The 57,671-nt window shown below is 45.2% G+C and carries 50 protein-coding genes (1 of these 50 running past the window's edge); 6 read left to right on the top strand and 44 right to left on the bottom strand.

Features of this window, described 5'->3' with window-relative positions:
• From gatB to FFM75_RS05955, 10 genes are all read right to left on the bottom strand, one after another.
• On the bottom strand, nt 1-1,196 hold the 5' portion of the coding sequence (gene gatB / locus FFM75_RS06000; RefSeq protein WP_137628286.1) for an Asp-tRNA(Asn)/Glu-tRNA(Gln) amidotransferase subunit GatB. 229 nt of this gene lie to the left of the window's left edge; the window shows 1,196 of its 1,425 coding nt (coding positions 1-1,196); the start codon lies at nt 1,194-1,196; its stop codon lies beyond the left edge, outside the window.
• Entirely contained in the window at nt 1,196-2,659 is a 1,464-nt protein-coding gene (gene gatA, locus FFM75_RS05995; protein ID WP_137628285.1) for an Asp-tRNA(Asn)/Glu-tRNA(Gln) amidotransferase subunit GatA, read from the bottom strand. The genes gatB and gatA overlap by 1 nt, the downstream gene beginning before the upstream one ends.
• A complete protein-coding gene (gatC, locus tag FFM75_RS05990; RefSeq protein ID WP_137628284.1) occupies nt 2,659-2,979 on the bottom strand; it encodes an Asp-tRNA(Asn)/Glu-tRNA(Gln) amidotransferase subunit GatC in 321 nt (106 codons plus the stop codon). Before gatC ends, gatA begins: the two co-directional genes overlap by 1 nt.
• A 44-nt stretch (nt 2,980-3,023) precedes the next feature.
• Nucleotides 3,024-4,202 carry a CamS family sex pheromone protein gene (locus FFM75_RS05985; protein ID WP_137628283.1) on the bottom strand — a complete coding sequence of 393 codons (1,179 nt, stop codon included), beginning with the start codon at nt 4,200-4,202 and terminating at the stop codon, nt 3,024-3,026.
• Nucleotides 4,199-6,241: an NAD-dependent DNA ligase LigA gene (gene ligA, locus FFM75_RS05980; protein WP_137628282.1), complete on the bottom strand. Its 2,043-nt coding sequence runs from the start codon at nt 6,239-6,241 to the stop codon at nt 4,199-4,201. Before ligA ends, FFM75_RS05985 begins: the two co-directional genes overlap by 4 nt.
• 21 nt (nt 6,242-6,262) lie before the next feature.
• A complete protein-coding gene (gene pcrA, locus FFM75_RS05975; RefSeq protein ID WP_137628281.1) occupies nt 6,263-8,521 on the bottom strand; it encodes a DNA helicase PcrA in 2,259 nt (752 codons plus the stop codon).
• Between the two features lie 176 nt (nt 8,522-8,697).
• Complete coding sequence (locus FFM75_RS05970) at nt 8,698-9,876, bottom strand: 5-(carboxyamino)imidazole ribonucleotide synthase (protein ID WP_137628280.1); 1,179 nt, start codon at nt 9,874-9,876, stop codon at nt 8,698-8,700.
• 126 nt (nt 9,877-10,002) lie between these two features.
• The gene (locus tag FFM75_RS05965; RefSeq protein WP_137628279.1) at nt 10,003-10,554 is read right to left on the bottom strand and encodes a DUF2179 domain-containing protein; all 552 of its coding nucleotides are present in this window, start codon (nt 10,552-10,554) and stop codon (nt 10,003-10,005) included.
• A gap of 25 nt (nt 10,555-10,579) precedes the next feature.
• Nucleotides 10,580-11,161, bottom strand: a complete 582-nt coding sequence (locus tag FFM75_RS05960; protein ID WP_137628278.1) for a xanthine phosphoribosyltransferase — start codon at nt 11,159-11,161, stop codon at nt 10,580-10,582.
• 38 nt (nt 11,162-11,199) lie between these two features.
• Nucleotides 11,200-11,844: a glycoside hydrolase family 73 protein gene (locus FFM75_RS05955; protein ID WP_137628277.1), complete on the bottom strand. Its 645-nt coding sequence runs from the start codon at nt 11,842-11,844 to the stop codon at nt 11,200-11,202.
• 502 nt (nt 11,845-12,346) lie between these two features.
• On the opposite strand from FFM75_RS05955, the gene FFM75_RS05950 reads away from it, so the two are divergent.
• Nucleotides 12,347-13,318, top strand: coding sequence for a Gfo/Idh/MocA family protein (locus FFM75_RS05950; protein WP_137628276.1), 972 nt, complete (start codon nt 12,347-12,349; stop codon nt 13,316-13,318).
• Nucleotides 13,319-13,365: 47 nt separating this feature from the next.
• Here the strand turns inward: FFM75_RS05950 and FFM75_RS05945 are convergent, their stop codons facing one another.
• Nucleotides 13,366-14,277 (bottom strand): 1,4-dihydroxy-2-naphthoate polyprenyltransferase, encoded by a 912-nt coding sequence (locus FFM75_RS05945; RefSeq protein WP_137628275.1) that lies wholly within the window; start codon nt 14,275-14,277, stop codon nt 13,366-13,368.
• 127 nt (nt 14,278-14,404) lie between these two features.
• Here FFM75_RS05945 and FFM75_RS05940 point away from each other — a divergent pair, with 127 nt between their 5' ends.
• Nucleotides 14,405-15,382 carry a polyprenyl synthetase family protein gene (locus tag FFM75_RS05940; protein WP_137628274.1) on the top strand — a complete coding sequence of 326 codons (978 nt, stop codon included), beginning with the start codon at nt 14,405-14,407 and terminating at the stop codon, nt 15,380-15,382.
• A 394-nt stretch (nt 15,383-15,776) separates the two neighbouring features.
• Here the strand turns inward: FFM75_RS05940 and cydC are convergent, their stop codons facing one another.
• The 4 genes from cydC to FFM75_RS05920 form a co-directional block, all read right to left on the bottom strand.
• Entirely contained in the window at nt 15,777-17,519 is a 1,743-nt protein-coding gene (gene cydC / locus FFM75_RS05935) for a thiol reductant ABC exporter subunit CydC (protein WP_137628273.1), read from the bottom strand.
• A 1-nt stretch (nt 17,520) separates the two neighbouring features.
• A complete protein-coding gene (gene cydD, locus FFM75_RS05930) occupies nt 17,521-19,254 on the bottom strand; it encodes a thiol reductant ABC exporter subunit CydD (protein WP_137628272.1) in 1,734 nt (577 codons plus the stop codon).
• A gap of 272 nt (nt 19,255-19,526) precedes the next feature.
• Nucleotides 19,527-20,522 carry a cytochrome d ubiquinol oxidase subunit II gene (cydB, locus tag FFM75_RS05925; RefSeq protein WP_137628271.1) on the bottom strand — a complete coding sequence of 332 codons (996 nt, stop codon included), beginning with the start codon at nt 20,520-20,522 and terminating at the stop codon, nt 19,527-19,529.
• Nucleotides 20,515-21,954: a cytochrome ubiquinol oxidase subunit I gene (locus tag FFM75_RS05920; RefSeq protein WP_137628270.1), complete on the bottom strand. Its 1,440-nt coding sequence runs from the start codon at nt 21,952-21,954 to the stop codon at nt 20,515-20,517. The genes cydB and FFM75_RS05920 overlap by 8 nt, the downstream gene beginning before the upstream one ends.
• A 232-nt stretch (nt 21,955-22,186) precedes the next feature.
• Between FFM75_RS05920 and FFM75_RS05915 the strand changes: the two genes are divergently transcribed.
• Nucleotides 22,187-22,363 (top strand): DUF2187 family protein, encoded by a 177-nt coding sequence (locus FFM75_RS05915; protein ID WP_137628269.1) that lies wholly within the window; start codon nt 22,187-22,189, stop codon nt 22,361-22,363.
• A gap of 51 nt (nt 22,364-22,414) precedes the next feature.
• Here the strand turns inward: FFM75_RS05915 and FFM75_RS05910 are convergent, their stop codons facing one another.
• The 4 genes from FFM75_RS05910 to FFM75_RS05895 form a co-directional block, all read right to left on the bottom strand.
• Nucleotides 22,415-23,002 carry an ECF transporter S component gene (locus tag FFM75_RS05910; RefSeq protein ID WP_137628268.1) on the bottom strand — a complete coding sequence of 196 codons (588 nt, stop codon included), beginning with the start codon at nt 23,000-23,002 and terminating at the stop codon, nt 22,415-22,417.
• 173 nt (nt 23,003-23,175) lie between these two features.
• Nucleotides 23,176-24,600, bottom strand: coding sequence for an amino acid permease (locus tag FFM75_RS05905; RefSeq protein WP_137628267.1), 1,425 nt, complete (start codon nt 24,598-24,600; stop codon nt 23,176-23,178).
• 242 nt (nt 24,601-24,842) lie between these two features.
• Nucleotides 24,843-25,814, bottom strand: coding sequence for an AEC family transporter (locus tag FFM75_RS05900; protein ID WP_137628266.1), 972 nt, complete (start codon nt 25,812-25,814; stop codon nt 24,843-24,845).
• A gap of 94 nt (nt 25,815-25,908) precedes the next feature.
• Nucleotides 25,909-27,549, bottom strand: a complete 1,641-nt coding sequence (locus FFM75_RS05895; RefSeq protein ID WP_137628265.1) for a malolactic enzyme — start codon at nt 27,547-27,549, stop codon at nt 25,909-25,911.
• Between the two features lie 213 nt (nt 27,550-27,762).
• Between FFM75_RS05895 and FFM75_RS05890 the strand changes: the two genes are divergently transcribed.
• A complete protein-coding gene (locus tag FFM75_RS05890) occupies nt 27,763-28,644 on the top strand; it encodes a LysR substrate-binding domain-containing protein (protein ID WP_137628264.1) in 882 nt (293 codons plus the stop codon).
• 626 nt (nt 28,645-29,270) lie between these two features.
• Here the strand turns inward: FFM75_RS05890 and larE are convergent.
• The 9 genes from larE to FFM75_RS05845 form a co-directional block, all read right to left on the bottom strand.
• A complete protein-coding gene (larE, locus tag FFM75_RS05885; RefSeq protein ID WP_137628263.1) occupies nt 29,271-30,092 on the bottom strand; it encodes an ATP-dependent sacrificial sulfur transferase LarE in 822 nt (273 codons plus the stop codon).
• On the bottom strand, nt 30,089-31,339 hold the full coding sequence (gene larC, locus FFM75_RS05880) for a nickel pincer cofactor biosynthesis protein LarC (protein WP_137628262.1): 1,251 nt from the start codon (nt 31,337-31,339) through the stop codon (nt 30,089-30,091). The genes larE and larC overlap by 4 nt, the downstream gene beginning before the upstream one ends.
• Complete coding sequence (gene larB, locus FFM75_RS05875; protein ID WP_137628261.1) at nt 31,339-32,094, bottom strand: nickel pincer cofactor biosynthesis protein LarB; 756 nt, start codon at nt 32,092-32,094, stop codon at nt 31,339-31,341. The genes larC and larB overlap by 1 nt, the downstream gene beginning before the upstream one ends.
• A gap of 15 nt (nt 32,095-32,109) precedes the next feature.
• Complete coding sequence (locus FFM75_RS05870) at nt 32,110-33,366, bottom strand: lactate racemase domain-containing protein (protein ID WP_137628260.1); 1,257 nt, start codon at nt 33,364-33,366, stop codon at nt 32,110-32,112.
• Between the two features lie 34 nt (nt 33,367-33,400).
• Entirely contained in the window at nt 33,401-34,423 is a 1,023-nt protein-coding gene (locus tag FFM75_RS05865; protein ID WP_137628259.1) for a HoxN/HupN/NixA family nickel/cobalt transporter, read from the bottom strand.
• Between the two features lie 35 nt (nt 34,424-34,458).
• Nucleotides 34,459-35,349: a LysR family transcriptional regulator gene (locus FFM75_RS05860; RefSeq protein ID WP_137628258.1), complete on the bottom strand. Its 891-nt coding sequence runs from the start codon at nt 35,347-35,349 to the stop codon at nt 34,459-34,461.
• Between the two features lie 40 nt (nt 35,350-35,389).
• A complete protein-coding gene (locus FFM75_RS05855; RefSeq protein WP_171001443.1) occupies nt 35,390-36,811 on the bottom strand; it encodes an anion permease in 1,422 nt (473 codons plus the stop codon).
• 21 nt (nt 36,812-36,832) lie between these two features.
• Nucleotides 36,833-38,221 (bottom strand): flavocytochrome c, encoded by a 1,389-nt coding sequence (locus FFM75_RS05850; RefSeq protein ID WP_137628256.1) that lies wholly within the window; start codon nt 38,219-38,221, stop codon nt 36,833-36,835.
• Between the two features lie 85 nt (nt 38,222-38,306).
• Complete coding sequence (locus FFM75_RS05845; protein WP_137628255.1) at nt 38,307-39,692, bottom strand: class II fumarate hydratase; 1,386 nt, start codon at nt 39,690-39,692, stop codon at nt 38,307-38,309.
• Nucleotides 39,693-39,997: 305 nt separating this feature from the next.
• Between FFM75_RS05845 and FFM75_RS05840 the strand changes: the two genes are divergently transcribed.
• A complete protein-coding gene (locus tag FFM75_RS05840) occupies nt 39,998-40,315 on the top strand; it encodes a hypothetical protein (RefSeq protein ID WP_137628254.1) in 318 nt (105 codons plus the stop codon).
• A 131-nt stretch (nt 40,316-40,446) separates the two neighbouring features.
• A complete protein-coding gene (locus tag FFM75_RS05835) occupies nt 40,447-40,887 on the top strand; it encodes a hypothetical protein (protein WP_137628253.1) in 441 nt (146 codons plus the stop codon).
• A 45-nt stretch (nt 40,888-40,932) separates the two neighbouring features.
• On the opposite strand, the gene aroB is transcribed toward FFM75_RS05835, so the two are convergent.
• The 16 genes from aroB to FFM75_RS05755 form a co-directional block, all read right to left on the bottom strand.
• The gene (aroB, locus tag FFM75_RS05830; protein ID WP_137628252.1) at nt 40,933-42,012 is read right to left on the bottom strand and encodes a 3-dehydroquinate synthase; all 1,080 of its coding nucleotides are present in this window, start codon (nt 42,010-42,012) and stop codon (nt 40,933-40,935) included.
• Between the two features lie 9 nt (nt 42,013-42,021).
• Nucleotides 42,022-43,017: a 3-deoxy-7-phosphoheptulonate synthase gene (aroF, locus tag FFM75_RS05825; protein WP_137628251.1), complete on the bottom strand. Its 996-nt coding sequence runs from the start codon at nt 43,015-43,017 to the stop codon at nt 42,022-42,024.
• A gap of 13 nt (nt 43,018-43,030) precedes the next feature.
• Entirely contained in the window at nt 43,031-43,894 is an 864-nt protein-coding gene (gene aroE, locus FFM75_RS05820) for a shikimate dehydrogenase (RefSeq protein ID WP_137628250.1), read from the bottom strand.
• A gap of 14 nt (nt 43,895-43,908) precedes the next feature.
• Nucleotides 43,909-45,924 carry a transketolase gene (gene tkt / locus FFM75_RS05815; protein ID WP_137628249.1) on the bottom strand — a complete coding sequence of 672 codons (2,016 nt, stop codon included), beginning with the start codon at nt 45,922-45,924 and terminating at the stop codon, nt 43,909-43,911.
• 392 nt (nt 45,925-46,316) lie between these two features.
• Complete coding sequence (locus tag FFM75_RS05810; RefSeq protein ID WP_137628248.1) at nt 46,317-47,513, bottom strand: amidohydrolase; 1,197 nt, start codon at nt 47,511-47,513, stop codon at nt 46,317-46,319.
• Nucleotides 47,514-47,525: 12 nt separating this feature from the next.
• The gene (locus FFM75_RS05805) at nt 47,526-48,773 is read right to left on the bottom strand and encodes a hypothetical protein (protein WP_137628247.1); all 1,248 of its coding nucleotides are present in this window, start codon (nt 48,771-48,773) and stop codon (nt 47,526-47,528) included.
• Between the two features lie 279 nt (nt 48,774-49,052).
• On the bottom strand, nt 49,053-49,943 hold the full coding sequence (locus tag FFM75_RS05800; protein WP_379831594.1) for a metal ABC transporter substrate-binding protein: 891 nt from the start codon (nt 49,941-49,943) through the stop codon (nt 49,053-49,055).
• A 47-nt stretch (nt 49,944-49,990) separates the two neighbouring features.
• Entirely contained in the window at nt 49,991-50,863 is an 873-nt protein-coding gene (locus FFM75_RS05795) for a metal ABC transporter permease (RefSeq protein ID WP_137628245.1), read from the bottom strand.
• Complete coding sequence (locus tag FFM75_RS05790; protein ID WP_137628244.1) at nt 50,856-51,602, bottom strand: metal ABC transporter ATP-binding protein; 747 nt, start codon at nt 51,600-51,602, stop codon at nt 50,856-50,858. Before FFM75_RS05790 ends, FFM75_RS05795 begins: the two co-directional genes overlap by 8 nt.
• 391 nt (nt 51,603-51,993) lie before the next feature.
• Nucleotides 51,994-52,386, bottom strand: coding sequence for a 30S ribosomal protein S9 (gene rpsI, locus FFM75_RS05785; RefSeq protein WP_137628243.1), 393 nt, complete (start codon nt 52,384-52,386; stop codon nt 51,994-51,996).
• 13 nt (nt 52,387-52,399) lie between these two features.
• Nucleotides 52,400-52,843, bottom strand: a complete 444-nt coding sequence (rplM, locus tag FFM75_RS05780) for a 50S ribosomal protein L13 (RefSeq protein ID WP_130845151.1) — start codon at nt 52,841-52,843, stop codon at nt 52,400-52,402.
• A gap of 107 nt (nt 52,844-52,950) precedes the next feature.
• Nucleotides 52,951-53,739: a tRNA pseudouridine(38-40) synthase TruA gene (truA, locus tag FFM75_RS05775; RefSeq protein WP_137628242.1), complete on the bottom strand. Its 789-nt coding sequence runs from the start codon at nt 53,737-53,739 to the stop codon at nt 52,951-52,953.
• 69 nt (nt 53,740-53,808) lie between these two features.
• Nucleotides 53,809-54,609 carry an energy-coupling factor transporter transmembrane component T family protein gene (locus FFM75_RS05770; protein ID WP_137628241.1) on the bottom strand — a complete coding sequence of 267 codons (801 nt, stop codon included), beginning with the start codon at nt 54,607-54,609 and terminating at the stop codon, nt 53,809-53,811.
• Nucleotides 54,599-55,483, bottom strand: coding sequence for an energy-coupling factor ABC transporter ATP-binding protein (locus FFM75_RS05765; RefSeq protein ID WP_137628240.1), 885 nt, complete (start codon nt 55,481-55,483; stop codon nt 54,599-54,601). The genes FFM75_RS05770 and FFM75_RS05765 overlap by 11 nt, the downstream gene beginning before the upstream one ends.
• Nucleotides 55,459-56,292 (bottom strand): energy-coupling factor ABC transporter ATP-binding protein, encoded by an 834-nt coding sequence (locus FFM75_RS05760; protein WP_379831593.1) that lies wholly within the window; start codon nt 56,290-56,292, stop codon nt 55,459-55,461. The genes FFM75_RS05765 and FFM75_RS05760 overlap by 25 nt, the downstream gene beginning before the upstream one ends.
• A 58-nt stretch (nt 56,293-56,350) precedes the next feature.
• Nucleotides 56,351-57,463, bottom strand: coding sequence for an FAD:protein FMN transferase (locus FFM75_RS05755; RefSeq protein ID WP_137628238.1), 1,113 nt, complete (start codon nt 57,461-57,463; stop codon nt 56,351-56,353).
• Nucleotides 57,464-57,671 lie beyond the last annotated feature (208 nt).

Genomic DNA, 57,671 nt, shown 5'->3' with positions numbered 1-57,671 from the left:
GCGTCAGCCCCGCCCATGATGGCCTTGAAGACCTTTTTGGCGATTTTACTTGAGATGGTTTCATCAGAAATCATCTTAATCATACCCGCCAAATTAGCTGGGGTTAACTTCGTTGCGAGTAAGCCGACCTTGTTTTCATTCAAGTAGGCGTTAACGTCCCCTTGCAAGTAGTTAGAAGCCAACTTTGGATCAGCACCAGCGGTGACCGTCGCATCAAAGAAATCTGACATTTCCTTGGTTTGGGTCAACACGCCAGCGTCATAAGCTGTTAAGCCAAAGTCATTGATATAACGTTTCCGCCGTGAACCAGGCATTTCTGGGATCGTCTTTTGTACCGCTGCAATCCAGTCATCACTGATTTCAACTTCGGGTACATCTGGTTCTGGGAAGTAACGGTAATCATCGCTACCTTCCTTGACCCGCATTAAAATCGTCTTACCCGTGGTTTCATCGAAACGGCGCGTTTCTTGTTGCACTTGGCCACCAGACATTAAGACGTTTTGTTGCCGTTTTTCTTCGTATTCCAAAGACTTACGGACATAGTTGAAGGAGTTCAAGTTCTTCATTTCGGTCTTAACACCGTACTTGTCAGAACCAGCTGGGCGAATCGAAATATTTACATCGACCCGCATGGACCCTTCTTCCATCTTAACATCAGAAACCCCGGTAAATTGAATCCGTTGCCGCAAAGCTTCACAGTAAGCATACGCTTCTTCTGGTGAGGCAATATCTGGTTTTGACACAATTTCAATCAACGGTGTCCCTTGCCGGTTTAAATCGACATAGGAATAATCGCTCTCATGGGTGTTTTTCCCGGCATCTTCTTCGATATGCATTTCTTCAATACCGATTTTTTTCGTCTTACCATCCACTTCAATTTCAAGCCAGCCATCGTGCGCAATTGGCTTTTCATGTTGCGTGATTTGGTAAGCTTTAGGGTTATCTGGGTAGAAGTAGTTCTTCCGGTCAAAGTAAGTATGCTGTTCAATTTCAGCATGTAACGCCGTAGCTGCTTTAATCCCAGCTTCGACGACCCCTTTGTTAGCCGTTGGTAATACCCCTGGATACCCCCAGTCGATCACGTTCGTATTTGCATTTGGTTCAGACCCAAATTGAACGGGTGACGGACTAAAGATTTTGGAATTCGTTTTTAATTCAACGTGGACTTCAAGCCCAATCGTAGTGACAAAATTCATTAATGTGCGCCTCCTAAATCTGGGGTTGCTTGATGAAAGTCGGTCGCTTGTTCAAAGGCGTAACCCGCTTTGTAAAGCGTACTTTCATCAAAGGACTTACCAATCAATTGTAAGCCGACTGGCATCCCATCAGCAAAGCCCGCTGGAATTGACATCCCTGGTAACCCAGCTAAGTTAACTGGAATCGTTAAGACGTCATTCATATACATCGTCACTGGATCAGAAATTTCGTCACCAATCTTAAAGGCTGGTGTTGGTGCCGTTGGGCCGATGATTAAGTCATAATCTTCAAAGACCTTATTAAAGTCATTGATGATCATCGTCCGAACTTGACCAGCTTTGTGGAAGTAAGCATCGTAATAACCAGCAGACAATGAGAACGTCCCCAGCATGATCCGACGTTTAACTTCATCACCAAAGCCTTCAGAACGACTCCGCACATAGACATCTTCCAAGTTCTTTACGTCTTGGGCCCGGAAGCCGTAACGAATCCCATCAAACCGTTGCAAGTTTGATGAAGCTTCTGAAGACGCGATGATGTAGTAAGCAGAAACCCCATAGCGACTATTTGGTAAGGAGACTTCTTCAACTGTAGCGCCAAGGTCTTCAAACTGCTTAACAGCGGCTTGAATAACGTCACGGACCTTAGGATCAATCCCGTCACCCATGTATTCTTTTGGTAACGCGATCTTCATACCTTTGATATCACCGGTTAACCCAGCGGTAAAGTCTGGCACTTCTCGTTTAGAAGACGTGCCATCATTGACATCGTTACCCGCAATCAAGTTCAAGGCCGCAGCGTTATCTTTAACGGTACGCGTCATTGGCCCGATTTGGTCTAAGGATGACCCAAAGGCGATTAAGCCCCACCGTGAAACCCGACCATACGTTGGCTTCATCCCAACGATACCGTTGAAAGAAGCTGGTTGACGAATCGAGCCACCAGTATCAGAACCGAATGCAACTGGCACTTGACCAGCAGCAACGGCAACCGCCGAACCACCTGAAGACCCACCGGGCACGCGACTAACGTCCCAAGGGTTCTTCGTTACTTTAAAGGCTGAGTTTTCAGTTGAACCACCCATGGCAAATTCATCCATGTTGGTTTTCCCAACGATCACCATATCGTTAGCTAACATCTTTTCAACAACGGTCGCATCATAGACGGGCACAAAGTTTTCCAACATCTTAGACGCCGCGGTGGTCGTTAACCCTTTGGTGACAATATTATCTTTGACCCCAACTGGAATCCCAGCTAAAACATTAGCTGGATTGATGCCTTTAGCATCAATGGCTTGGGCGGCCTTTAAAGCAGCATCTTCGTTTAAGTTTAAGAAAGCATCAACTTTAGCATCAGTTTGCTTCAAGTTGGCTAACGTTGCTTGGGCCAATTCAGCGGCACTGATTTTTTTATTGACTAAGTCAGCGTGTAAGCTGGTTAAATCTTGGTTGAAAAAGTCCATTATTCGCCGTCCCCACTTTCATCAATAATTGCTGGCACTTTAATTAACCCATTGGCCGTTTCCGGTGCATTGGCTAATAAGGCTTTACGTTCACTTTCGTCACTCTTAACGGCAACGTCTTCTCGTAAAGCATTGCGCCGGTCATTGACTTGTGACGTGACGGGCACGCCGGTTGTATCGACCGTACTTAATTCTTCAAACATCCCAATAATTTTTTCCAATTGACCCGTAAATGTGGCTAATTGGTCGGGTGTAAATTCAAGCTTCGCGAGTTCCGCGACGTGCTTAACTTGTTCGGCATTAATGCGTTCTTCAGCCATCAAATATCCTTCTTTCTACGCGACATTTCGTTACGCTTTATCTGTTAATCGTCACCTTGGTCACTAAAGACGTGGGTGTAATACGAGCTCCCCTTCGCAGTCCGCGCTAAGAAACTTTGGATATCCCCATTGGCACTCTTAACGGTGATTTCAACCGGAATCCCAGATGGTAAGTACCGCTTAGCAGCAGTTGCCAAGTATTGCGTAAAGCTAATAATTTCAGTTTCACTATAGAACTTGGTCGTAATGTTAACACTCAATTTCTTCAAAGACTTGTTTTGGTAGTGCGCATTGGCCGTTACCCCAGACAAGTTCGGGAAGAAGTTTTGGACGTGTGACTTAAATGATGAGAAGTCAGATTCATCATTACTGTTGGCCCCAGAGTTTTTAGATTCTGACGTTGCTGGGAATACATAGTTCTTCCAGTTCAACGAATTCCAGTTTGAAACTGAAGTTGACCCATTCTTAGAAACCACGTAGGCGATCATGTCTCCACCTACTAGACTATCATTTGATGATTGCTTGTAAAGCGCTAAGACGATTGGGACATTCTTCAACGCTGATTTTTTACGTAACCGTTGTAAGACGGTGTTAGCCATCGCTTTACCTTGGGCGGTTAATTCAGTCGTTGAAATATCCGTCTCGTAAGTGGCCCCATATTCAACCTTAGTGTAATAATCGACTGAGTTCATCCCTAAACCAATCGTGACCCCACCTAAAGTTAACTTACTACCACTTTGAATCATGTAATCTTGTTCTTCTAATTGTTGCAAGTAAATTGGATTTCGAGTTGTCGTCCCAGTCTTACCGTTACTCTTAGGGTTCAGTCCTTCTGGGTTACTCTTAGATTTACGGCCTAGCCAATTTTCAACCGTCGACGTACTCAAATATTGGCCTTCTTGATAGACATACTTGCTCGTTGAAAAGACTTTTTTAGAAACATCTAATAAGCCCGTTTCAAAACTCTTCAAGTTCATGACGTTATCATTTTGTGAGACCGTCACACCACGTGACTTGCTAGTCCGATAACGGCCATTTTTAATGACCCCTTGATAAAAGTCTGAATCAGTTGAACCCGTCGTGGTGGTCGTTTTTGACCCCGTCGTCGTTGTTTGGCTAGAACTGCTTGAGCCAAATGACGAATTTTTTAAATTACCGCAGGCGGCTAAAACTAAGGCAGCTACTGCCACTAAGCCAATCGTGCGTATGCGTTTTACATTCACGCTTGTGTATCCTCCCTCATTGTCGTGCTGAACCGTGCTTCATCCCAAACGGTGATGTCCAGCTGCTGTGCTTTTTGCAACTTACTCCCAGCGTCAGCGCCCGCAATTACCAAATCGGTTTTCTTGGAAACACTGCCCGTCACGGTCGCACCGTGGTCTTGCAACCACTGCGTTGCCGCGGGCCGGGTAAAGCTTTGTAACTTACCAGTTAACACGACGCGCTTGCCAGCAAACCAACTGTCACTGTCAAGCGTTGCCGCTTCACTAGGGCCTTGATAGGTCGTATTGACGCCAACTGCTTTAAGCTCAGCAATCAATTCTTTGACGGCATCGCTATCAAAATATTGAACCACGGCATTGGCAATAATGTCACCCATGGAATCAATTGCAGCAATTTCAGCTTGATCAGCGTCAATTAAGGCGTCGATCGAGCCAAAATGCTGCGCAATCAACCGCGCAACCTTCGCGCCAACGTGCCGAATACCAAGGCCGAACAATAAACGTTCAAGTGAATTATTGCGACTACGGTCAATCGCTGTCAAGAGATTTTCGGCAGATTTATCTTTTATTTTATCTAATGCCAACAGTTGATCCTTAGTCAGGCGGTACAAATCAGCCACATCGGTGACCAATTGATTGGTATAAAATTGGGCAATCAACTTCGGACCCAAACCGTCAATATTCATGGCATTCCGTGAGGCAAAGTGGACCAGCCCTTCTTGAACTTGCGCCGGACACTTCGGATTGATACACCGAAGCGCCACTTCATCTTCTAAGTGCACTAACGGTGCCCCACAAGATGGACAATAGGTTGGAATGGCCAGCTTTTCAGCAGCTTTAGGTCGTTTAGTCAAATCCACCGCCGAGATTTCTGGAATGATATCGCCAGCTTTATGCAACAGCACCGTATCGCCGATGCGCACATCTTTAGCGGCAACATAATCTGGATTATGCAGTGAGGCGCGCGCCACCGTGGTTCCAGCTAATTGCACGGGCGTCATCACAGCCGTTGGGGTCACGACCCCGGTCCGCCCGACAGTCCATTCGACATCTTCTAATAACGTCGGTTGTTCGTCTGGTGGAAACTTAAAGGCAATTGCCCAGCGTGGAACTTTAACGGTTGCCCCTAAGTCCCGTTGTAGTGGCAATGGATTGGCTTTGATGACGATGCCATCGATGCCATAAGCTAAGTCTGGCCGTTCATTTTGATAATGATCGATATAACTAAAGACATCGGCCATTGAATGGGCCACTTTAAAGTCTGGATTAATGGCAAACCCTAAGTCATCGAACTCAGTCAACATATCGCTTTGGGTCCGAGCTTTTAACGGTTCGTAATCCGCGACATTATACATAAACGTACTTAATTGCCGTTCGGCGGTTACTTTCGGATCGAGTTGTCGCAACGACCCTGCCGCGGCATTCCGCGGATTGGCAAAGACACTTTCGCCCGCGGCTTCGCGGCGTTCATTTAACGCGGCAAAAGCGGCTTTAGGCATATAGCATTCGCCACGAACTTCCACCGTCAATGGTCGCGAGAGTTGATGCGGGATTGATTCGATCGTCATGATATTTTTAGTAATATCTTCGCCAATCGAGCCATTGCCTCGCGTTGAACCTTGGACTAACTTGCCATTTTCATAACGCAACGATAAAGCTAGGCCATCAATTTTCAACTCACAATTATAATCAAACGGTTCATCAACATTTTGTCGCAAGCGGTCATCGAATTCTTGGAGTTCTGCTTGTGAGAACACATCACCTAACGACAACATTGGAATCGGATGTTGAACCTTGGTGAACCCAGCTTTGACCGTCCCACCAACTAATTGGGTCGGTGAATCTGGCGTTACGATGGCTGGAAAGGCTTGTTCCAATGCGACTAAGCGCGCGTACTCACGGTCATAGACCGCATCTTCTACATTCGGTGCATCTTCATCGTAATAATCGCGCCGCCATTGGTTCAACTTGGGCCGTAAACTGGCTGCTTCGTTTGCCGCAGCCGTTGCATCTAGTTCACTAATCGGTTTAGTTGCCATGATTTTGGCCTCCTCTAAGCGTTAGTCTTGCACCTTTTGAATGGGGGCAAATGCCGCTAATAACCGCTTGATACCTTCAGACTTGAAGGCGATATCTAATTCAGCATCTTCGCCGGCACCAGTCACTTTAACAACCGTACCCGTGCCCCACTTGCGATGCTTGACTTTATCGCCAATCCGCCAGCTGTTCTTATCCGCACCAGTCCCGCTGGCCTTTTTAACGGTCGCACGCGTCCCAACTGGATTTTTCTTATAGCGTGGTGTCAACGCTTTTTTCGTGTTGAACGGCACATCGAGGGTACTGCTTTGGGCCCCATCTAATGTATTGTCGTTGCGGATCAAGCTTTGATCGATTTCAGCAACGAAGCGCGATTCTTGGTTACTTTGACGGCGACCGTATAACATCCGCGAATAAGCATTCGTTAAGTACAATTGCTTTTCCGCTCGCGTAATCCCAACGTAAGCCAAGCGTCGTTCTTCTTCAAGTTCATCTTCGTCCATCATCGCGCGTGATAATGGGAAGATGCCTTCTTCCATCCCAATCATGAAGACGACTGGGAATTCTAGCCCCTTAGCCGCATGTAATGTCATTAAGGTGACGGCTTGAGGTTCTTCTTCGACATTATCCACATCTGAAACTAACGCTAAGTCAGCTAAGAAATCGACAAACTTGTCACTTTCTTCATCTTCAGGTTGATAGCTGTCATCGAATTGCTTCGTTACTGATAAGAATTCTTCGATATTTTCAATCCGCGTCTGACTTTCCAATGGTTTAGAAGCCTTCGCATTTTTCAAGGCTTGCATATAGCCAGTCCGATTTAAGATTTCTTGGGTTAAATCCGTGACTGACAAGAATTCACGCATCGCCCGTAATTCATTCATTGTCGCCGCAAATTGCGCCAACGAACCTTTGGCCCGCGTAGAGATACCATTAGCCATATCAACGTTACTAGCTGCTTCTAGCATGGAATAACCCGCTTCATCGGCAAAGGCCCTCAACTTATCAACACTAGTTTGCCCAATACCCCGTTTCGGTTCATTAACGACCCGTTCAAAGTTGATTGAATCTTGATCATTGACAACTAAGGTCAAATAAGACAAGACATCGCGAATTTCTTTACGATCATAGAACTTATTGCCGCCGACCATCGTGTAAGGCACATTGGCTTTAACCAGTGATTCTTCCATAACCCGGGATTGGGCGTTGGTCCGGTACAAGATTGCAAAATCACCATAGTTATAATGCTTTTGTTGCATCTGTTCTTGAATCTGGGCAATGACGTAATGGGTTTCATCGTTTTCACTTTGACCCCGGTAATAGGCGATTTGGTCGCCATCATCATTTTCAGTCCAAAGTTTCTTCGGCCGCCGCGTGGTATTGTGGTTAATCACTTGGTTAGCGGCTGATAAGATCATCTTTGTCGACCGGTAGTTTTGTTCCAACATGACTGTATCGGCATCTGGATAATCTTGTTCAAAGTTCAAGATATTTTCCATATTGGCACCCCGCCAGCCATAGATCGACTGGTCAGCATCCCCAACGACACACAGATTCTTATATTGGTCAGCTAACATGTTGACCAACGTATATTGCGCGTTATTAGTATCTTGATATTCATCGACGTGAATATAGTGGAACTTATTTTGATACCACCCTAATGTTTCAGGATGTTGTTTGAATAACTGGATCGTCAGCATGATCAAATCATCGAAATCCACCGCTTGGTCAGCAGCCAGTTCGTGTTGATATTGGTCATAAACGTCACCGACGATTTTTTCAAAGGGACTCGCCGCGCTTTCTTTATACATCGCGGGCGTTTGTAAATCATTTTTAGCGTTTGAAATCGCCGACAAAATCGACCGCGGATCAAACTTTTTAGAATCGATATTTTGATCGGTTAGGATTCGTTTAACTAACGTCCGTTGTTCGCTCGTCCCGGCAATCGTAAAGGCCCGATTATAACCAATCTGGTCAATATCCCGCCGTAAAATCCGGACACACAACGCATGGAACGTTGAGACCCAAACGTCACGGGCATCTTCGCCCAATAATTTACCAACCCGTTCGCGCATTTCGCGAGCGGCTTTATTTGTAAACGTAATTGCTAACACGTTCCAAGGGTTGACCCCTTGTTCTTCAATTAAGTATGCTACCCGGTGGGTTAAGACCCGGGTCTTCCCCGAACCAGCACCGGCCATGATTAGTAGCGGTCCTTCAGTGTCTAAAACGGCTTCTTGTTGCTTGTCATTCATTCCTGCTAACAGGCTTTCTTTCGACACAATGTTCGCCACCCTTTTCATAAAATTAGTCAACAAATATTATAGCAAATTTTAGCCTAGTTTGCTGGCTTGGCTACCACTTTTTCGAATGTTTGTTCTATAAAATTAGCGCCATTTCAAAACGACAAAAGAGTTCAGGTCAACGGACCTAAACTCTTCTAATTTTGGGTTAAGTTTTAATCGCTTGTTGGTGTATCTTCAGCTGCTGGTTGCTCGTCAACCGGTTGTTGATGCCAAATATTGGTATCATCGATTTGTTCGAGCGCTTCTTTCACACTATCAGCTTCAACTAAAACGTGACCGGCAGACACTGCCTTTTCCGCTTGAAGTTTCGTCCGATGATAGAAGTTAAAGAACCAGTTGGGCTTGATTTGCCATTGGGTCCGAATCACGTTAGCTTGCGCTGACGTGAAGTAAACCGCCACGACGGGCAACAACTGCTTGACTGGCATCAATGGCAAGCCGGCAATGGCCCGCAAATGTTGCTCGGCCATACTAATATTCGTGGCCCGTTCAAAAACGTACCCTGCTTGATGCATCGCTGGTACGATGCGTTTGACGTATAAGTTGCCACTTTCAGTTAGGAAGAACGCGACTTCAAAGACCCCAGTATAGGTCAAGTTGTCACTGATTTCTTTCGTGATCCGCAAGATTTCATCATTCACAGCCGCATCGATCTGAGCTGGTACGATCGTCATTAACAACTCATGGTGACGATACCGGTTTTCAACGATTGGGAAGAATTCCGTTTCGTCAGCGGTCTTTGCCACAATAACTGACAGTTCTTGCTTGAATGGAATCTGAGACTCCAACATGTAAGTCCCCCAGTCAAGGATATCCGCCGCTTTAACGATATCGGTTTGGGTCTTGATCACTAACTGCCGATTTTGGCCTAAGCCCTTTTGAATCGGCTTTAAAATACTAGGGTACCCAATTGAGCCGATTGATTGATAAACATCATCTAAACTAACAATGGTTGCCGATGGCGCCACGTTTAAATTAAGTTGACTGAAGAAAGCCCGTTCCAAAGAACGATCTTGCATGATTTCCAACGCATCGGTTCCTTGCGGTACACGTGTATGAGCCGCTAAAAAGCCCATTACAGTTGCATCGATGGTTTCAGATTCATAGGTCACCACGTCGCAACGTTCCGCAAAATTTTGTAACTGTTGTTGATCATTGAGGGCCCCGACAACGCGAAAATCTGCCAGTTCCATGGTCTCAGTATTTTCATTGTCACCATAAACCCCAACATTGATGCCAGCGTTGCGGGCGGCAATCACCAATCCAACACCGTTGGTACTATTCCCAATAATACCTAAAGTACCTCCTGGATTTAAAACCGAGTTGTCCACATCCGTCCCTACTTTCTTAAAATAAATATTAAATGAGTATACGATTAATTATCCGTTAATTATCATACGTTGACCATCGTCAGCTTGCAAGCACTAGCCACGCTTTTTAATGGTTTATTACAATCTTTAATCCCGGCGATGCCGCCGTGCATTCCGCTTTTTGACCCGTTTGAGCCAAAAGCCACCCGAAATATACCGTGGTTCATAGGCAATCACAAACGCATTTGGCGCACTCGTCTTAATCAAATCATAAAGCCGCCGTTCATTTTTACGTGGCGCCAAGATTTCTAGTTCTAAGCGTTCCCCTTCAAGGCCATAAGCCACATGTTGGGTCACGCCAAAACCATTGGCCCGCAGTACGCCTGGTAACGCTGACTTGGGGTCTGGCAAAATGACCGAAATCATGGTGTAACCTAAAGCCAGCTTGTCTTCAATCAACATGCCGACATACACCCCGACCCCGTAGCCGAGTGCATAGACAACTAGATTTAACGGATTATTTAAGCGGTTCAATACTAACGACAAACCTAACACATATATCGTAATTTCAATCACACTCGTAAAGGCCGCAAAATAGCGATACCCCCGCATGACCAACAAAAAACGCAATGTATTTAACGTAATGTATACAAAGTTAATCGTAAAAATCAAGATCAACATGCTCGGATTAATCTGCATCGCACCGCCCGCTTTCTACTTAAACTTAATCGTTTTCTGACGCGAAATGCACCCGATCACCATCAAATGACGTGATTTGGGCTAATGATTCCAATTGCACACCGCGATCTTCAACTAATTGATGACCACTTTGGAACACTTTTTCAATCACGATACCGACACCGGCAATCGTGGCCTTCGCGGCGTCACAAATATCAAATAACCCTTGGACCGCTTGACCGTTTGCCAAGAAGTCATCGATTAACAATACCTTATCATCTGCACTCAAAAATTTCTTGGAAATCGAAATATGATTCGATGTTTTTTTAGTATATGAATAGACTTCCGCTGTATAGAGGTCATCGATCAACGTCACTGACTTGTGCTTGCGGGCAAAAACAACTGGTACATGTAGTTGTAAACCAGTCATCACAGCGGGCGCAATCCCAGATGATTCGACCGTCAAAATTTTGGTCACACCGGCTTCGCGGAATAACTGCGCAAATTCTGATCCCATCGCAAACATCAGATCTGGGTCAACTTGATGGTTCAAAAAGCCATCAACCTTCAATACTTCACCGGGTAAAACCCGACCGTCTTTTAAAATGCGTTGTTCAAGTGCTCGCATAATGCCCTCCTAAAATTGTTAAGTCGTTTAAAAATGTTCTACTTCTTATCATACCGTTCTAAATCGTATTTTTGAATAACATTAATTAATTTTTGTGCATAATCTGGATCAGTCGCATAGCCGGCCTTAGCTAAAGCTTGGGCGGCGGTCCGGTAATTGGTTGCTTTAATCACCGCTTGATAATGGTTCGGACTCCAGGCCGGCCCATTGGCAAGTCGCTTAGCATGGGCCACCATCGACGCATGCCAGCTCGAATAGACACGGAATCGCCGCTTCACATTGTGATACGCCCCATCATAATATTCTTGGGTGGGCATCATTTTTCCCGGCTCAGCCTCAGTAGCTTTGACCCCGAACAAATTATTATTCTCAGTCGCGTTAGTACTTTGGCCCCAATCGGATTCTAAGATAGCTTGGCTAAGCGTGATACTAGCCAGTACATGATACTTGGTTTGCATTGCTTGCGCGTCCGGTACCAAGCGTTTAATAAAACCCGCATGGGTCTTAACTGGTGTTTCAGTCTGTTTAGGCACCCATCCCGTCCAACGGGTACTCACAACCCACCCGAGGCCGCCGACGAGCACGAACACGATTAAAATATTCAACCACTGCAAACGACCGTTTTTAACAAACAATCGTCCAGATTTTGTTCGCCGTTTACGCCGACGCTTTTTTGCTGCCATGTTGGGTAGTCCTTTCTTGATGGGAAGTGAGTTGGGTATTGCCGCCTGCCGGTTGGTCCGCCAAATGCTGGAACACTGTGGGCCATTTTCGAGCCAAACCGCGATTTCGGCTAGATTAGACCACTCTTAAATTTTGCTATTACGACAGACAACATGATAATTTAAACGAAGACTATTTAAGTATTCGTTTACTAGCCGAGAGGGCGGGACTGGTGATGCTCAGTGGTGTCGTTTACCTTAGCTGGTGATTTTTCCAGCTTAGGTAAAGCCCGAGTTTTGAAACCGGCGGGTTGTGACGGGTTCAAAATCGTGGCCACCACGTTCCAGCATCGGCCAGGCCCAACCGGCAGGCGACAACCTACCACTAACCACTTCACAGTATAATTGCTTCTATTCTACCCGGATTCAGGCCAAAATAAAACGACCATTATCATCGGTTACCCCACCTTTTTCTGGTAAAATAAAAGCGATTACGACTAACTTACACAGGAGGTTTTTTGACATGTCAAAAACATACCGGTGGGCAATTGTCGGCCTTGGCAACATTGCTCATAGTTTTGTTAACTATTTTAATCAACCAGACGGTGAAATCTATGCCGTTTGTTCACGATCTCAAGACAAAGCCAACGAATTCGCCCAAGCGCATCACATCGCTAAAGCTTACGGCAACTTGGCTGACCTTTTGGCCGATGATCAAGTGGATATCGTTTATGTGGCGACCCCACACAACTACCATCTTGAAACCATTTTACCGGCATTAGAAGCTGGCAAACACGTGTTAAGCGAAAAAGCCATTACGATGTCTAGTGACCAACTCAATGAAGCCAAATTACTTGCCCATGAAAAAGGCTTGGTTTTAGCCGAAGCCATGACGTTATATCACATGCCACTGTATCAAAAGTTACATGAATTTGCAGTTGAACGCCACTTAGGTGACTTGAAGATGGTCCAAGCCAGCTTCGGGAGTTTCAAAGATCCTGATCCAACTAATCGTTTCTTTAATCCTGATTTAGCGGGGGGCGCCTTATTAGATATTGGCGTCTATGCACTCGCATTCGTACGTGAATTCTTAACCGCAAAGCCGTATCTCACTGGCACGACCATGCATCGCTTTAGTAGTGGCGTTGATGAAGCCGAAACTTTAAGTCTGCGTAACGCTAACGACGAACTAGCTAACGTCGCCTTGACCTTCCGCGCAAAAATGCCAAAGCAAGGGATCGTGGCTTACGAAAATGGTTACTTCACAGTCGACACTTATCCCCGTGCCGACCAAGCGCTGTTTACGGCTGCTGATGGCACAACTGAAATCATTAAAGCCGGTGACACGACGAATGCCATGAATTATGAAATTGCCGATATGCAACAAATGGTAGCCGGCAAGCGGCCCAACACGAGTCTAATTAAGACAACTGATGTCATGGATATCATGACGGCCGCCCGCCAACAATGGGACTTTCGTTATCCATTTGAATAATCATCCCATAAAAAAAGTCGCACCCATGTGGATGCGACTTTTTTTGATTAGAACAATAATCCCAGCCCCATAAAAACAGCAAAGGATAAACAAATTATCGTCGCATTTTTAATGGCTAAAATGAACGTCTCGCGTTTAACTTGTTTTTGTAAAAATTGGCGCGTATTTCGATAAACTGGAATGGCACTCAATAACGTTAATAAACTTAATGGTGGTAACACCCCGATCACCACGGCCCCAATTAAACATAAATAACCCGCGACATAACTCCAAGCAAAGACTTGTAGCATCACTGGTTTACCTAAATAATACAAAATCGTGTGCCGGCCAAGCGCAATGTCTTCATCCATGTCACAAATGTTATTCGCCAACATAATATTGGCAATCGCAAAAATAGCCAAGCCCGCAGCCACCAATACTTGTCCTGTGGATTGCCACGTGATCGTTGCGACGTCATAAGTATTGATAAACACCGAAATCCAGAAAATCATGAAGCCCATCGTAAAACCGGAAAAGAACTCACCAAACGGCCCCGACGAAATCGGCTTAGGACCACCGGCATAAAAATAACCGACTGCATAAGAATATATCCCCATCCACAGTAATGGTAAGCCTGTCTTGGTCACTAACCATAGGCCTAAAATCAACGATACCCCCGCCAAGCTAAACGTAATCGTTCGTGCTTGACCAATTGAAATCTGATTGACCCCAACCACATTGGTTTCTTCTAAAAATTCTTGATTATCAGCATCGCGCGGCGCGTGTAGAAAATCCTGATAGTTATCATTAGCATTTGTCGCCATGTGAAATAATGATGACGCAATGAAAAATAAGAGCAAATACCCCAAATGCACTTGATGATAATTATAAATTGCGTACAAACTACCGAGTACGAACGGCAAGACGCTGGCAATCAACGACTTGATCTCGACGAACTCCAAAAAAACTTTTGGTTTCACGCAATGACGCCCCCTTTTTGATTGACATCCTTGATAGTTATTTGTACCTTTAAAATAGATTGTATTTTAGAATGCACGTCACTGCAAGTATTCGGGTGATATTGACGTGTTGATGGGGTGACGGTGAATGATTCAAACAATTTGGCAGCCAGATTCACAAGTACAAACACAACTACAGGCCTTAAAGCCTTACTTATTAGCACACGTTCATATTGACAACGTGGCGATCAATGCCCGCGTCCACCAACTATTAAAAGCTGGGGGTAAATTCTTGCGGCCGGGTTTCTTTTACTTATTCAGTCAATTTGGCGATGATCCCGCTGCGGATCGGTTACAAGCCGGTGCCGCGGCGATGGAACTCTTACATGTCGCTACTTTGATCCATGATGATGTCATCGACGAGAGTCCTGAACGCCGACATGTCACAACGATTCATCAAGATTATGGTCAACGTAATGCGATTTATGCCGGCGACTTGCTCTTTACTTGCTACTTTGACTTAGTGGTCGCTTCGGCCCGGACAACCGCCGATATCACCCGTAACGTTGCCGCTATGCGGGCTATCTTGCAAGGTGAACTTGACCAAATGGCCCATAACTTTCACCCCCAAACGACGCTATCAGATTACTTAAAAGTCGCCGCTGGTAAAACAGCGCGTCTCTTTAGTTTAAGTTGCCAACAAGGCGCCCAACTCGCCCATGCGCCACAGACCGTGATCGATTTGGCTCAACAGATTGGTCTCAAACTAGGTGTTGCCTACCAGATGTTAGATGACATTCTCGATTACACTGGTGACGAACAATTGACCCACAAACCCGTCTTAAGTGACTTACGCGAAGGCGTCTATTCGTTACCGTTGATTTTCGCCCTCCAAGTTGACCCGACCTTAGCTAAACAATTACCGATGCCTGGTCAGACCATTACTGAAACTGAATTGTTAGCGATCCGCGATCAAGTCGTGGCGTTAGGCGGTGTCACCAAAGCCCAACAACTCGCCACCGACTACACGCAACAAGCATTAAGCTTAATCAATCAATTACCAGCAGGGCCCACCCAACAAACCTTACGCCAGCTGGTCACGCAACTCTTGATTCGCAATCATTAGCAAAACCCTTCGAATGTTGTCCTCCAGCAAGTTAAAGTGTTTCGTGTACCGAGATGTCAGTGCTTAATGACACTTATGATTTGAACAGTACAACTAAGGCCTCACCACTATTCTATGCTAGTGGTGAGGCCTTTATTGTGTCTGAATGATAATCATCATTTAGCTGGAGGTCAGTAGTAATGGCAGTCGCCGTGTAAGTGGTGTAAATGCCGGTGATGTTCCGACATTTACACCACCGACATCTTTGAAGATTCGCGGGTTGGGCCAAGCTTCAAAGTGAGGTTTGAGACCGCTGTTTGGCTCGAACCGGTCGCCACTGCGACTGGCATTGCTGCTGACCGGAAGCGACAACTAATCAGTATCTAAAAGCTTTGTTCCAGACGCTTTCTTTGCATTAATCGCGACCTTGGTCTAAATCATACAGTCGTTTGAAACGTGGTGCGGTCGCATACAATTCTTGCGGCGTCCCCGCCATATCAAACTGACCATCTTCTAAGAACCGTACTTGATCAACATAGTTGATCCCAGCCAAATGATGCGTGACCCAAAGAATCGTTTTATCATGCAAGACCCGAAATACGGTTGCCAACAAATGGGCTTCGGTAATCGGATCCAAGCTAACAGTCGGTTCATCCAAAATAATAATCGGCGCGTCTTGTAATAAAATGCGTGCTAACGCTAACCGTTGGCGTTCACCACCGGAAAAACGCGCCCCGCCTTCTGCCACCATCGTGTCATAACCATCTGGTAACGCGTCAATCATTGGTGCTAGTTCGACCGCCTCTAACGCCGCCTTAACTTGGTCATCAGTCGCTTGTAGATTCCCCATGCGCACGTTATTCATAATCGTGGTATTAAACAAATAGGGCTGCTGATCTAACACCCCGAAGAGTTGGGCACGTTCATTTTGCAGATGTGCGATTGGCACATCGTTTAACTGAATCGTCCCGGCATCTGGTTGCAAATCACCTAAAATTAATTTGAGCAACGTACTTTTCCCGGTCCCTGAAGGCCCAAGTAAGGCCAATTTTTCACCGGCTTTTAACGTCAAACTCAATTGATTAAAGATTTGCCGTTGGCCCGCTGGATACCTAAAATCGATCTGGCCAACCCGCAACACGCTGAAGGGTTCCGTTAAAATCGTTTGATCGTGGTCATCAACCGGCGCCGTATCCAAGTCATTGACCCGGACGATCGACCGTTGATAGCTTGGCCATTCACTGACCCCTTGACTCACCGATTGAAAGGCATCGACTAACGGAAAGACTGACAAGACAAATGCGGCGATCCAGTTCGCACTATCCCGATTACTGGTCCAATAAAAACTACTCCAAACCATCAAGGCAAGACAGATCACGCCAAAAATCAATTGGATCGTAAAGTCACGCCACCACTGAAATTGATGGTCCGCCCGCCGCAATTGCGCAATTTCATCAATTGGTGCCGCTTGACGGGCATTAAAGTCCGCCCGGCGACCCGAGATCAACCAATCGCCTAAACCCATCACGGCATCTGTCAGCTGTGTATAAAACGTCTGTTGAATCGCTCGACTTTGCGTTTCGCGCGCACCATTAACTAAGACCGACAACAGTGGCATCACGATCACAATTAACCCTAGTAATAAGAGCATGAGTAACCCAAACCACCAGCTGAAATAACCGAGCGCAATCACGATTAAGACGTACATCATGAGGGCAATCACCGTCGGGAATACCGTTCGCAAATAGAGATTTTCAATATGGTCGATGTCATCCGCTAACAAGCTCAACACATCACCCGTTTGAAAGTTTTGTCGAATCGCCACGGCTTGTTTTTCCACGGCTTGATACAATTTCTTCCGAAAATCAGAGACAATTCGTAATACCCAATTATGACTCGTGATCCGTTCCGCATAACGAAAAGCCGGCCGACCAATCCCAAAGGCCCGGGTCAAAACGATTGGCACATAAATCATCAAAATATTATAAGGATGCCGCGCCGCTTTACTGATCAAATAGCCAGAGTTAAACATCAAGGCCGATCCACAGAAAAAGGTCATCAGCCCTAGAAATAGCGTCAAAGCCAATAATTTTTTATACTTCCGTAGATAAGGCATCACCCAAGTATCGTGTTTAAACGTTGCAAAAAAGTCTTTCATCTTATTTGCCACCACCCATTTCATTACGCAACTGGACATATGCCCCGTCATGGGCCGTTAATTCAGTTGGCGTCCCTTGTTCGACGATTTGACCATGGTCGACCACTAAGACATAATCCATCTGATTGATCCAATGCAACCGGTGCGTCGCAAAGAAGACCAAGTGATCATCAAGCACTGGTAAAATCGTTTGTTTAAGGGCTGCTTCTGTTTCAATATCCAAATGCGCCGTTGGTTCATCAAATAACAAGATTTTACGTGACTTATCTAGAAAAGCCCGCGCTAACGCAATCCGTTGTGCTTGACCACCACTGACACCACGGGAACCTTCCCCAATTGCCGTATTCAATCCATCTGGTAACGTTTTGATCCAAGCCGTGAGCCCAGCCTTATCCGCCGCAGCGCCAATCGCACTGAGCCCTGCATCCGGTTGGTAAAACGCGATATTCTCCGCTAACGTGGCATGGAACAAATACGGATTTTGTGGAATATAAAAGAAACTTTGTTGCCAAGCCGTTTGGTTTAAATGTGTCACGGTTTGGCCATTCACTTTAATCGTGCCATGACCAGCTGTCGGCGTCAAAAAGCCCCCGAGTAGATTGATTAATGTTGATTTACCAGACCCTGACGCGCCAATAATCCCAATCCGTTGATAACCATGTGCTTGAATATTTAATTGACTTAACGCTGGTTGCGCGTCGTCATAACTAAAGGCAACTTGTTGCAAACTCAGCGTACTATCCGCTTGCCAAGCAAGTGGTTGATCGCCTAATTGGTCACGGTCAGTTGCTATCGGTAACGCTAACATTTTTTGGACCGCTGCAAAGGCATTCTTCCCATTCAACGTGGCGTGATAATCACTGGCAAACGTCCGCAATGGCAAGAAATAATCTGGGGATAACACTAAAATCACGAGTGCTGGTAATAACGTAATCGAACCATCAATCAAGCCAAATCCTAAGAACACGGCAACGACCGCAATCGATAGCGTGGTAAAGAAATCTAACGCAAACGTTGAGAGCATGGCAATCTTAATCACCGCTAGGGTCTGCTTACGGTATCCTTCACTCACTTGATACACGTTCTCTGCATAACGTTTGCTAAGCCCTAATTGCTTCAACGTTGGCAACCCCCGTAACGTATCTACAAAGTGATTGGACATCCGTTGGTAACCCACGTATTGACGATCTGCTTTAGCCTGAGCGGCATACCCTAAGATAATCATAAATAGAATAATTAATGGAAAAATTGCTAATAAGAACAAGGCTTCACGCCAACGCAACCAGGCAATATAAATCAAGATCACCCATGGAATCACCATCATATCAATGACTTTAATCACAACTAGCATTAGGTAGGTTTGAACTTTATCAATGCCCTCTAATGCCGTTGTCACCACATTACCGGTCCCCGTTTTTGCCACATAACTAGGTCCTAAGTCGTAAAGTTTTTGCATGACTTGCCGCCGCAAATCACCCGTGGTTTTTTCAACAACCGGATACATCAACTTATTTTTGACTACCACTAGTAATTGCCGCATCGTCCACGCAATCGCAAAAATCAGCATCGGCTGTAACACGGTGCCTAATGCCTTTAAGTGCCATAAACCAACGATTGCGACCGACATAAATTGGGCTTGAATAATAATACAAATTCCTTCAATCACCGCTAATAGCGCTAAAATCACGGTTAATCGGCGCATTCCTGGTAATTTGAATAAAGCTGGATCAAACATTCACATCACTTCCCCGCTAAAATCACAAAGGGCCGCGACCTGGCACCTGGCCAAGTCACGACCCTATTCGTGCTATTCAACTAAATTGTACCACGTTAACTAATCTTAGTATGGCGGAAACACATTTGAGTTTGGCGCTTTTGCTTGCGAGCCGAAACGTGTTCAGTCGGGCAGTTTCCTCCGCTTAGCTACGCTAGCCAACCAGTCGGAAAATCACCGACTAATTGACTAGCTAGGCTAATGCTCAGAAACTCCCGCCCGCCTTCACACTCTTAACTAGCGAGCCGTTTATAAAAGACCCAATAACTCCAAATGAAGTAAATCAACATAATCGGCAAGACCGACAATGAGATGACCGTCATCAAATGTAGCGTATATGGCGAGTTGGACGCATCCTTGATCAAGATACTGTTAGCAGCGTTGTTAGCGACCATTACCCGTGGGAATAGGCCGTTGAATAACAAGACCACCACATCGATCAATGATAACCCGCTGCTGACAAAGGATAACCATTCATGATTGCCATAAACACCCCAGGTTGCCAACACCGTTAATACCACTAAGGCCACGACTAAAATCAACGTCGAAACTGGCTTCTTCGTGAAGAAATCGGTGTTAAAGAACAATAGGATGGCAAAGACAACTTCACCAGCAAACAAAACCCAATACAATGGTTTCGCCCACTTCAAAGCGCGTTCACGCAACGTCCCCGTCGTCTTTAGCCGAATAAAGTTCAACCCATGTAAGTAGCATAGTAAGCTAACGGCGACCCCGCCGACGATTGAAAACAAGTTAACATAGTCGGTAAAGTGTGCGGTCATATCACCATGCGCATTGATCGGCATCCCTTTAACCAACGCGGTAAACATCATCCCAAATAGGAAGGCCGCAAAGAAACTGCCTAATGCAGCCGCCCATTCCCAGAAATTGCGACCGGCATCCGTTTCCATCCGGCTCCGAAATTCAAAGGAAACGCCCCGCATAATCAAAGCGACCAAAATCAACAGCAAAATCAAATAGAAGCCTGAAAACAAGGATGCATACCACATTGGAAATGACGCAAACATCGCGCCACCAGCTGTAATCAACCAAACTTCATTGGCATCCCAATGCGGACCAATCGTATGAATAACCACATCCCGTTCGGCACGGTTTTGGGCTAAGCTCTTGATTGACATCCCGACCCCAAAGTCAAACCCTTCAAGGAAGAAGAAACCACTAAATAAGACCCCAACTAAAATAAACCATAAGAATTGTAAGTTACTCATGACTGAACGCCCCCTTACCATATGGGTCATATGGTGCATCGTCGGTGGCTTTCAATAAGTCATCGGGGCCTTGGCGTAAGGTCCGCCGTGATAAGACGATCATGACGATGCCTAAACCACTGAACAAGCAGAAGTACACGATATTTGAAGTCAATAACGAGGCAACACTAACATTCGGTGACACCGCATCAGCAATCGTTAATAACCCGTAAACGACCCATGGGTAACGACCTAATTCCGTAATGAACCAGCCCGCCGTATTGGCCGCAAATGGTAAGAACGTACAAATCGCAAGAACCCATAAGAACCACCGTTGCCGCATGATCAGGTCAGAGCCAGCACGGTTAAAGAACAGCCCAATAATGGCAATCAAGGCAAATAACCCACCTGAAATCGCCATGACCCGGAAGCTCCAGTACAACGTCTTACCTGGGACATAGTAATTCATATCTTTCCCAAACTTCTTGTCGTACTTCGCATGTAGTTCCTTGTTCAACTTATTTTGACCCTTAACGTTCCCAGATAATTTGTGATAACTCAAAATATCCAAAACGTATGGCACATCAATTGACCAATTAGATTTGTGTTGCTTGGTGTTTTGGCTTTCCAAAATCGACCAAGCCGCCGGTGACCCTGAGTCTTTGTATAGCCCTTCAGTCGCCGCAAACTTCATTGGTTGTTCTTTAATGATATAACGCGTCTGTAAGTCCCCCATGCCAACGACACCGATCGTGGCAATCAAGCCCACGATCAAGCTGACTTTGATGGATTTACGGAAAAAGTCAACATTGCGTTTCTTAAGCAACGCAAAGGCCGCCATCCCAGCAACCACAAACGAGCCGGTCACAAACGCCCCGAACAAGACATGTGGTAATTCGTACCATAACTGTGGATTCTTAACGACCGCGCCAAAACTGGTCATTTGCGCGCGCCCAGTCTTAGCGTTGATCATAAACCCAACTGGATTTTGCATGAAACTGTTTGCGGCTAAAATCCACATCGCAGAAATCATGGTCCCAATTGAGGTCAACCAAATGAATGCACAGTGAATGCCAGCACTAAACCGGTCCCAGCCAAACATCCATAATCCAATAAATGTGGATTCCATAAAGAACGCAACCAACGCTTCAATTGCTAGCGGCGCTCCAAAAATGTCACCCATAAACCGTGAATAATCCGACCAATTCATGCCGAATTGGAATTCTTGAATAATCCCAGTCACGACCCCCACTGCAAAACTAAGTAAGAAGATCCGGCCCCAAAATTGTGCCATATGCTTATATAGTTGATCTTTTTTGACAACATAAATTGTTTCCATAATCGCAACGATCAACGCTAACCCGATTGATAATGGCACGAAGAAGAAATGAAAGACCGTCGTCATCGCAAATTGAAAGCGGGCTAAAGATAAAATACTCAAGCCGAAATTCATGGTAATCCCTCCTTTAATTAACTGTTTGGTTCGTTTAAGTAAGCGGAACCATTTAAAATCATCTTAATCATATCAAGCGATAAGTGAAAATTCAATCAAACTCAACTTTTATTCTCAAAATAGTCAAAGTCACTAACTTTCAAGCCCTCAATTGCAGCAAAACCCGTTTGTTAGTTGACATTTTGCCAATCCGTGCTATATTAACAACATTATTTAGAGAAGAGGCCATCAAATGGATATTGGGAGTACGGTATCATTTAAGCTCGAAGGACAGACCTTTACGGGTACCATTGCGAAGGCCTACACGAACTCTTATCTCGTAGAATTCACCAGTACGGACCCAGAGATCGTGGATAAATATCACAACAAGGTGATTGTGAGTCAAAAGAAAGTCACTGCAGTTAACTAGCACAAAAGGCATCGACGCGTTTCAATGGCGTCGATGCCTTTTTAATCGTTCTCAATGCCGCTTTTTAAACCGTAGTAACGGTGTCGCAATCAATGGGGTTAAAATCCCGGCCAAAATGGCTTCTGGAATCCCATTGGTACCGACAATCGTTAATAAGTATGGCATTAATTTTGAAATATCGATTTGATAAAAACCCGCCGCGGCGTGGCTATATAGTATGCCGATTAAGCCTAAGACTAAAACCGTGTTCACTAATGACCCGACGACCGCTGCGATGACCATCCCAACCGTTGGATGTGGTCGTTTGGCCCAATGCATGAAGATTACCCCAGCAACGACCCCCACTAGGATCCGTGGTAACACTGACACTAAAGGATTCGTGAAAACGATTGGTGCTAATGGACTGGTCGGCGCTGTAAAGGCCCGAATCCAGTCAATTAAGCCCCAGACCCCACCAATAATCGCCCCATCGCGCGGCCCTAAAATGACCGCCGCGATGATGACTGTAATGTGAATCGTCGTAATACTTAATCCCGGTAAAGGAATGTAGCCAAATAACGGCACAAAATTTTGCACGATAACAATCGCAGTCAAAACTGCGAGGACACTGATTTGATAAGCGTTGGACTTACGCTTCATAAGCTTGACTTCCTCTCTGATTTTTTACGGCCGAGGTTGCCGTATTAGTGATCAGGACCAGCCGAGTTCACGATCACCCGCTAACCCCAACAACAGTAGCCGACTGTATCACGGTTAGTTCACTGTCCATTTTATCAAAAAAACGCCCCCACAACCGTCGGAGGCGTAAAAAATTATTTTGTTTCGTGAGCTTCAATATTAGCGCGTACCTTAGAATGGTGATAACCATAAATGAAGTAAATGATAATCCCAATCACGACCCAAATCGCAAACATTTCCCAAGTGAATGCCTGTAAGTTGATCATCAAGTAGATGCAAGCTAAAAATGACACGATTGGTAACACCGGATAAAACGGTACTTTAAATGAGCTTTCAATTTGTTGTAACGTTTCATGTTTACGCAAGAAGATGACCCCAATTGACACCATCGCAAATGCAAACAACGTCCCAATATTAACTAACTCCGCAATTTTATCCAATGGAATCACCGCCGCAAAGAAGCTGGCAATTACCCCAAAGATCCAAGTACTCTTAACTGGCACTTTAGTGCGTGGATTTAAGCTTTGGAAAGTCTTGGGCAATAACCCATCACGACTAATGGCAAATAGCAGCCGTGTCCCACCGTAAAGCATCACGATTAACACTGTCGTCATCCCAACGACGGCCCCTAGTGAGACGATCCCAGCAGCCCAATTTTGATGAATAACGCCTAAGGCATACGCCACTGGGTCACCAACGTTTAACTTGGTATAATGCACGACCCCGACTAAGACAATTGACATCGCAATGTAAAGCACTGAAGCCACGATCAACGAGCCAATAATCCCAATCGGCATATCATGTTTAGGATTTTTGACTTCTTCAGAGGCAGTTGAAACGGCATCAAACCCAATATACGCATAAAAGGCTAACGATGCCCCTTTAAACAGTCCTGAAACACCATGTGGCATAAACGGATGGAAATTAGCGGGCTTGACAAAGAAAATCGCCACGCCGATAAATAGCGCAATGACCAAAATCTTGACCACGACCATAATCGAATTAACCCGCGTTGATTCTTGTAAGCCACCTACCAATAACAATGAAATGGCTAAAACCACAATAAAGGCAATCAAGTTAAAACCCGCATGTGGCGCTCCCGCCGTCCCAGCGGCTGCCGATAAGAAGGCTGGCAATTTGATACCAAAACCACTTAATAAATTTTGGAAATATGACGACCAACTAACGGCCACCGACGACACTGAAAAGAGATATTCTGAAATTAACGCCCAGCCCAAGATCCAGGCCAAAAATTCACCAAAGACCGTGTAAACATACGTATAGGCACTCCCAGCCAACGGAATCGTTGATGAGAATTCGGCATAACATAACGCTGCTAAGGAACAAACCACCGCTGCAATCACAAATGAGAGCATTGCCGCTGGGCCAGCATACTTAGCGGCAATAATGCCGGGCATGATGAAGATCCCAGAGCCGACAATCGCGCCGACCCCCATCATCGTTAAACTGAAGGCATCGAGCGTCTTGGCTAGACCGCCACGATTAAAGTTCGCTGGATTGACGGGCTTTTTCACCAATAACCGCCGTGATTCTTTCATTTAATAAATGCCTCCTAATTAAATTCTTATTAATACAATGTTGTTAATTTTATTGATTTTCACCTAAATAGTCAAGTAAATACCGATATTATTTTCATTTTTTAATGGTAAAAAGCTGATAATAAGCGGTTTCATCACCATTAGTCATTTCAACCAAAGATTACTCATTCCTGCATTAATCGACCACAAAAAAAAGATGCTGACCATCACAGTCAACATCCTTTTAATTTCTTTTTAATTTATTAGATAAATTGAATCAATGACATCAAGATCGGTACGACCACGATGAACAAGACGGTACTAGTGGTGACCACATTAGTGGCATATTCCACGTCCCCATGTGATTCATTCGCCAAGATTGGTAAGACGGCTAACATTGGCGTTGCCGATTGTACGATCAAGGTTTGTGACGCCATGGTTGGGAAGCTAGCGCCGAGGTTACCCGCAACCATCAAGACTGCAATCATGATAACTGGCGACAAGACAAACCGACCAAGTAAGGCCACGATCGTATCACGATCAAAACGAATACTCTTCAAGCCAGCATCGGCTAAGACGATCCCAATATAAATCAAGGATAATGGGGTCACTAAGTTACCAACATAAGTCAATGTTGAATTGACGAAGCTGATTTTCAAGATTGGAATGTTTAACAGCAAGAAGACCAACGCAACCAAGAACCCAACTAGCGGCATTGGGATAACTTTCTTCCAATCAATCTTATTATGCGTCTTTTCCTTCGGCTTAGTTGGATCATCATTTGAAATCAAGAAGACCCCAAATGCCCAAGTTGAAACGGTATTGACGATATAGTAGACCAAGAAGTACGTCATACTATTTTCACCGAACAACGCAATATTCAAAGGTAACCCAATGAAAATCGTGTTGGCGTTGACCATCGCGTTAATAAAGATCCCTTTACGCCCTGGTTTGATATGCATGATCTTAACTAAGGCAAAGGCAATCAAATAACCAATGATGACCGCCAAGAAGGCGTAAGCCAAGTAACCTGAAAACGACGCTAGTTGGCCCCGAGTCAATCGACTAAGCACTGACACGAAGATTGACGCTGGTAAGGCAATATTCTTAATAAACTTAGAGATGGTCCCCCCGAATTTATCATCGAACCAACCGGCTCGGCGTAACACATATCCTAAAATCATAATCAAAACGACCACGAGGACGCTTTGGATCGAATTCCATAAAACAGCCATGAGTTTGTCTCCACTTCCTACAATTTTTTCTCTCTTATGTTGCTAGGTCAGTTATGCCGACCGACCCGCAAGCTCTTTTTCTCTTATGCGACCACTACTTGATCGTTTGGTATTCTGGGACCCATTTCATGTCTGCTACCGCTTGTTTCGCATCCGTGATAGGTTCTTTGTTCAGCTTTTGGTCGAGGACACTTTGGGCCACAACTTCAGCTAACGTTTGTGAAAATTCAGTAATCTTAGCCACTGGTGGTAAGACGGCCGCCCCAGGCTTGCTTGTATCAACGATGCCACCTAATGCATGGCAAGCAGCGGATAACGTTTCACTGTTCAAGACTTTGGCAGTTGACGCAATCAAACCAAAACCTAACCCAGGGTACATCAAGGCATTGTTCCCTTGACCGATTTGGTAAGTGACACCCTTGTATTCAACATCATCAGCAGGAATCCCAGTCGCAACTAAGGCCCGGCCATCGGTCCACTTGATCAAATCTTCAGCCTTAGCTTCAGCTAATTTGGTTGGATTTGATAATGGGAAGATGATTGGCCGTTCAGTATGCGCAGCCATTTCCTTAATAATGCTTTCAGTAAAGGTCCCAGGTTGGGTTGATGTCCCAATCATGACCGTTGGATGAACCGCTTTAACAACGGCTTCTAAGTTCGTTAATTCATCCGCATTGCTGAATTCGCTCCGCTGCCGCGTAAAGGCTTTTTGCGCTGGTGTTAAGTCTTCGGTATCATCGAATAACAACCCTTGCTTGTCGACAGCGTAGAAATGTTGCTTGGCTTCGGCTTCGGTCAAACCAGCTTGCATTAATTCATCCATGATTTGGTTGGCAATTCCCATCCCAGCAGTACCAGCACCAAATGATAAGATCTTTTGGTCTTTGATACTTTCCTTAGAGATGTTTAAGGCGCCTAAGATACCAGCTAACACAACCATCCCAGTGCCTTGGATATCATCGTTAAAGGTCGCGATTTTGTCCTTGTACTTGTCTAAGATGACTTGTGCATTAGCGCGGCCAAAGTCTTCCCAATGTAATAATGATTCTGGGAATAACTTTTGTTCAGCTTGAACAAACTTGTCGATAACATCGTAGTATTGATCACCAGCGATCCGCTTGTGACGGTTACCTAAGTACAATGGGTCATCTAATAATTTTTGATTATTGGTCCCAGCATCGATGCTGACAGGTAACACTTGTGATGGGTCGATCCCAGCAGCAGCGGTGTACACCATCAATTTACCAACCGCGATATCAACCCCGTTGACACCCCAGTCGCCCATACCTAAGATGCCTTCTGCATCAGTAACAACGACTAAGCGAATGTCACGACCTTCAGCAGCATTCTTTAAAGTTGCTTCAACGTCTTCTGGTGCATCGACTGATACAAAGGCCGCATTTTGTGGGTCTAAGAATAATTCATTATATTGTTCGATTGAATCAGCAACCACTGGATCATAAACGATTGGCATGAATTCAACGACATGTTCATCCATCAAGTGGTAAAACAACGTCCGATTTTCATTGAATAAGTTCATTAAGAAAATCCGTTTTTCCAACCGCGTCGCTTTGCTTTGGAATTGTGCATAAGCTTGGGTGGTTTGTTCATCGATGGTTTGGACTTGACTAGGTAAGGTTCCAGTCAAACCAAGTGCTTGGCGTTCTTCTTTCGTGAACGCGGTCCCTTTATTCAAAAATGGGTTATTTAAAATGCGATCTGCAGTTTGTGTCATGTTTAGTTCCTCCATTTAATTAGGCAGTTGAATTAACCAAGTAATAAACTACGCGTAACAGGTTAACGGACACGGTTACGGTTGGTCAACAATCTGCGCTTATCAATTTACAAGTAACACTGTAAACCGCCTAAAATATTATAGTCAAACTTGAAGTTTGTTATCAAAATATTTTATAATATCGTTACAAACGCTGATATAACAGGAGAAAAAATGAATACAAAAGACTTAGCATATTTTCAACAATTAATTATTTCAAAAAACTTTTCAAAAGTTGCTGAAATTTTTGATGTCCGCCAACCAACGATTACCACCGCCATCCAACGATTAGAGTCCGAATTCAACGCTCGGCTGGTCATTCGCGACCGCGTACACCACTCGTTAACCATCACCCCTAGCGGTGAACAACTTGCCGAACATGCCACCCGTATTTTGCGTGAACTGGATATTGCCCATCAAGAAATTCAAAATCTCGTTCAAAATCAAATCACGTTAGGCTTACCACCAATTATTGAAAACTATTATTTTCCAAAAATAGCCGCCCAGCTCAAGGCTAAGCGACTATTACGTAATATTGTGACGATGGAGGGTGGCTCAGTTGAACTGCGCAAAGCGTTACTAGCCGGTAAAATGGACATGGCACTACTTGGTTCGATCGAACCCCTATCCTATGCCAATTTGATTGCCGATGAGTTTGATCGTCACCCGTTTTATATTTATGTTAGTAAGGATCATCCATTAGCGGACCGCAAACGGGTTTTCTTTAGTGAACTACGCCATGACGAGTTCGTTTTATTTGAAAGCAGCTTCGTCCATAATCAAGCTTTTAATAAACTCACGCGGCGCAATCACTTTCGCCCCGACGTGGTCTTTCGCTCCAACGATACCCACATCATCATGAAATTAGTCGCTCAAAATGTGGGTATCACTTATTTAACTGACATCACCGATCATCAAGATGAGGTCGTGCGCTTAGAACTCATGGATGAAGAGCAACCGGAATTTATCACGAGCATTGTTTATCGGACGTCACACATCTTGACTCCCGCACAGTTGCAACTATTGACGATTATGCATGCGACTTTGAAGGGCTAGCTTGCACACACTGTTGCCGGTGGCGCTGGTTAGTCATTCCATTAGCTGCGGAGACCGGTCCAAGCCTGAAGAACGTCTTGAACCTCACCTGGAAGCTTTGCCCAACCCGCAAATCTCCCAAGTGCCTCGTGGTATAAAGTCGGACAAGTCCACTCCGACTCAACACCACTGTCGCGGCTAATTCCATCACTAACCAGCGCCACCTGAATTTGATTTTATTGCTATGAATAGCTTTGATTGGCGAAATGAAGCACGACTTACACCTATTCAAATGCCATGATTTTCAATTCTCCAATGCAACTACTTGTTTTATTTTATGTAAGGCTAATAGAAAAAACAGACGTAAAGCTAACTCGGGCTTTACGTCTGTTTTTAATCAAATTTTTTAACCTGTTTGGCAAATCATTTAAGTAAGCTAACTTAGCTGAAGGTCAGCCGTAATGGCAGTCGCCGTGTCAGTGGCGTTAGTTCGGCGACTTTGGCCGAACTTACACCACCGACAGCTTTGAAGATTGGCGGTCTTGGCCGAGCTTCAAAGTGAGGTGCGAGACCGCTCTTCAGGCTCGCACCGGTCGCCACAGCGACTGAAATTACGGCTGACCGGAAGCGACAACCACCACGAACACTTAAGCAAATTGCGCTAATTGTGCCGCCGACAACTGACTGTTCATATGACCACTCACAAAACCACCTAAATCAATTGAGACAAAGTCGAAGCCAAGCGCTTTAAGTTCATGGTTAACGGCTTCACGTTGGACCATTAAGTCATCGATTTGATCACTTGGCACTTCAATCCGCGCCGTTTCACCAGTCGAGCGAACCCGGACTACTGGGAATCCTTGGGTCCGCAAATATTTTTCCGCCTTTAACACTCGCGTTAGCATCGCTGACGTTAACGTTGTATTGTATGGAAAACGTGACGCAATGCTGCATGAAGGCACTTTACTCCAATTCGTCAGCCCTTGTTCATGAGCTAAATTGCGGACATCGGTCTTATAAAAACCAGCCATCTCGAGTGGACTCTTGGCGCCAGCTTCATCACGTGCCTTCATCCCAGGGCGATAGTCGTTTAAATCATCCATGATCATCCCATCTAAAACGACATGAAAGTCATGTTGTTGGCGAATCAATTCTAAGCGTTGATAAAATAACTGCTTGGCATAATACCAACTATCAGACGTGTTATGTTTAACATGGGGTTCACTTAAATAATCAATCGTCGTGGTTTCAACATTGGCACCCATTGACTGTGCTAACTTAACGGCGGCATTAAATTCATCATCACTAAACAATTCAGAATTGGCGACGACCGCTAAAACATTTTCACGGCCCAATACCGATAAAGCAGTGTTTAAAACCAACGTACTATCAATCCCACCAGAAAAACCGACGACGGCTGACTGCATGCCTTTAAGATTTTTCATTAAACGTTCAGTTTGTTGATTCATTTGATTTCCTCCTCAAAATGTTGCTGAATCGCTTGTTGGACGGTTCGGTAGACAGCTTCTAAACTTAACCCTCGTTGACTGGCAATTTGCGCACAATCGTCATATTCAGGCGTGCGTTTGATGACCGCACCATATTGGGCAATTTTGATTTTTAATGGGCCATAAGCCGTCGCAATCGTTTCAAAATGGCGTTGCATAATTTTACGATTTAGTGTTTGATAACGTAAGCCTTTAGCCGTCGTTAACTGGAACAACTTTTGGGCCATCGCATCGACTTGACTTGGCGTAACTAACACTGAGAGTTTCTGCGCTGGACGATTCTTTTTCATTTGAATCGGGGTCAAAAATACATCTAATGCACCAGCAGCTAATAGCTGTTGCATGGCAAAGCCTAACCCTTCGCCCGTTTGATTATCCAAGTTAGTTTCTATCAAGGTGACTTGGTCATTGGTGGTCCTTACGGTTTGACTACTCACCGCATTTTCAAACAACATCACGCGCAACGCATTAAAACTGCCCGTTTGCCGTTTACCAAAGCCATAGCCGACTTTTTTAATATGATTAGCCGTCGTCAAACGACCAAATTCTGACACCATCGTTTTCACGAATCCCATGCCAGTTGGGGTCACTAATTCCGTCTGCACATCTTCACGTTGTTTAAATGGCACTTGGCTATCGACGAGCATTTGGGCAACGGCTGGGACCGGCACGGGCATTTGACCATGGGCCACATTAATGAACCCTTGACCATCGCTTAGCGGTGCACTCTTAATCGTTTCAATTCCTAATAAGTCAATCGCCACACAGCAACCGACAATATCCACAATCGAATCCAACGCCCCAACTTCATGAAAATGGACCTCACTCATCGGCACATGATGCACATATCCTTCTGCACGGCCAATCTCATTAAAGATTGCTTTGGCGTTGGTCTTAACTTGTGGTTTCAAATCACTCGCATCGATCAAGGCTAAAATATCGCTCAAATGCCGGGCATGGTGGTGATGGTCATGCTGATGTGCTTCATGAAAACCAGTATCTTTAGTCCCTTGGTCCAACAAGACATCAAAACTCGTGCCATAAATATTACTTGCCGCCGTCTTTTCGGCCACTAAGTGATAGCCCGTCACATTGAGCTTGGCTAGTTCAGCTTTGAACTGGTCAAAGTCGAGTCCTAAGTCCAACAGCGCTCCAATCAACATATCCCCACTAATGCCAGAGAATGGTTCTAAATACAATCCACGCATTACGACACCCCTAACTGATTAATGACACTAGCACAGTAGCCAGCACCAAAGCCATTGTCAATATTGACGACACTCACGCCTTCAGCACAGCTATTTAACATCGTGAGTAACGCACTGAGGCCTTGAAAACTACTCCCATAGCCCACACTCGTTGGTAGTGCAATAACTGGTTTATCAACCAAACCACCGACAACGCTCGCTAAGGCCCCTTCCATGCCAGCCACGACGATGACAACTTGCGCGGCTCGAATGACATCTAATTGGTCAAATAGTCGTTGAATCCCGGCGACACCAACATCAAAGACCCGGGTCACATGATTACCAAATACTTCAGCCGTTAAGGCCGCCTCTTCAGCGACGGGTAAATCAGACGTTCCTGCCGTGACGATCGCGATCGTTTGGTCAGTCTTGGGTGTGGCCCGCTGGCCAACCACTAAACAACGCGCCGTCACATCATACTGTGCGGCCGGAACTTCAGCTTGCACCGCGGCGGCTTTTTCAGCGTCCACGCGCGTGCAAAGCACATACGGAGATTCTTGTTGCATGGTTTGGATAATGGCAATAATTTGACGCGCCGTTTTCCCCGCACCAAAAATCGTTTCTGGATAGCCAGTCCGCTGCTGACGTGCTAAATCAACTTTAGCAAAACCTAAGTCGGCTGTTTGCGGCGTGTCGAGTTTGGCAAGCGCCGCTTCAACGGATAGGTTTTGACTAGCCACTTGTTGTAACAGTTGGGCTAAGGCCTTTTTATCCATCGAATTCCTCCTAACTTACGCTTGAACTTCTGGCACCGTCATCGAGCCAGCCGGCAAGACGATCACCGATGCATCGGACCCTTTTTCGGCTAAGGCATCCGCTAAGGCCACCTTCAAATCGTGGTACGGTTTAAAGTGGACATTGCGCATTTCTTCATCAGTTAGGTCTGACACCGCCCAGGTTTGCGCCCAAGTGTCAATTTGCGCCATCTTGGCCGCCTTGTGGTAGCCCAGCTTCCAACTGTGATGAATCTTATCCAACACAGCCGCCGGTTCTTTTTCAGAACTTAATAAGTCGTAAAATGGCTTCGGTCCAATCCCCGTTCGACACTTCGCCACCAAAATCAAAATTCCGTCTTGATTCAATGCTAACTTCCCGTTATCAAGGGCCTTTTGTGACTGATACAAATCGACATCCATCGGATATGGTGCCGTCGAAATGACAATATCAGCTTTCTTGGGAATCATGACGCCATAAACTTCTTTCGCTTTATCGATGCCCGCATAAAACGACTTCGTTAAGTCCCCCGCCGTGACGGCATAAATATCATGATGACTATCTAGTACCATTTCAATGGCAAAAATATTGATGCCACTCAGGACCTTCATCGCATCCATCATATCTTCATGGACTGGATTACCATCGAGTTTTAATGCCCGTGCCGAATCTTGTAACGCTAAATAATGATTCTTTGAAATCGTGTCATATGATGCCACACCGGGTAAGAAAGATTTACGCCCACCGGTGTAGCCGGCAAAATAATGTGGTTCGATCGAACTGATTGGAACCACTTTGTGCGCTTCGGCAACGATTTTATTCAAGTACATGGGCGTGCCATTTTGTGACTCGCCCAAATAAGTCATCGGATCATTGTGACAATCATGACAGTGGATCCGGTGTTTTTGCACCAGATCTGCATAAATGTCCTTGCCAAAAATAAAGTTATATTCCTCTTGCGTGGGTTCGCGATGGACCCCAGTCGCGACGATAAAATAAATATTCTTATCTTTAATTTTAGGGTAAATATGCTGCAAGATTTTGGCGGTCGGTGTTGGCCGGGTCCCATCGTTCACGATAAAGACAACTTGTTCATCAGTTGCCATAAATTCGTCAAATGATTCATCGAAATAAGGCGACTTTAACGCTTGGTCAATCGCCATATTTTCATCAACGGCATCGACCGGATTCGGATTAAACACGCCGACTAATTGCTGATCTGGAACCGTAATCTTAAATTGATCACTTTTGCCATACGGTACGTTAATATTCAACTAAATCACTGCTTTCTTCATGATTAAAACCCGCTTATTTAATTGATTTCAAAGCCTGATCTTTTTTATTCAAGCCCAAATAATGCCAACAAATCAACGCAACGCTCCACGTCACAACGAATAACCCCACCAAAATGAGGCCTAAATACGTGAAGTTCAACCCTTCGACCCAACTCATCATGGCATTATCAACACCAAAAATCAGTTTAGCCGCTAACAACAAGTTGACGATGCCGGAGAACAAGGCCGCCGCCACTGATAACCCCGTTAACACTAAGTTGTAATACACTTTACGATACGGTGAGGCAAAGACCCAACTGTAAGCCGTGCTCATAAAAATCCCATCACCCGTATCTAGTAAGCACATGCCCGCAGTGAATAACAATGGAAACGATAAGACCGCATACCACGGCACCCCTTGACTCGCAGTCACGGCCGATGTCGCTAAAACCGCAATTTGAGTGGCAGTATCAAAACCCAGGCCAAATAAAAACCCAATCCCGATCACTTGCCAATTATGGTTAATCAAATGTAAAGAACGTTCAAACAAGTGATAGATGCGGCCTTTTTTAAATCCCGCATCGGTATTCGGTTGATCCAAATGTTTAAATTCTGACCAAATCCCAACTAAAATGAATAAGTTAATAATGGCCAGTAAGATCAACATTGCCCCGGCAAAGGTCGTGCCAATAATGCCACCGATACTTTGAAAGGCCGGTAACATTTTTTTCGACCAAGTAACAAAGAAAATCGTCACTAATGCCATCAAATTAACGACTAATGAATGCCCTAATGAAAAACAAAACCCCACACCATGCGTATTACGGCCTTCATTAATCATCTTACGCGTAATATTATCAATCGCTGTAATGTGATCAATATCAAACGCATGTTGCAGCCCAAACACAAATGAGAGTAACGCCATCGAAAGTAATGCAGGGTATTGGCGCAAGTATGAAGCCGCTAACAAAATTCCGGTTATAAAGATGATGGCCACTAAGCCACCATACTTTATCAAATCCACCCCTAATGGATAATGTTTGGTTTTAACTTGCAAGGTTCTAACCACCTTCCGCGTTAAATTCGCCGAAATTATTCCGGCTGAATTTGCATCGTTAATAACTTATCAATAAATTGTTGCTCCGTTGCCGTTAAAACATACCCGTTCCGCGTCGCAACTGACACGTTAAAACTCGTCGGCACTTGATCACTAATATCCAAGCAAATCAAACCATCGTCGGAATTAACGATGTCACGAACTAAAAGGCTAATTCCTAAATTAGCCTTTACTAGTCCTTTCGCCCAAGAAATATCAGGCGTATTATAAATGATTTTAGGGGCGACCCCCGCCGCGTGACAAAATTCATTGAACGCGCCGGGATGGACATATTTACCGGTCAAACCGATAAATTTCTCGTCACCTAATTCTTTAAAACTAACACTTTGACGGTGTGCCAAGTGGTGTTTGGGGCTCACAATCACACTGAACGGCCGACTGCCCAACTGAACCGCATGAATGGCTGGTAAGGCTAAGGGTTCAAACGACCCTAAAAGCGCAATATCAATGTCACCATGTTCCAGTTTAGTCAGTAGTTCACCAGAACCAGTTTCCGTAATCGCCAGTTGTGGTAAGTAGCCCGTATCTAATAGTTCACCCGCAATATTGGTGAAATACATCGTGCCAATAATTGGTGGTAAGCCAAATCGAATCAGTGGTTGTTTACTACTTTCAATTTCGCGATGCGCTAACGCAATATTGGCTTGAATTGCTTGCGCATTTTTATACAATAATTGCCCTGCGCGCGTAATTTCAGTTCGTTGATGCCGACGATCTTGGATCACTAACTTAACATCAAATTCTTTTTCTAAGCGGTGAATGGCTTGGGTTACCGCTGGTTGTGAAACGGCAAACTTTTGGGCCACGACCGTATAGTTCTTAACTTCCACTAAGGTTCGAAAATAGGCTAAATCACGAGTATTCATCATTACCACTCATTTCTTTAAAATGATGCTACGCCCCGCTTTACCACATACCAATTAGTTTCATCCAAAGCGACCCGGCACCTATCCAAATGATAAAGTACACGATCCCTAAGATGGCATTCATCCGCCACCATTCACTTTGGGTCACATACCCTGAACCAAACATGATTGGGGCCGGACCATTACTGTAATGGGTCGTAGAACCGAATAAGTTACCGAAGAAACCAAGCATTAAAGCAGCTAGTAGCGCCGGTACATGGGCGGAAATGGCAACCCCTAGAAACGCACTGTACATCGCGCTCACATGGGCAGTTGCACTGGCAAACAAGTAATGACTATAGAAGTAAGCCAAAATCAAAACCACTAATACGATGATCCAGTTCAAGCCACTCATCGCAGACGCAATTGCTTTACTCAACCAAGGAATAAAGCCAGTTTCGTTCAACTGCGTTGCCATCATAACTAAAACTGAGAACCAAGTTAAGGTATTCCAAGCACCGGTTTCCTTAGTAACATCTTGCCATGATAAGACCCCACAAAGCAAGAGCAATGATAAGGCAATAAACGCCGTTAATGTTGCATCGATACCAGTTAATGTCCCAGTAACCCAGAGCACAAGCGCAATCACAAAGATACCAGCCATGAATTTTTCGGGTACCGTAATGGGACCCATTTCACCTAATTGGCTTTCAGACCACTGCTTGGCATTCGGCGTTTCCTTAACTTCAGGTGGGAACATTTTATAAATAATAAATGGCACAACAATGAGTGAAATTAACCCGGGGACGACCCCGGCGATAAACCAGTTCATCCACGTAATGTGCACGCCCATCGTTTTCGCCAATGATTGGGCTAAGGGGTTGCCGGCCATGGCAGTTAAGAACATAGCCGACGTAATAATGTCCCCTTGGAATTCAGAATACATCAAGAATGACCCAATCTTACGTTGCGTCCCTTGCTTGGGTGACGACCCAAAGGCCTCTGACAACGAATTAATAATGGGATACATGATTCCGCCGGCCCGGGCGGTGTTACTTGGTGTCGCTGGTGCTAAGACCAAATCGACCCCGATTAAGGAATAGGCTAAGCCCAGTGTTCGTTTCCCGAACACGCGCACGAATTGCAACGCAATCCGACGGCCTAAGCCGGTTTTAATAAATCCCCGAGAAATGAAGAAGGCCATGACGATCAACCAAATACTACCGTTCCCAAAGCCCGCAATCGCGGTGTCTAAAGGCACTTCTTTGGTTAAGACGGCCATTGTGAACCCAATAATTGCAACCCCACCAATGGGGAGTGGCTGCGTGATACAACCAATAATTGTCGCGACAAACAGCGCAAACATATGCCAAGCGCCAAGTGATAGTCCAACGGGCCGAATTGGTGCTAAGAACCATAGCAACAAGCCAACGACGATGGGCGCAATGAACTTCTTGTACTTCACTTTTTCAAGTGCCATAATCTAGCTTCCTTTGATAATTGACTACTGTTGCAAATACTTAAAGACTTGTTGCCCAGCTTGCCGACCGAAGATCACCGTTTCGGCAATTGAATTGCCACCGATCCGGTTGTTACCATGAAGTCCGCCGACAACTTCCCCAGCGGCAAACAACCCATTGATGACTTGGTCTTGATCAGTCAAGACTTGCGTCAAATGGTTGATGGCTACGCCACCCATGGTGTAATGCACAGCTGGTGCAATGTGGATTGAGTAAAATGGGCCATGTTGAATATCACGATCCATCCCCGTTGTCCGATTAAAGTCAGCGTCTTGATGACTCGCAACGGCTTGATTCCAGTTAGTCACTGTTGCCGTTAACGTAGCCGCATCTAACTTGGTCGTTTCCGCTAAAGCCGCTACCGTATCGGCCGTTTTAACTAAGCCAATCGAATCGTAAAATTCAACGGCCTTGACCCGATCTCGAATACCGCGGTCAAAGATTAACCAGGCACCGGTGCCACCGAGTCCATCGATCGCAGCGGTCACATTTTTCCGCGTATCCAATTCGTTAACGAACCGGGCGCCTTGTTGGTTGACCAAGATCGCCCCTTCACCCCGAACGGCTTCACCGATCAAGTAGGAATGGTCAGTATCTTGTTGCACGGTTGGGTGAACTTGAACTTGATCCATATCGACCAGTTTAGCCCCAATTGCTTGGGCTAATTCAATCCCATCACCAGTTGCACCAGGTTGGTTAGTAGTGTTATAGCCCTTTAAGTCGGCCCGATATTTGGTTAACAATGCTTGATTAGCACCAAAACCACCAGTTGCTAAGACCACCGCTTTAGCCGTCAAAGTCCGATCACCATTTGGCGTGGTCACATTGACACCACTAATTTGATGGGCATCATTTAAGACTAAGTCATTTACTTTGACATCGGTATACAGTGGAATTTGTTCTGCGGCAACTTGTTTTAATAATTCACTCACTAAGAACCCACCAATTGGTGCCATCGAACTTGGCCGATGCGTCCGCATCGTGCTCATCCCACCAGTAATCGTCAAATCATCTAAGATAATGTGATGATCAGCTAACCAATCAATCGCTAAGGCACTGTGTTCCGTAAAGTATTTCAATAGTTCTTGATTATTTTGTTGACCGCCACCTTTAAACGTATCGGCATAAAAATCTTCAAAACTATCCACAATATGATGATTCAATTGCACGTCAGTTTCAGCGGCATTCATCCCGGATGAGGCGCGGGTCGTGTTCCCACCGATTTTCGGCATCTTTTCTAAAATCACTGGATGTAAGCCTAATTCATGGGCCTGAATTGCGGCGGTGAGACCTGCCCCACCAGAACCAATCACGATTAAGTCGTAGTTATCTTTTAACGTTGCTAAGTCAGTTGCAACAAATTTTTCAGCCATCTTCAAATTACCTCACTTTTCAAACAACATTCCTACATCTAATCATCGTGACAATTAAATGTAGGAATGCTCAGGGTCAATTTAATTAATTTTCGTCGATATTGGTCATATCAATCGGAACCATCCATTCGTCGAATTGTTCCTCTGTAACTAAACCAGACTTGATTGCGGCTACCTTTAAGGTCGTCCCATCTTTTTCAGCTTGTTGCGCGATCGTGGCACTTTCATGGTAACCGATATGTGGTGATAAAGCCGTAACGGTCATCAAGGAACGATCCACTAATTCTGCCATCCGATCAGCATTTACTGATAAACCATGAATCATCTTGTCAGCAAAGCCAGTCATCGTCCCAGTTAATAATTCAGCGGATTCAAGGAAGGCACTGATCAGGACTGGTTTGTAGACGTTCATTTCAAAGTTACCTTGGCTTGAAGCCATGCCAACAACGACATCATTACCCATAACGCGCACCGCCGCCATCGTCACTGCTTCGGCTTGAGTTGGGTTAACTTTACCTGGCATGATCGATGAGCCGGGTTCGTTAGCTGGAATGTTTAATTCGCCATAGCCAGCCCGGGGACCACTTGCTAAGAAACGCACATCGTTGGCGATTTTCATCAAGTCACTAGCCAAAGTCTTAATGGCACCGTGAACAACGTTTAAGCCAGAATGCGCGGCTAAGCCATAGAACTTGTTAGAATCAGCGGTAAATGGGACACCGTAAAGTTCAGTCATCTTCTTGGCAATAATGTCAGCAAAGTGTGGTGCCGCATTCAAGCCAGTCCCGACGGCAGTCCCACCCATGGCAAGTTCACTCAAGGTTGGGTTTAATTGCTTCAAGAAGTTCAAATCATGTTCAATCATGCTAGCCCAGCCACTAACTTCTTGGCCAAAGGTCATTGGCGTGGCATCTTGTAAATGGGTCCGGCCAATTTTAACAACACGCCAGTATTTTTCTTGTTTAGCTTTTAATTCTGCTAATAAATGTGCAGCGGCTGCTTCCAAGTTATCAACCGCAACTGCGGCCGTAATGTTCATCGCAGTTGGGAAGATATCGTTGGAACTTTGCCCATGGTTCACATCATCATTTGGTAAAATTTCAAGATCTGGGTTAAGCTTAGCAGCCATATGAGCCACCACTTCGTTAACGTTCATGTTTGTTTGCGTCCCAGAACCAGTTTGGTAAATCACTAATGGAAAGTCTTTACGTAAGTCTTCATCATCTAAGCTCAATAACTTATCAATCGCGGCCACAATCAAATCAGCTTTGGCTGGATCGATCGCATCTAATTCTTTGTTGGCAACCGCAGCGGCCTTCTTGATTTGTAGTAATGCTTTGATCAATTCTAGTGGCATCTTGGCACCAGTTGGGAAGTTATTGCGACTCCGTTCAGTTTGAGCACCCCATAAAGCGGTTGCTGGGATTTTGACTTCACCTAAAGTGTCTGATTCTACTCGATAGTTTTCCATGATTAAACCCTCCGTTTTTGAAATTAATGTTAATGTGAAATGGGTAACAACTAATCAACATCCAAATTCTAAGCTTCACAAAATACTATAGTCAAATATCAGTTTACCGATAAGATATACTTATGAGGTCGCTATGACAACGTTTTCAGGAGCTGATATTAGTTGTTTAATATTGCTCATAAAAATAAAAACACTTTTTTATTCTGTTTAGTCTTTCACATTAATTAATCAACTAAACCTTTGGCACCCTAAAATTGACAATCAATGTGTTATAGTAAAGCATACCTGAATGGAGGAATTTTAACTTGGATAATGCAACGTTAAAAGCATATTTAGCTGACAATTCGCAAGTCGTCGCGATTTTTATGACTAAAGCGACGGACTTCTTAAATCGTCAAAATCAAGACCGGCTCCCAGCACGCCGTTATAATGACGCTGAAATTAACCGCCAAGCCGAAAAAATGCTGGATGCAGTCATCGATAATTTACATGACAAGATTGCCCCGCATACTCGTGATCAAAGTACGGCGGCCTGGGCGCAGTTCTTAGGCACGAATGATGTCTTAGATGATTTAGAACTTTCAATGAGTGAACTTTCCTTTGAAAGCGAAGATGGCGAATAATCTGGCCGGATCAGCTTTGGAACGTGTTTTGTGCCAAAGCTTTTTAGTTAATTAGGCTTGTATTAAAAGCATACATCGGTCATAATAGTGGTATACACCAATGGGGGATACTTTTTATAGGAGAAAAAGGCATGTCAAATCAACCGACAGCAGTGGCAACTCTGTACTTTAAGTTGCACAATCGGGATGGTTATTATCAGTTACGTTGTGAATGTGGCCCGAATCGTTTCGTCGTCAATCAAATTCACTGGCCAGCCCTGAAGCACCTTTTTTCGCCAAAGTTTTGGCATAAGAATTTTCGGATCGATAAAGCGATGATTCCATTACTGGTCGCTGACCTAATGGCAATCGTTCAGCCGTGGCAAGGGGTTTATGATCGACTCGATACCGATAAACCCAATCATGATTATTGGGAAATTATTTTATCAAATGATGATTGGGAAACCACACATGAGCGGATGGAACATCAAGTACTCCACGCCACTAATTATATTCATCGACGCGGTGATGGTGCCTATCCACCTGATTTTGAGCAATTATTAACGATTTTAGAACATTATCTTATTCAATAATTGAACGCCCAAAAAACGCACGAAGCTTGCCGCTCGTGCGTTTTTTTATTTGGTTAAAATGGGGGCCACCCAAGTCATTAGATTGGCGACGGGCACTTGATGAAACGTTGCCGTCCCAATCTGTTGCAAGTAGACCCATGTCAATTGATCACCATGGACTTTCTTATCATGTTGCATCGCAGCAATCAATTTTGCTGGCGATAACGCTGCTGGTAACTCAGTCGGTAAACCCACTGCATGTAGGCGCATGGCTAACTGCGCCGCCGTCCCTTTAGCCGTCAGCTGATGGGCTTCAAACAAGCGACACACTTGGACTAAGCCAATCGCCACGGCTTCACCATGCATCCACTGTCCCTGCCCTAATAACTCGACTGCATGACCGATCGTATGACCCAAGTTCAATAATTGTCGTTGGTCGCTTTCCTTTTCATCTGCCATAACGACCTGCGTTTTAAATTGCACACTCGCAGTGATTAACGCTGCGGCGTGCGCTAATAACGCAGATAAATCAGTAATTTGCCCAGCTAGCTGCCAGAAATCACCACCAACGATAGCCGCACATTTCAAGATTTCACCATACCCTTCCGCCAAGCTTCGCGCGGGTAAAGTCGTCAATGTCGCCGGATCGATCAAGACCAAATCAGGTTGATAAAAACTGCCAATCAAGTTTTTCCCAGTGGGCAAATCGATTGCTGTCTTCCCGCCCACTGAGCTATCCACTTGCGCTAATAATGATGTGGGGACTTGAATCAGGCTAATCCCCCGTAAGTAAATTGCGGCCACAAACCCAGCTAGATCACCAACAACACCACCGCCCAACGCTAAGATGCCATCACTGCGCGTAAACTGGGCAGCACTTAACATTGCCGTCAAACGCTCAACTTGTGCCCAACTTTTACTCGCCTCACCAGCTGGAATCGTCAGTACCGTCACGCGATAGCCGGCTGCTTGTAAGTTAGCTGTCACGGCTGGGGCATAATGCGGGCCCACATTCGTATCGGTTATTAAAGCCACTTGTCGGGGCGTCCAAACCGCACTGACAGCTTGCCCGATTTTCGTTAGCCCATGGTCACTCAATTGTACTTGATAGGCCTTAGTCGCCGTTGTCACTTGAATCACTGTCATCGCTATCACCTAGTTCCAACTTTGCATTAACGTGTGTAATTGAAAGGCTTGTTGCGCCATCTTTAAGTATGTCTTGGGTTTTAAGGCTTGTGGCCCATCGGATAAGGCGTGGGTCGGATCATCGTGAATTTCAACAATCATGCCACTGGCCCCCGCAGCTACCCCGGCCATCGCCATTGGCGTCACTAGGTCCCACTCGCCAACCGCATGGCTAGGATCCACAATGACTGGGTAATGGGTCAACTTCTGCAATACCGGCACGGCACCCAAGTCAAAGGTATTCCGTGTGTACTTATTATCAAACGTTCGAATCCCACGCTCTAATAACATGATCTGATGATTGCCCCCAGCAGCAATGTATTCCGCGGCATTTAAGACATCATCAATCGTCGCTGACATGCCACGTTTTAGTGCGACTGGAATTTGAGTTTGACCGACCGCTTTAAGCAGTGAAAAGTTTTGCATATTCCGGGCCCCGATTTGGAAAATATCCGTGTATTTTGCCACGATCGCCACATGTTCATCATCCATGACTTCCGTGATCATATCCAAATCATTCGCATCGGCCGCGGCACGTAAGTACTGTAGCCCAGTCTCACCTAATCCTTGGAAGGAGTATGGTGACGTCCGTGGCTTAAAGGCCCCACCGCGAACGATTGTGGCGCCACCAGCTTTAGCCACTTCCGCCATCCGTGTCACATGGTCAGCACTTTCAACTGAACAAGGTCCCGCCATCATGACAAATTGATCACCACCAATCACACTATGCGGCGTTTTAATGATGGTCGTCTCCGGGTGTAATAATCGGCTACTTTGTACCGCGGCCGGCACATCCGTCAGGACTTCATCAGTCGCCGCTAGGACGTCTGCTGGTAGGTCACTTGGTTGAACGCCTTGTAAGGCAATCCGATTGTTATGGGTAAAAATCTCCGTCTTGGCACCGAATTGGGCGACCAGTTTGGCTTGCATCGCACTTGCAGTTGTTGGGTTTAATACTAAAATCATCTTAATCCACTCCTTAATTAGTTGTCATAATGGCATTTTCGACTGCCGCAATCGGCATATCTTTGCCGGTCCAAAATTTAAACGCTAACGCCCCTTGCCAAACTAACATGCCAAGACCGTTATGCGTGGCACAGCCTAAAGCTTTAGCTTGGCGTAAAAAGGCCGTTTCTAATGGTTGGTAAATGACATCATAAACGGTCTGTTGTGGTGTCAAAGCCGCCATCACGCGCGGCGGTAATGGGACTCCGGCTGTTGTCATCCCGATGTTTGTCGCATTGATAATCAAATCGCTGGCTTTGACCGCCGCTAACATGGCCGCCTCATCATCGTATGGCCGAATATTAAGCGGAATTGGTGTTTGTTGTGCGAGGTCTGCCAACCATTGGACCACTTGTTCATACGTCTGGTTAGCCCGTTTAAAGACCGTCACACTCGCAACATCATAATCTAAAGCCGCCGCAATAATCGCTTTGCCAGCACCTCCAGCCCCCAGGATCATCACGTGTTTACCGGCTAAGTGATACCCCTGACTTTGTAAATCTTGATATAGACCGGCGCCATCGGTACTATCACCAATTAAGCGACCGTGGTCATTTTTAATCGTGTTAACGGCTTTGATGCGACGCGCCCGCGGGGTCATCTCATCGAGCATTGGCACCACCGTTTGCTTGAACGGCATCGATAGATTCACGCCCACAATGCCCATACTCCGAATACCGGCCACCGCACCCGGTAATTCATCCGGTGCGACATCAAACGCTAAGTACCGCGCATTGATATGCCAGTAGTCAAAGCTCAAATTATGCATTTTCGGTGACCGACTATGCTTAGCCGGATGCGCCACGAAACCAAATAAACTTGTTTTACCATTGATCATGCTGATTTCCTCCCTTAAATAACCGCTAAGCGTTGCCCAGAACGTTCGACATGCGTCTGCTGATACGCTTGCACCACCGCACTAACTGTAAAGCCCATCGCTGGTAACACGGCACTCGCAGCCCCGCTGGCCCCAAAGTGATCTAACCCAACAATCGTGCCATCCAGCCCAACGATCCGTTCCCAACCTAGCGTTGCCCCCATTTCAATGGCGACTCGGCGCCGAACTTGTGGTGGCAAGACTGACGCTTGGTATTGCGCCGATTGTTGCTGGAACAATTCCATTGACGGCATCGACACGACGCTAACATCTTGTCCCAAGTGCGCTAGTTTAGCTTGGGCTTGTAAGGCCAACGCTACTTCAGAACCACTGGCCACTAAAATACCGGTCGGCTGTAACCCTTTTTGTGGTGAAATCACGTAGCCACCACGAGCTACCCCGGTCATTGCTAACCGTTTTGTCGTTGGCAACACGGCTAAGTTTTGGCGGGTTAAGACTAAAACCGTCGGGTGATCCGTCGCATTAATCGATTGCCACCAAGCGGCAATCGTTTCATTCGGATCACCGGGCCGAATCACCGTCACATTTGGTATCAGCCGTAAACTCATTAATTGCTCAATCGGTTGATGCGTGGGGCCGTCTTCACCGACCGCAATCGAGTCATGCGTAAAAACATATGTGACCGGTAAGTGTTGCAAGGCGGCTAAGCGAATCGCCCCACGCAAGTAATCTGAGAATACCAAGAAGGTACTGCCAAAGACCCGTAACCCACCGTGTAAGGCAAGACCATTTAAAATCGCGCCTTCACCGAATTCACGCACCCCAAAAGCTAAGTTCCGATTTGCTGGTTGCGCGGGCGTCATTAATCCATCCGTTTCTATCGTGGTCTTATTAGAGCTGGCTAAGTCGGCCGACCCACCGACTAACTCTGGCAACTTCGCCGCTAACGTTTGAATCATCGTATGACTCGTCATGCGCGACGCTTCGGCACCTTCATCATAACTAGGCAACTGTTGGGCAAAATCAAGTGGTAACTCATGATTCAACAAACGCTTTAACGTGGTTAATGTGCTCATCGGTAACTGACTAACGCGTTGTTGCCATGCTTGCGCAACTTGGTGGCCCCGCGCCGCAATTTGGGTTTGGGCCCGTTTGACAACTGCTGGTAAGACCGTAAATGGTGCCGCCGTCCAGTTTAAGTTTTGCCGTAAGGTCGCCATGCCAACTTGGCCTAGCGGATTGCCATGCACGGCATTAGTCCCAGCCCCCGGGGCGCCAAACCCGATCACGGTCTTGACGGCGATCAACGATGGTTGCGGCGTTTGTTTGGCACGGGCAATCGCCGCATCAATGGCGGCTAAGTCATTCCCATCAGCTACGACTTGCGTTTCCCAGCCGTAACTTTCAAACCGTTTTGAAACATCGGTTTGAAATGATCGACTCGTCGGCCCATCCAGTGACACGGCGTTGTCATCGTATAAGACGATTAATTTGCCTAACTGATGTTGCCCAGCAAAACTAGCGGCTTCATGGGAGACCCCTTCCATCAAATCGCCATCCCCCACCAGACTGTACGTGTAATGATCCACTAGCCCAGCCGGTAATTGAGCGGCCAGATGAGTCTCTGCTAGAGCCATCCCCACTGCCATCCCTAAGCCTTGGCCTAAAGGTCCAGTCGTTGCTTCCACCCCATCGACGACCCCATATTCAGGATGTCCCGGCGTGCGACTGCCAAATTGACGAAAGTGTTTTAAGTCGTCCATAGTGACGTCAAACCCACTAACATGTAACAAACTGTAAAGTAACGCCGAACCATGACCAGCCGATAACACAAAGCGATCACGATTGAACCAATCGGGTTGTTGCGGATCCACGCGCAAATGCCCGCGCCACAATGCCCACAGCATCGGTGCCGCCCCTAATGGCAAGCCCGGATGACCGGAATTTGCCCGTTCAATCATTTCAGCACTTAAAACCCGTAAGTTTGCCACGGCCAACTCATCAGTAGCATCAAATTTTGTTAATTTCATCTCATCAAATCCTTTCGCCCATAAAAAAACTCCCACAGCCTAAACTGTGAGAGTTTGACAAACAACCTTAGCGAATCTGAAAAAGACTCGACCAATGCTGTTTGGAAAGTCACACAGTTGTTAAATGACAACATCAATGTGACTTTCCGTAGATTTTAATCATACGAAGGTATTACTGGTCACATTCGATGCAAGGCGTAGTGCCCGCACCGAACGGCTGGCACTACTGCTGAAACCAGTAATAATAAAATCGATTCGATTTTTGACTATTATTTAACCATCGCATAATTATAATCTCCTTAAAATTTAATATTTGTTGATGTCTAAGACTATAACGCACGTTTCATAGAATTGTCAAATGATTTTTAAAAATAATTCTATCAATCAAGTATTTAGCCATTCACAACTTGAGCCGAAACTGGCGTCACTTGAGGCTTAAACGCCGTTAGTTCACCATTAGCGACTGCCGCTAGTAACGTCTTAGCTGCCAAGTAGTGGAATTTAGCACCATAAATCAAGCCCGCATCACTACATGAATACGTTGGCTGATGTAACGTGCCAGTCCCGCCAGACCCTAAGAAACCATAAAATCCGGGAATTCGTTCTTGATATAACGCAAAGTCATCGTCCGCGTTGGCTGGATGGGCCGGAACGATCTTAAAGTCATCTGCATCGGCCGCCGCAATTAACTTGGTTAAGGTCGGATCATTAGTCACACAACTTGGCCCTTGATCCCAGTCAATCGTGACTGTTTGACCAAAACCATGCACGGTTGCATTGACCAACTCATAAAAGCGTTGTTTAGCGAGTGCACGATTCTGCGCATTAAAGGTCCGAATCGTCCCTTTAAATTCCGCCGTATCTGGAATCACATTGAACGTATGTCCCGCTTGCACATCAGCAATCGTTAACACTAATGCGGCATCGGGCGCAATATTGCGACTCCGAATCGTCTGTAAGCTGGTAATCAGTTGGCCCAGCGTCACCACCACATCAGCACTGCGTTCGGGCATCGCCGCGTGTGCACCCGTCCCATGAATCGTCACATCAAAGTTATCATTGCTGGCCATTAACGCGCCACTTTTAACCGCTAGTGTGCCTACAGGGAGTTGTGGCATATTATGGAATCCCGCAATCGCTTGAACGCCGTGCAAGACATCATGACTAAGCATCTCTTTGGCACCAACATGTCCTTCTTCGCCAGGCTGAAAGATCAAGCGTACGGTTCCATTTAATTCAGCTTCGTGAGCTTTTAATAACCGCGCACCGCCAAGTAATGACGCCGTATGAAAATCGTGTCCACACGCATGCATGTGGCCGGCAATTTTAGAGGCATAGGGTAACCCTGACTTTTCTTGTAACGGTAAGCCGTCAATATCTGCCCGTAATGCGACTGTTGGTTCACCTTGGCCAATTTCGGCCACGACCCCGGTGGCACCGGGATAATCCAAGATTCGAATCCCCAATGCCGTCAAGGTCTGTTTGATCAAAGCGGTGGTTTTGACTTCATGCAAGGCCAATTCTGGTGCCATATGAATCTGATGCCGTAAATCGGTCATCCAAGTGGTTAAAGTTGCTTCATCGTCCATAACTGTTACCCCCTACAAAATCTTCAAGAAAATCGATGCGATAATAACCGAAGCGACTGAAACGGTCGCAAACCCGCCGACCAGCATTTTTGGTAACATGTGATCCAACAAATACTTCTTTTCGTCTTCAGTATGCCCCATGATGCTCGTCACTTCATGCGTCACAATATAGTCAGCTGGAAAACCAAATAAGGCCGTTAACGCACTAGCAAAGGCCATTTCACGACTAAAGCCTAATGGTTTAGCCAACAAGCTTGACGCAATGAACATGCCTAAGATACCGAGTAAAATCATCGTTACGATTGGGACCACGATACCAGCTAACATATTGAGTTTAACGATATTCAAGTTTGAGAAAATATAGGCTAATAAGCCATACATTAACCAGTGGAATACACCTGCTTTTTCCAAAACGGCATCTTCCAAGAAGCCAAGTTGATGGGCGATAACCCCGAAAATCAAACAGATGATGTAAGCATTGACCGCACCATGCATTAACGCCGCAACCCATTCCGCAAACGCGGTTACCAAAGCCACCTTAAAGAGCATAAATGCAGAAGTATCATAAGCCGCTGGCACGGTTAATTTTAATCGCCGTGGCTTAATCGCTCCATTGCTGCCAGTGGCTGAACTTTCAGCCACCACCGCATCGGTCTTATCGGTCGCACTAGCAGTGCCGGCCGCTAATGGCTTGGGTTGTGGTGCAACTGCGGCAACTGGATGATGATAGTTTTTTAATAGCCGCTTGCTTTCACGCTTGAGCATCACTGACGTTAAGGGATACCCAATCATGCTATGCATGACAAACATTGCCACTGGAAACGCTGCTAAAACGGTAATATGTTGGGCCTTTAAGCCAGCCGTCATTAAGAACGCTGCTACCAAGCCACCAGTTAACGGTGGCACACTGGCAACAACCGTCTTCCAACTAAAGAGTAACAACCCAACGCCCATCGCTAACGCCACGGTCCCAACGACCCCGGCTAATGCGATCAGCACGGCCCGCCATTGTTTTAACAATAGCTTCAAATCCATCAACGTTCCCATATGTACTAACAGGACTGCTTGAGTGATGGAAATAAACGGCGCGGTAAATGAGGCATCTGGCACAATATTCTTTGGAATAATCGTCCAGAAACCAATTAAGAACAAGACCCCGGTGACGAACACGGACGGAATAAACGCTTTACTTCGAGTTGAAATCCATTCTCCGACCATCATGAGGCCCATTACGACTGCTAATGCGATAATTGCTTGCATGCTGTCCACTTCCCATCAACAAATTAATTTATAATTAGTTTTCTAATTATATTTTAATGATGACTTTAGCAGATTTTTATGTTAAAAACGACCCTTAGCGGTCAGTACCTTGTTAAAAAAAGTTGCAACCGGTTTCTCTTTTCGTTTCAATGTCTCCAATTAGACCTCAACTTTGGATTCTAAATGGGGGAATTTAACTAACCAATTGGCTTAGCATTGAATCTGTCATAAAAAAAGGCCGACCACTAATAATGGTCGGCTACCGTGACTTTCTACGTCTTAAGAACGCGTCAAGCCTTGGTAAATATGATCTAAGTTCCATTTCATCATTGAATAATAGGTATCCCCTGGCTTCCCTTCAGCCGCCAAAGAATCGGTGAAAATCGTCGATGCAATTGGTAAGTGGGTCTCTTGGGCCAACTTCCGCATCGATTTTGGTGAAACCGATGATTCAACGAACAGACTCTTCACTTCTGAAGCCCGAATCTTCTTCAAGGCCGTCTTCATTTGTGCCGGTGTCCCTTGAGCTTCCGTATTGACTTCCCAAATGTAGGCTGCCCGCACATGGTAAGCCGCAGAAAAGTACTTGAATGCCCCCTCAGAGGTCACCAATAATCGTTGCGCACTTGGAATTTTTTCAAATTTAGTTTGCGCTTCGGCATGTAGCTTCGTGAGCTTAGCAATGTATTGCGTCGCATTTTTTTGATACGTAGCTGCATGCTTTGGATCTTTTTGTTGCAATGTCTGACTAATCGTCTGGACATACTTAATCCCATTCGCTAAATCCAACCAAGCATGCGGATCAGGTTCGTTGACATTCGTCGTTAAATACTTGGTCTTAACGCCCTTGCTGGCAGCAAAGACATCTTTATCGAAACTCTTCCGTGATGATTTGATCAATTTCTTAAACCAACCATTACCACCAGTTTCTAGGTTCAACCCGTTGTAAAAAATGACATCGGCTTCAGCAGTTGCCGAAATATCCGCTGGTTTAGGTTCATATTCATGTGGGTCGGTGCCCCGTTGGACGATACTATAATGTTTAACTTGATCGCCACCAACGTTTTTAACCATATCATCTAAAATCGAGTTGGTGCTCACGACCCGTAGTTTACTTGATTTAGTTGTTTCCGCTTCAACTTGTTGCCGGCGTTGTAAGAACACGGCCATCCCAGTAATCATGGCGATAACCGCCACTAAGGCAATTAAATTCTTTTTCATGCGGGCACCTGCTGCTTAGCTTTCGGCCGCTTCCACAAGCTTGGTAATAGCGCTTGTTTTGGCGACAGGATAAAGGAAATACCGAAGAAAATCGCGGCAACTAATACGATGGCTGGACCAGATGCCCAGTTCAAGGTATAACTGAAATACAACCCAACGACCGAGGCAATCGCGCCAATCGTGGCAGATAAAATCAACATCATCGATAATTTATCCGTCCACAGAAAGGCTGTCGCCGCTGGCGTAATCAACATCGCAACGACTAAGATAATCCCGACGGTTTGTAAAGCTGATACCGTTACTAACGTTAAGACCAGCATCAAGGCATAGTGCAACACTTGGACTTTCAAGCCATACGTTTGTGCATAAGTCGCATCAAACGAGGTAATTAAGAGTTCCTTGTAGAAAAAGACGACGAATAAGATTACTAACCCTAACACAACAGTCGTTGTCATAATATCAGTATCACTAACCGCTAAAATGTTCCCAAATAAGATATGATGCAAGTTAGTCGAACTTTCCGCTAACGAAATCAAGATAAAACCGAGCGCATAAAAGGCACTAAAGACAATCCCAATCGATGTATCCGTTTTGATCTTACTGTGACTAACGACAAAGCCAATTAGCCCCGCCGCTAAAATCCCAAATAATGACGCCCCAATCAAGACGTTGATCCCGAGCATGTACGCAACGGCAACCCCTGGTAAGACGGCATGCGAAATCGCATCGCCCATCATCGACATTCCACGTAAAATGATAAAACTCCCGATGATTCCAGACATCACCCCGACCATAATCGCGGTAATCAAAGCACTTTGTAAGAAATCATACTGACCTAACGCATAAATGAACTTCCCAATACTAGTCATGGTTGGCACCTCCAACTTGGCTGAATAACACTTGTGATAAATCGGCGCTAAAGGTGCGCGCAATATTTTCTGGTGTGTAGACTTGATCAACTGGTCCCGCAGCGACAATACCGTGATTTAAAATCACTAAGTCGTCAAAGTAATGCGAGACCTTGTTTAAATCATGATGAACAACAATAATTGTTTTACCTTGATCCCGCCATTGTTTCAAAATAGCCATAATAGCGGTTTCACTCTGGAGATCAATCCCCACAAACGGTTCATCTAAGATAATCAATTCAGCAGCTTGGACGATTGCCCGGGCAACGAAGACCCGTTGTAATTGACCACCAGAAAGTTGACCAATTTGGCGGTCAGCAAATTCTGATAAGTTTACTTGTTCAAGCGCATCTAAACTCGCTTGCCGTGCTGCTTTACCAGGTTGTCGGAATAACCCTAGCTTGCCGTAGGTCCCGGTCATAACAACGTCAAAAACACTAATTGGAAATGATAAGTCCAACGCTTTACGTTGTTCGACATAGGCAATTTGTTTTTGAAATTGTTTTAAGTCGTGACCATTCAATTGTACCTGGCCGCTTTGGGTTTTAATTAGACCCAGCATGCCTTTAATCATCGTGGATTTACCAGCACCGTTTGGTCCAATGATGCCCGTAATGCTACCGTCATTAAATGTAACGGCTACATCTTGTAACACGGGGGTATCACCATAAGCCACGGTGAGGTTTTGTACTTGTAACATAAGCTTTCCTCCATATCATCGCGGTTGACTACTTCTAATTCACCATTAGCATACCGGATAATTAACTTTAATGCAAATAATTGTTAGGCAGTGTTAACTTTTTAATCATTTACTGTGAACTCTAACCACTTGATAGGACAGCACTTTAACTAAATTCAATAAATCGAAAAATTTATTTTATTATGAACCGGGTATTATTTAAATCATAATCGCCAACTTAGCGTCATTTAGTAGCTAATATAACAATCCGTTATTTCATAGGATTTTAAAATGTCATCGTTTTTTTATAGTCAATCCAACATTTTAGGCAAAAAAATAAAAGCACCTGCCAAGAATGGCAAGTGCTTTCGTTGTGCGAAAATGTTGGTATAACAACGTTTTTCGATAAATTTTAACGCTTTGAGAATTGACCAGCCTTACGAGCTTTCTTAAGACCTGGCTTCTTACGTTCCTTCATACGAGCGTCACGAGTCAAAAGACCAGCGCGCTTCAAAGGACCGCGGAAATCGGGATCAACTTCGAGCAATGCCCGAGCGATACCATGACGAGTTGCGCCGGCTTGGCCGTGGAACCCACCACCATTGACGTTAACTAAAACATCATATTGATCTGTTGTTTCCGTTACTTCGAATGGTTGCAATAATTCCTTGCGGATATCTGCAAATGGAATGTAGTCTTCTACACTCTTATCATTCATAACAATTTTGCCAGAACCTGGTACTAAACGTACGCGGGCTACTGAATCTTTACGACGGCCTGTGCCGCGATATTGTACTTGAGCCAATGTTGTTTCCTCCTTAGATTAAGTTCGTAATATCCAAAACTTCAGGTTTTTGCGCTTGTTGCGTATGTTCTGCACCAGCATAAACATGCAACTTCAAGCCCATTTTGTGACCCAAAGAGTTGTGAGGAAGCATACCCTTAACTGAAGTTTCAATTAATTTTTCTGGTTCTTTAGCTAAGAAGTCACCGGCAGTCCGTTCCTTTAAACCACCAGCATAAGCAGTATGGTGATAGTAAATCTTCCGTTCTGCTTTCTTACCAGTTAAAGCGACCTTACTTGCATTAATCACGATTACGTTGTCACCAGTATCGACATTTGGTGTGAATACTGGTTTGTTCTTACCACGTAAGATTGATGCAACGACAGTTGATAACCGACCCAAAGGGATATCGGTAGCATCAACTACATACCATTTACGATCAATTTCACCTGGTTTAGCCATATATGTTGTACGCACGTTGTGTTCCTCCATTTTCTGTTTTGCTTGACACTCAATAAGATTTCCGGGGCTTATCGTGGGGCAAACAATACCAACGATTAGTTTACCTAATTTGGCCCTAGAAGTCAATCCTTAATTAGATCGGCTTGTAAATCTTTAGCATCATAATACACCTTTTTCATATATAAGCCAGAGGCCGGTGCAGTGCCACGAGCTTGATTACGATCTTGAGCAGCCAATAGTTGTGGAATGCAATCAACTGCACGCCGACCTTGGCCGATTTCCATCAACACCGCCACCATAATACGGACCTGATTGTATAAAAAACCACTCCCGCAAAATTCAAATTGAATTTCTTTATCCGCCGGCAAGGCCCACGCCTTAGCCGCATAGATCTCCCGCACATGGTCGTGCGCTTGGGATCCAGAGGCAACAAATGACGTGAAATCATGTTTCCCGACCAAGTCTGGTAAAGCTTGTTGAATACGGTCAATATCTGCTTGGAACTTAAAATGACCTGTAAAATGCCGCTTAAATGGTTCGACAAATTCGTCGGAATATGCCCGATACCAATAACGTTTACCTACCGTGTCATACCGGGCATGAAAGTCTGCCGGCACAATTTCAACGGTCTGCACTAACGTGTCCATTGGTAACAAACTATTCAGTCCGCGCCGCATCCCTTCAGCACTAATCTCATAGGGTAAATCAAAATGAATGACTTGTCCTAACGCGTGCACACCAGCATCGGTGCGGCCAGCGCCATAGATTATGATTGGGTCGGCTGGATCTTTGGCCATTTTATTGACCGCTTTACTATAGACTGATTCTACTGTCCGTTGATGCGGTTGTCGCTGAAAACCAGCAAAATTGGTACCATCATACGCTAAAGTTACTTTATACCTAGTTGTCACATTTTCCTCCTGAATCAAAAAGGGCCGCTAACCGCTTAGTCAGCGCCACCCTTTTCTGATAACTGTCAATTATGCTCGTAAAAAGATCAACGCCGCCGTTAAAACGGCAAATGCTAACGTTGCCCACGTATCACGTGCTTGCCACTTCAAAATCCGAAACTTACTACGACCCTCGCCACCTTGATAGCCACGTGCTTCCATGGCCGTAGCCAAGTCTTCAGCCCGGTTAAACGAACTTACAAATAATGGAATCAGCAATGGCACGACAGCCCGCATTTGCTGGAAGATATTACCTTCCCCAAAGTCGACCCCACGCGCCCGTTGCGCATTCATGATTTTTTCAGTTTCATCCATCAAAGTCGGAACAAACCGTAGCGCAATCGATAACATCAACGCCACTTCGTACACGGGAAAATGAACGACCTTTAACGGCATCAAAATATATTCAATCGCATCTGATAATTCCAACGGTGGGGTTGTCAACGTCAGTAACGTCGACATAAAGATGATCAATACGAACCGACAGAAGATATAAACCCCATTAATCAAGCCAAGTTGACTAATAGTGATAATCCCCCAATGGAAGTACACATGTCCCCCACTCGCACTAAACAGGACTTGTAAGATTACGGTAAATAAAATCAACCAAATCAACGGTTTGACCCCATTGATAAAGAATGACCACTTCACCCCAGAAAGTTTAATGGCTAACAACGTAAACACAAATAATAAAACGTAAGTTGGCCAGTTATTCGCAATAAAGATAATACCAATAAAGTAAAAACTCAGGAGTAACTTAGCTCGTGGATCCATGTGGTGGATCACCGAATCACCAGGAATAAAGCGGCCAAAGATTAGTTTATTCATCATCAGTGGCACCTCCCAGTTGTTGGACTGGTAATTGCTGGACTAAGGCTTGTGCCAATTGATCTTCAGTTAACGGCATTTGGTCAAATTGAATCCCACGAGCCATTAATTGTTGCGCAAAGGCTGTCGTTTTGGGCAACCCCAAATGATGAGCAACTAACCAGTCCGGATCTTTAAAAATATCTTGTGGGGTCCCAGTTTTCACAACTTTACCATGATCCATCACAATAACATTATCCGCATAGTTGGCCACATCATCCATTTGATGAGTAACTAAAACAACCGTCAAGTGGCGTTCATAACGTAGATTAGCAAACATTTCCATCATGTCTAAACGCCCTTGCGGATCTAGTCCTGCCGTTGGTTCATCTAAGACCAACACTTGAGGTGCCATTGCCAAGACGCCAGCAATCGCCACACGCCGCATTTGCCCACCAGAAAGGTCAAATGGTGACCGCTGCAATAAATCACGGTCTAAGCCAACTAGATCAAGCATTTCAGCCGCAGTCTTTAAAGCATCGGCTTCACTAACGCCAAAATTTTGTGGTCCAAACGCAATATCTTTTTCAACGGTTTCTTCAAACAGCTGGCTTTCAGGAAATTGAAAAACGATGCCCACATGACGTCGCAAGGCTTTTAAATCTTTATTACTTGTTTCGGGCGTAATCACCCGGTCCCCAATCGTCACGGTGCCGGCGGTTGGTTTTAAGAGCGCATTTAAGTGTTGCAGCAAGGTGGATTTACCACTCCCAGTATGGCCGATCAATGCCGTATATGAGCCATCGGGAATCGTCACATTAATATCAGTTAACGCTTGGGTAGCAAAGGGCGTGCCCGGTTGGTAAGTAAAATCTACTTGTTTGAAATCAATTGCCATAACCAGTCTGCCATCCCTTTCTCCGTTAAATACGTTGCCGGTACTGTCACGCCTTGACGTTTTAAAGCCGCCTTTAAGCGTTCTGGATACGGCATATCCAGGCCCATTTTAATTAACGCTGGTCCGTGTTGGAAGATTTCGGCGGGCGTGCCTTCTTCCACTAATTCACCATCATTAACGACTAAAACCCGATTAGCACTCGCAGCTTCGTCAATATCATGGGTAATCGATAACACCGTTAAATCCGAATCAGCCTTCATTTGCCGAATCGTCGCTAAGACATCCGCACGACCTTCGGGATCTAACATTGACGTCGATTCATCTAAAATCAAAATTTTCGGCCGCGCCGCAATCATCCCGGCTAACGCCACTCGCTGTTTTTGGCCCCCCGATAATCGGGCCGGTTCGCGCGTCGCAAAGGCACTCATATTCACTTGTGCCAACGCATCAGCGACGCGCTTTAACATCTCATCACGAGGAACCCCTTGGTTTTCAAGGCTAAAAGCCACATCGTCAGCGACTGTGGCACCAACAAATTGGTTATCCGGATTTTGGAAAACCATCCCAATTTTGCGCCGAATATCCCAGACGGTGTCCTCCGTTAAAACTTGGCCGTCCACCGTAATCTTGCCTGAAACGGGGGCTAACAAACCGTTTAAATTTTTCGCTAACGTCGATTTACCAGAACCGTTATGGCCGACAATGGCGACCCATTCTCCCGCCGTTACCGAAAAAGACACATCATGAAGTGTCAGCTCCGATTCGGATTGTTGCGGATAACGGTAATTTAAATGTTCAACGTTAATAATCTGACTCACGGTCGTCCCTCATTTCTTGTTGCTATGGGTTACATCATACCATATTGGCCTACTTCAAATCACTGGCCGGACCGTACTTGTACCCATTATCACCAAATAGTGTAAATTTCTTTTTCAAGTTGTTCGATACGTAGACTTTCTTATCTTTTGTAATAAAAATCGCCCCGACACCTTCGTCGGCTTTACCATTAATATACTTCATACCGGCCTTTAAGCCCTTATCAAAGGTCGCCGTGGATAAGCCATCACCATCGGTTGACTTCTTAGAGATGATTGAAACACCCATCAGATTGTTTTGGAAAGGTGCCCCAGTCTTAGGATCCATCAAATGGCTGTATACTTTCCCATTCTTCTTTAAGTAACGTTCATAAATTCCGGAAGTCACGATCGACATATTTTTCGCTGGAATTGACCCAATCGCGGTCCCACGGGATTCTTTTGGATCTTGGATACCAACTGTCCAATTACCAGACTTCGTCCCTTTAGGACTATCACCCATCACAAAGATATTTCCACCTAAGTCAATAATGGCGGTCGAAACCCCGTGATTTAAGAAATACTTGCGCACTTGATCCGTCATGTAGCCTTTAGCAATCCCACCAAGGTCTAATTTCATCCCTTTTTTCTCCAGATAAACAGAATGCTTTTTGTCATTGAGTTTAACTTTCGTATAGTCAACTAATTTGACGTTCTTGGCGATTTCTGACTGACTTGGCACCCGGGCATCGGAGAAGCCAATCCGCCAAAGTTGTGTGATTGAGCCAATCGCCATATCAAAAGACTCATCGGAGTTTTGACTATAATAGTAGGCTGCTTTTAAAATTGGATAAACATCCTTGCTGACAACCACGGCATGTTTCCCCGCAGCGGCGTTAACTTTATCAATTTCAGAGCCACTTTGATTGGTCGTCACTTCTTTGGCTTCTTTTTTCAATAGTTTGAAAGCGCCGTTGATCACCGAATCTTTCCCTTTGTTATAAACCCGCAACGTAACCACGGTCCCCATCATAAACTGGGTATCTTCATACGGTGTTTGGATCACTTTAGTCGCTTTCGGACGGCTGCTACTTGCTGCTTTTTTATTGCTGTTACTGCCACATGCCGTTAACGGCACAATCATGGCAACCACTAACCCTAACTGAATCCATTTTCTCAGTTTCATGTTCCTGACCCCTTAATTAATTTCAATCGTAATTATACCAAAGTTTCTAGTGTCTGTATGCCATTTTCCTGAATGCGCGACCAAACTTGCTAGCTCAGCAAGTATCGCCCTTCACATGATTAAAAAATAAAAGAGGCTGTGACATAACTAGCCTCTGTACAAGTAAATGGGACGAGAAACCGAATTTTGGTTTCTCGTCCCATTTGTT

Origin of the sequence: Lactiplantibacillus daowaiensis (genome assembly GCF_005405085.1) — a bacterium.
In the GTDB taxonomy this organism is placed as follows: Bacteria; Bacillota; Bacilli; order Lactobacillales; family Lactobacillaceae; genus Lactiplantibacillus; species Lactiplantibacillus daowaiensis.
The sequence above is the reverse complement of the archived record's forward strand: the minus strand, read 5'-3'. Positions and strand labels throughout refer to the sequence as shown.

What these genes read in the sequence shown, in the direction of transcription:
- gatA (WP_137628285.1), bottom strand. Translation starts at nt 2,659, where the DNA reads ATGGACTTTTTCAACCAAGATTTAACCAGCTTACACGCTGACTTAGTC.
- gatC (WP_137628284.1), bottom strand. Translation starts at nt 2,979, where the DNA reads ATGGCTGAAGAACGCATTAATGCCGAACAAGTTAAGCACGTCGCGGAA.
- ligA (WP_137628282.1), bottom strand. Translation starts at nt 6,241, where the DNA reads ATGGCAACTAAACCGATTAGTGAACTAGATGCAACGGCTGCGGCAAAC.
- FFM75_RS05965 (WP_137628279.1), bottom strand. Translation starts at nt 10,554, where the DNA reads ATGCAGATTAATCCGAGCATGTTGATCTTGATTTTTACGATTAACTTT.
- FFM75_RS05960 (WP_137628278.1), bottom strand. Translation starts at nt 11,161, where the DNA reads ATGCGAGCACTTGAACAACGCATTTTAAAAGACGGTCGGGTTTTACCC.
- FFM75_RS05955 (WP_137628277.1), bottom strand. Translation starts at nt 11,844, where the DNA reads ATGGCAGCAAAAAAGCGTCGGCGTAAACGGCGAACAAAATCTGGACGA.
- FFM75_RS05950 (WP_137628276.1), top strand. Translation starts at nt 12,347, where the DNA reads ATGTCAAAAACATACCGGTGGGCAATTGTCGGCCTTGGCAACATTGCT.
- FFM75_RS05940 (WP_137628274.1), top strand. Translation starts at nt 14,405, where the DNA reads ATGATTCAAACAATTTGGCAGCCAGATTCACAAGTACAAACACAACTA.
- cydC (WP_137628273.1), bottom strand. Translation starts at nt 17,519, where the DNA reads ATGAAAGACTTTTTTGCAACGTTTAAACACGATACTTGGGTGATGCCT.
- cydD (WP_137628272.1), bottom strand. Translation starts at nt 19,254, where the DNA reads ATGTTTGATCCAGCTTTATTCAAATTACCAGGAATGCGCCGATTAACC.
- cydB (WP_137628271.1), bottom strand. Translation starts at nt 20,522, where the DNA reads ATGAGTAACTTACAATTCTTATGGTTTATTTTAGTTGGGGTCTTATTT.
- FFM75_RS05920 (WP_137628270.1), bottom strand. Translation starts at nt 21,954, where the DNA reads ATGAATTTCGGCTTGAGTATTTTATCTTTAGCCCGCTTTCAATTTGCG.
- FFM75_RS05915 (WP_137628269.1), top strand. Translation starts at nt 22,187, where the DNA reads ATGGATATTGGGAGTACGGTATCATTTAAGCTCGAAGGACAGACCTTT.
- FFM75_RS05910 (WP_137628268.1), bottom strand. Translation starts at nt 23,002, where the DNA reads ATGAAGCGTAAGTCCAACGCTTATCAAATCAGTGTCCTCGCAGTTTTG.
- FFM75_RS05905 (WP_137628267.1), bottom strand. Translation starts at nt 24,600, where the DNA reads ATGAAAGAATCACGGCGGTTATTGGTGAAAAAGCCCGTCAATCCAGCG.
- FFM75_RS05900 (WP_137628266.1), bottom strand. Translation starts at nt 25,814, where the DNA reads ATGGCTGTTTTATGGAATTCGATCCAAAGCGTCCTCGTGGTCGTTTTG.
- FFM75_RS05895 (WP_137628265.1), bottom strand. Translation starts at nt 27,549, where the DNA reads ATGACACAAACTGCAGATCGCATTTTAAATAACCCATTTTTGAATAAA.
- FFM75_RS05890 (WP_137628264.1), top strand. Translation starts at nt 27,763, where the DNA reads ATGAATACAAAAGACTTAGCATATTTTCAACAATTAATTATTTCAAAA.
- larE (WP_137628263.1), bottom strand. Translation starts at nt 30,092, where the DNA reads ATGAATCAACAAACTGAACGTTTAATGAAAAATCTTAAAGGCATGCAG.
- larC (WP_137628262.1), bottom strand. Translation starts at nt 31,339, where the DNA reads ATGCGTGGATTGTATTTAGAACCATTCTCTGGCATTAGTGGGGATATG.
- larB (WP_137628261.1), bottom strand. Translation starts at nt 32,094, where the DNA reads ATGGATAAAAAGGCCTTAGCCCAACTGTTACAACAAGTGGCTAGTCAA.
- FFM75_RS05860 (WP_137628258.1), bottom strand. Translation starts at nt 35,349, where the DNA reads ATGAATACTCGTGATTTAGCCTATTTTCGAACCTTAGTGGAAGTTAAG.
- FFM75_RS05850 (WP_137628256.1), bottom strand. Translation starts at nt 38,221, where the DNA reads ATGGCTGAAAAATTTGTTGCAACTGACTTAGCAACGTTAAAAGATAAC.
- FFM75_RS05845 (WP_137628255.1), bottom strand. Translation starts at nt 39,692, where the DNA reads ATGGAAAACTATCGAGTAGAATCAGACACTTTAGGTGAAGTCAAAATC.
- FFM75_RS05835 (WP_137628253.1), top strand. Translation starts at nt 40,447, where the DNA reads ATGTCAAATCAACCGACAGCAGTGGCAACTCTGTACTTTAAGTTGCAC.
- aroB (WP_137628252.1), bottom strand. Translation starts at nt 42,012, where the DNA reads ATGACAGTGATTCAAGTGACAACGGCGACTAAGGCCTATCAAGTACAA.
- aroF (WP_137628251.1), bottom strand. Translation starts at nt 43,017, where the DNA reads ATGATTTTAGTATTAAACCCAACAACTGCAAGTGCGATGCAAGCCAAA.
- aroE (WP_137628250.1), bottom strand. Translation starts at nt 43,894, where the DNA reads ATGATCAATGGTAAAACAAGTTTATTTGGTTTCGTGGCGCATCCGGCT.
- tkt (WP_137628249.1), bottom strand. Translation starts at nt 45,924, where the DNA reads ATGAAATTAACAAAATTTGATGCTACTGATGAGTTGGCCGTGGCAAAC.
- FFM75_RS05810 (WP_137628248.1), bottom strand. Translation starts at nt 47,513, where the DNA reads ATGGACGATGAAGCAACTTTAACCACTTGGATGACCGATTTACGGCAT.
- FFM75_RS05805 (WP_137628247.1), bottom strand. Translation starts at nt 48,773, where the DNA reads ATGCAAGCAATTATCGCATTAGCAGTCGTAATGGGCCTCATGATGGTC.
- FFM75_RS05800 (WP_379831594.1), bottom strand. Translation starts at nt 49,943, where the DNA reads ATGGCCGTGTTCTTACAACGCCGGCAACAAGTTGAAGCGGAAACAACT.
- FFM75_RS05795 (WP_137628245.1), bottom strand. Translation starts at nt 50,863, where the DNA reads ATGACTAGTATTGGGAAGTTCATTTATGCGTTAGGTCAGTATGATTTC.
- FFM75_RS05790 (WP_137628244.1), bottom strand. Translation starts at nt 51,602, where the DNA reads ATGTTACAAGTACAAAACCTCACCGTGGCTTATGGTGATACCCCCGTG.
- FFM75_RS05770 (WP_137628241.1), bottom strand. Translation starts at nt 54,609, where the DNA reads ATGATGAATAAACTAATCTTTGGCCGCTTTATTCCTGGTGATTCGGTG.
- FFM75_RS05765 (WP_137628240.1), bottom strand. Translation starts at nt 55,483, where the DNA reads ATGGCAATTGATTTCAAACAAGTAGATTTTACTTACCAACCGGGCACG.
- FFM75_RS05755 (WP_137628238.1), bottom strand. Translation starts at nt 57,463, where the DNA reads ATGAAACTGAGAAAATGGATTCAGTTAGGGTTAGTGGTTGCCATGATT.